We start from the raw sequence: 56,718 nt of genomic DNA, 5'->3' as shown, positions 1-56,718 counted from the left end.
AGACGAGGGTGGCCCGCCCCGCCGCCGTCACGCTGACGCCGAACGCCGAAGAGCGCATCGCCAAGCTGATGGCGTCGGCGCCCGAGGGCGCGATCGGCGTGCGCCTGTCGACCCCGCGTCGCGGCTGTTCGGGGCTCGCCTATTCGGTCGACTATGTGACCGAAGAGGTGAAGTTCGACGAGAAGATCGAGACGCCGGGCGGGGTCTTCTACATCGACGGCGCGTCGGTGCTCTACCTGATCGGCAGCGTCATGGACTGGGTCGAGGATGATTTCTCCGCGGGCTTCGTCTTCGAGAATCCGAACGCCAAGGGCGCGTGCGGCTGCGGCGAGAGCTTTACCGTCTAAAGCGCGCTTTTCCGCGAAAAACATGCTATGATGGCTCCTCCAAATGAAGGGGCAGCATCATGGTCCGTGCCTTCTATCTGGCCTATGCGGCAATCTGCTACGCGATATTCTTTGCGACATTTCTTTACCTTATCGCCTTCGTCGGCAATCTGCCCATCGTCGACCCAACGGTCGATTTCGCGCGCGAAGCGCCGCCCGGGCAGGCGGTGCTGATCGACATCGTGCTGATCGCGCTGTTCGGGATCCAGCATAGCGCTATGGCGCGGCCCGGGTTCAAGGCCGCTTGGACGCGCATCGTCCCCGCCCCGATCGAGCGCAGCACCTATGTACTGCTAGCGAGCCTGGCATTGGTCCTGCTGATGCTATTCTGGCACGAGCTGACGGCACCGGTGTGGACGGTGACCAATCCGGTCGGCGCCGCGGTCCTGTGGGCGTTCTTCGGCCTCGGCTGGCTGATTGTCCTCACCAGCACCTTCCTGATCAATCATTTCGAACTGTTCGGACTGCAGCAGGCGTGGTTTGCGTTGCGCGAAAGAGCAGCAGCGCCGCCGGTGCTGCGCCAGCCCTTCTTCTATCGCTTCGTTCGCCATCCGCTCTACGCTGGATTCTTCCTCGCATTCTGGGCGACGCCGGCGATGACCGCCGGCCACCTGCTGCTCGCCGCCGGCCTTTCTCTCTATATGCTGATAGCGATCCGGTTCGAGGAGCGCGACCTGATCGATGTCTTCGGCGAAGCTTATGTCAGCTATCGCCGGCGCGTCGGCATGCTCGTCCCGCGGATCGGCGGCGGCCCCTAGCGGCAGACCGTCCAGCCCGCCGTCCGTGCCGCCATGTCGAGATGGAAATGGTCGGCGTGCGCGCGGTTATAATCGGGTGACAGGACAGTGCTGAACAGGCCGCAGCTTTCGTCGCGGATGTCGTGCAGGAATTCGCTGCGCTTGTCGCCAGGCGACCAGTCGTTAATCAGGGCAATGCGTGTCCCGTCGGCGAGGATGAAGGCCGAAATGTCGATCGCGTTCGCTGTCGAATGCTGGCTTTGCGCCTGCTCGCCAGCGATCTTGCGGCAGTTATAGCTGCCGAGATTCTCCATCTCGATCACTTTCTGTCCGAAATATTTCCGCGCGAGCGGCTGAACCACGTCGCGATTCCATAGCGCCATCGCGGCAGTTACAGCACAGCCGGGCGCCGCATTCGCAGGCCGCATCGTTGGCACGAAACGGTCGCCGGTAAGGATCATGCGCTGACTCGCGCGGCAAATCCCGTTACCGACAGGCGGACGTCGCAGATAGCCTGCGCCTGCGCGGTCGAGGACAGCGAAACAGGCCGCGTCGTCGCTCGCGAGCGCGACGAGCTTGCTGTGCGTCGCCCATCCCCGTGGATGCGCGAGTTCGAAACGCGCGCCGGGGAAATGTTCGGGATGATCGCGCATCCACTGCATACCGAAGATCGCGCCGAGCGTCAGCAGCACCGCGACAGCGAACCAGATCAGATAGGGGCGTATGCTCTTCACGGCGCCTTAGTGACGCGCGGCGTCTTTTCACACAACCCCGCCTTGGCCTCTAAGGTCAGGCGAGTTGGGTGACGTCGCGATCGCGGCGCCCCTCCATTGCCTCTTCGCTTTCGAGCGCACCGAGCCACCCTTCGGCGCGCGCCTTGCGGCCATAGACGATTTCGAAGAGCGGCCCTGCCATTACCGTGGTGACGATCGCCATCAGCACCATGATCGCGAATAAAGTCGGGCCGATGATGCCCTTTTGCAGGCCGATGTTGATGATGATCAGTTCCATCAGCCCGCGCGCGTTCATCAGTGCGCCGATGCCCATCGCGGTGCGATTATCCTCGCCAGCAAGCCGCGCAGCAAGCCAGCAGGCGCCGAATTTTGCCGCGATCGAGACGAGCAATATGCCGAGCGCGACGCCGAGGATTGACAGGCTGTTCACCGTGGTGAGCTGCGTATTGAGGCCCGAGTAGGTGAAGAACATCGGGAGAAGGAAGACCACGGTCATCGGCTCGACCTTCTTCCTGATCTCCTCGGTCAAAAGGCCGCGGGGCATGCAGGCGCCGAGCAGGAAGCCCCCGAACACCGCGTGGATACCTACCGCGTCCATGAAGAAGGCGGCCATTGCATAGAGCATCAGCACGATGGCGAGCAACGTGTGCGTCAATTCACCCTTTGCCTCGACAACTCGGCCGAGGGGGATCAGCAGTTTGCGGCCAACAAAGAACATGAAGAGCGCGAAGCCCAGCCCGCCCGCGATTGCGAGCAGCGCGATGCCCGGCCCGCCGCCGAAGGTTGCCAACACGATGGCGAGCACGCACCACGACACTGCATCGTCGAACGCGCCGGCGGTCAAAGACAGCGTGCCGAGCGAAGTATTCGCAAGCCCGCGCTCGTTGATAATGCGCGCGAGCATAGGGAAAGCGGTGAGCGCGATGCACGCACCCATAAACAAGGTCGCGCTGCCCTGCCCCAGTCCGTCGGCGAAGAGCCCGGGAATATCGAGCAGGAAGGGGGTGATCGCCGCCGCGAGCAGGAAAGGCGCGACAATCCCAGCCGCCGAAACGCCGACCGCGCTTTTCGCCTTCGACTGGAAATGATCGAGGCGCAGGGTCGTACCGACGAGGAACATGTAGAGTCCGACGCCGAATTGTGCGCCGACATAAAGAATATTGCGCGTCTCCTTCGGAAACAGCGCCGCCTGCCATTCGGGAAAGAAAAGACCGAAGAGCGAGGGGCCGATCAGGACGCCCGCGATCATTTCGCCGACGACCTGCGGCTGGCCGAGGAACTTCTTGGCGGCCCAGCCGACGATGCGGCAGACAAGCAGAATCACCGCGATCTGGAGGAAGAAATGGATGCTGAAATCGGTCGGGGTATAGCTTGCGGTAACGCTCGCCGCCGGGCCGTGCGCGCCGAGAACATTGCTGGCCGCCCGAATCAGCTCATCGAACATATTGGATACCAATTATCCTCTCCCCCGGAAGGCGTAGCGCGACTCACAATCTAGGACGTATCGGCCAATTCCTGACAGAAGTGAGGCACGAACAGTCCGCAAATGCAATAAAAGTCTGCAATTGGTCCCATTAACTCCGGCCAATCTTGACCTGCCCGATTCATCGTCCCTCGTTCCAACCTCCGTAACGACTCAATATAGCGTGATGTGAACGCTATCATAGACGAGTTTTTCGGAGGAAAAACTTCGGCCGGGGCATCGCTTCGACGCCGGAATCCGGTATTGCTGGACTGGAGGTACGAACCGCCGGCGTAGGGGGCAATGGGCTCAGTCGAGCGGAACGAAGCTGACGGTCAGCCCGTCCTTCGGTCGCGGGATCGGCAACACCTGCCATTCGGGCGCATAGCCGTCGCCGACGGTGATGCGGTGCGTCGTGATGACATGGTGGAAGAAGATTTTCGCCTGCATATAGGCGAAGTGCAGTCCGAGGCACATATGCGCGCCGCCGCCGAAGGGCACCCACGCATATTTGTGCCGCTCGCGCGCGACCTCGGGCGAGAAGCGCATCGGATCGAATTTCTCGGGCTCGGGCCAATGCTCCTCCATCATGTGCGTATAGGCGGGACTGACGCCGACCGACGTGCCCGCAGGGATGCGATAGCCGCCATATTCGAAATCCTTGAGCGCGCGGCGCGGGAAGCTCGGCACCGGGGGCACGAGCCGCAGCGCCTCCTTGAACGCCCATTCGGTCATTTCGAGCTGGCCGAGGCTGTTGTGCCCGACCCCCTCGCCCGCGGGAGCCACGGCGAGCATCTCTTCGCGCAACTTGTCCTGCCATTCGGGATGACGCGCCAGTTCCCAGACCAGCGTGGTGATCGAACTGGTGATGGTGTCGTGCGCCGCCATCATCAGGAAATTCATATGGTCGACGATCGCCTCGACCGACATATATTCGCCGTCATCATCGCGTGTTCGGCAGATCTGGCTGAACATGTCCTCGCCGCTACCCTCGCGCCGTTCGGGGACCATCTTGCCGAAATAATCGACCAGATAGGCGCGCCCCTTCGCGCCGCGGCCCATCGCGGTGAAGGGCAAGGGCACGCGCACGACGCCGATCGACGCCTGCACCATGTCGACGAAAGCCTTGTTTACCTTATCCGCCTCGGGACCCCACGGAATGCCGAGGAAGCTCGTGGCGGCGAGGTCGAGCGTCAGTTCCTTGATCGCCGGATAGAATTTGAACGTCTTGCCGCTCCACTTGCCGATGCGGTCGCGGATCCCCCGGTTCAGCGATTCGGCATAATGGCGCATCGGTTCGGGCTTGAACGCCACCGACAATATCTTGCGGTCGGCGCGATGCTTTTCGAAATCCATCAGCATCAGCCCCCGCGGAAAGAGCAGGTTGAGCACGGGTCCCCAGCCTTGCTCGGACGAAAATATCTTCTCGCGATCGAACATGACGAGTTCGTTCGCCTCGGGTCCGTGGAGCGCGACGCTGCGCCCGCCAAAGCTGTTGTTGCGATAGACGCGGCCATATTTGGCGACCATACGGCGCGCGAAGGCGGGATAGTCGCGAAGCTGCTCAAGCGTGTTGCCGAGCACCGGCATGCCGTCCTCGCCGGGAATGTGGTCGATCGCGCTGTCGGCGTTACGCGGCAGCCAATGCTGCGTGTCGGGTCCGAAGCGCTTTGCGGACCATTGACTGGTCATCGGCTGAATATTTGTCGACGCGTTCATCGGTGGGTCCTTGTCCATCATCTTCCGGCGATAGGCGTAACCAACTACTGACATCGATGCAAGTAACGCCTTTTCGGGCGCGAGGCACCATTCACCACAAATTCAACTCGACTCGTGCAATTTGCCGATCGAGTGACGGGTCGCAACCGTTGGCCCTTAAAGGACAAAGCCCATGGCGAAGAGTTTGAAGCGTCCCTTTTCCATCGCGCTCAGTGCGCTCGCCGCTACGACGCTCGGCGGCTGCTATTACGGCGATGTTTATGGGGCGAGCTATGCGTCTGGCGGCGATTGCGCCGCACGCTATGGCGACGCCTATTACGACTATGACGGCTATGCTTATGGCGACGGCTATGGCTACGACTGTTACGACGCGTCGGACTATGGCAGCGGCTTCGTGAACATCGGCTTCGGTGGCGGCTGGTATGACGATTATTATTATCCCGGCTACGGCATGTGGATGTTCGACAATTACCGCAACCGCTACCCGCTCCGCGGCCAGTATCTCAACTATTGGGGTGGGCGCCGCGCCTGGTGGAAGCATCATGGCGGTCGCAACGACTGGAAGCCGGGCCGCCCTGGCTGGCATCGTGGCGACCGCGACGGCAGGCCGGGCGACGGCCGCCCGGGCCGTCCCGGCGGCTGGCACCGCGGTGACCGCGACGACGACGGCCCGCGCGGCACGCGCCCGGGGCGTCCGGAAAAGCCGCCGGTCGCGGGCAATCCGGGACGTCCCGATCGCGGTCCCGGCGCGGTTCGCCCACGCCCGGGCCGCGATATCGCCTCACCAACGCGCCCGCCTTCAGCCCGGCCCGACCGCGGCCCGCGTCCGGCACCGGCGGTTCGCAGCGCCCCCGCACAGCGCGCAACCGCAACGCCGCCAGCCGGCCGTGCGCGTAGCGACCGGGCGAACAAGACCCGTCCAGACTGACTTCAGGCTGGCGGTGCGGGCTGCGCCGCCGGACCATTCTTCACGCCCGCCGATACCACCGTCGCTGCGACCAGGTCGCCGATGACATTGAGCGTCGTGCGGCACATGTCGAGGAAACGGTCGACGCCGAGGATCAATCCGATTCCTTCGGGCGGCACGCCCACCGAGGCGAGGATCAGCGCGATCACCGGCAACGAACCCGCGGGCACGCCCGCCGTCCCGATCCCGCCGAGAATGCAGACGAGCATCACGACGATCTGCTGCTGAAGCGTGAGGTCGATCCCAAAAAACTGCGCGAGGAAGATCACGGTCACGCCCTCGAACATCGCAGTGCCGTTCTGGTTCGCCGTCGCCCCGATCGTCAGCACGAAGCGCGCAACCCGGTCGGGCAGGCGCAGATTGTCGTGCGCGACGCGCAGCGCGGTCGGCAGCGTCGCGTTCGACGAGGCGGTTGCGAAGGCCATGACGAAGGCCTCCTGCGTCTCGCGAAAGAAAGCGACGGGCGATTTGCCGGCCAGCGTCTTGAGCAGTAGCGGGAAGACGACGAACATCTGGAGCGCGAGCGCGAGCAGCACCACGCCGACAAAGGCCGACAGGCGGATGATCAGATCCCAGCCGAACTGCGCGGCGAGGTTGAACATGAAGCAGAAGACGGCGATCGGCGCGAGCTGGATGACGAGGCCGATCAGCTTCATCACCACCTCGAACACCCCTTCGATCGCGGTCTTCAGCGTTTCGGTGCGCGGGGTGCTCACCAACATCAGCCCGATGCCGAAAAACAGCGCGAAGAACATCACCGCGAGCACGTCATTCGCGCCCATCGCCGCGAAGATATTGTCGGGGACGATCGCGACCACGGCGTCCATCCCGGATTTCGATTCGCCCGCGCGATCGGCGATCGCCTGCGCCCCCGCGGCGCCCTCGGCCATCAGCGAGCGCGCCAGCGCGGGATCGACCCCGGCGCCGGGCCGGAGCAAGTTGACTACGAGAAGGCTGATGACGACCGAGATCGTCGACACCGCGATCGTATAGACGAGCGTGCGCAAGCCGACCGATTTCAGTGCGCGCATCTCGCCCATTTCGGCGACCCCGACGATCAGCGCCGAAACGAGCAGCGGGATGACGAGCATGAAAAGCAGGCGCAGGAAAATCTGCCCGAGCGGCCCCGTCACATAGGTGGTGACGGTTTCGACCCACGCCGCGTCCGGCGCGCCATAATGAACCGCCAGGCCGATCGCGAGGCCGGCGAGGAAGCCGATGAGCATTCGCCAGCGCAGCCTCCGGGCGCGCGCCTCGTCACGCTCGGCTTCGTCGATTGCCGCTGCTTCGGCCATGGCTCAGCTCCTTGCTCGCCCCCATGGGGCGGCCGGCAGCTCGCGCGCTAGGCGTTATCGGCCGCTGGCTTGTTATCCCCCGTCGCATTCGTATCACGAAGATCAAGCCCGCGGGTTCCATGATGCGGCGTATGCGACGGCGCGTGCGGCCGTTCGGCGTCGGCGGGTTCGGGCACTTCGAGCATGCCCTCCCATTTGGTGATGACGCTCGTCGCCACCGCATTGCCGACGACATTGGTCGCGGTGCGCCCCATGTCGAGGAAATGGTCGATCGCGAAGACGAGCGCGACGCCCTCGACCGGCAGGTCGAACATCGCGAGCGTCGCGGTGATGACGACGAGGCTCGCGCGCGGCACCGCTGCGATGCCCTTCGACGACACCATCAGCGTCAGCAGGATCAGTATCTGCGTGCCGATCGACAGCTCGATACCATAGGCCTGCGCGATGAAGATCGTCGCGAAGCTCGCATACATCATCGACCCGTCGAGGTTGAAGCTGTAGCCCAGCGGCAGCACGAAGCCCGAAATACGGCGCGGGACGCCGAAGCGGTCGAGCTGTTCGAAGAGCTTCGGCATCGCGGCCTCGGAGGAGGCGGTCGAAAAGGCGATAAGCAGCGGTTCGCGAATGTAGCGGATGAGCTGGATAATGCGTCCGCGCAGAAAGATCGCGCCGGCGGCGAGCAGCAGCACCCAGAGCAGCACGAGCGCGATGTAGAATTCGGTGAGCAACTCGGCATAGGTCGCGAGGATGCCGAGACCCTGCTCTGCGACGACCTTGGCCAGCGCACCGAACACCGCGAGCGGCGCGAGGCGCATGACATAACCGGTGATCTGCAGCATCAGTTCGGCGAGCGCCTCGGCGCCGCGCACCAGCGGCTTGCCCTTTTCGCCGAGAGCGGTCAGCCCGACGCCGGCGAAAAGCGAAAAGACGAGGATCTGGAGAACATTATTCTCCGCCATCGCGGCGATGACATTCTTGGGGAAGATATGCTCGATGAACTCGAACATATCGAGCTTCTTCACCTCACCCACCGACTGGGCGGATGCGGCCATGTCGACCCCGACGCCGGGCTGGAGCAGGTTGACCATGATCAGGCCAAGGCTGATCGAGATCAGGCTGGCGATGATGAACCAGGCGATCGCGCGCGTGCCGATGCGGCCGAGCGCCGAACTGTCGCCCATATGCGCGATGCCGGTGACGAGCGTGCCGAGGATCAGCGGCGCGACGAGCATCTTGATGAGGTTGAGGAAGATGGTGGCGAGCGTGCCGAAGCTGCGCAGCCAATATTCGAACGCCTGGCTGTCGGCGGGCACGACGACGCGAACCGCATATCCCACCGCGATCCCGAGCACCATGCCCGCGAGAATATACAATGTAAGCTTGCGGTCCATGCGGCCGTCCCCCGAATATTCATTATTGGCGCGCCGTGACCGGCCGGATTCTCCGCCCCCTTTGACCGACCGCAAGCCGCAGCGTCAAGGGGGCTGGCCGTTCGCCCGCTATGCCGTCAGGTTATGAAGAAGCTGATCGCGAAACAGGTCGAAATGCCGGTTATGATGTTGAGCGGCACCCCGATCTTCACGAAATCGACGAAGCGATAGTCGCCCGCGGCATAGACGATCGTGTTCGTCTGATAGCCGATCGGGGTCGCGAAACAGGCCGACGCGCCGATCATCAGCGCGATCACCAGCGGACGCGGATCGACCCCGAGTTCGGCGGCGATCGCGAGCGTCACCGGCGTCATCAGCGCCGCGACCGCATTGTTGCTGAGCAGTTCGGAGAGAATGAGCGCGAAGAAGTAGATGCCAAAGACGAGCACCCACATCGGCTGGCCGGCAAGCACGGGCTTGACCCAGCCGACCATCATCGCGACCGCGCCGCTCTGTTCGAGCGCCAATCCGACCGCGAGCATCGCGAAGATCAGGATCAGCACGTCGCCGTCGATCGTACCCCATGCTTCCTCGCTATCGATGCAGCGCGTCACCAGGATCACGCCGATCGCGATGATCGCAGCGACGCCGATCGACATGACGTCGAGCGCGGCCAGCGCGACGACCGAAAACATGCACAGCATCGCGATCCACGCCTTGCCGCGGCGAAAGGCGCGCACCTTGGCGAGATCGGCGCCGATCAGGTGCGGATTGTCGCGCAGCGCCTCGACCTCGCCCGGACCACCAGCGACGAGCAAGCGGTCGGCGGGGCGGATACGCACGCTTGCAAGGTCGGGGCCCGGTTCGTGCGCCGGACGGTCGAGGCCGATGATCCGCGCGCGGACCTTTTGCAGAAAAGGAATGTCGACCAGCCGCTGACCAATCGCGGGGTGGTTCGACGCGATCATCGTCTCGACGACCATGTCATTCTCGTCCGGATCGCCGCTGCCGATGCCTAGCCGGAAACGCCCCTGCTCGCGCCAAGTCATCAAGGTCGCGCCGTCGACGCGGAGGATGATCCGGTCGCCGGTCGCAAGCGTCCAATGCTCGAGTTCGGCGCCGTGGACGACCACCGAACCGCGGCGGACGCCGACGATACGACCCGAGCGCGGCAAGTCGCGGAACGCCTCGACCGTCATGCCGACGAGATAATCATCCTCTTCCAGCACCAGCTCGGTCAGATATTGATGCGCGTCGTGCGTCCCGGCAGGCCCCTTGATCGGTTTGTCGGCGGGCAGCAGCCACCACATCAGCGCGAGGCCGACCATCCCCGATGCGGCGGTAACGAGGCCGATCGGTGTGATCTCGAAAATGCCGAAACGCTCCATTCCCGCCTGACGCACGATGCCATCGACGACCAGGTTGGTGGAGGTGCCGATCAAGGTCAGCGTGCCGCCTAGCACCGCGATGATCGACAGCGGCATGAGCAGCTTCTTGGCACTGACGCCCGTCACCTCCGCAAGCTTCATCATGATGGGGATGAGCACCACGACGACAGGCGTATTGTTCAGGAAAGCCGAAGCGAAGAGCGCGCCGACCAGGACTTCGACGATCGCGAGCCGCGGGTGTTTCTCGGCACGCTTCATGATCGCATCGGCGACGCGCTGGATCACGCCGGTGCGGATGAGTGCGCCCGACAACACGAACATCGCGCCGATGACGATCGGCGCCGAGTTGGAAAAGACCGAATAGAGCCCGTCGGAATCGAGGATGCCGAGCGCGAGATAGGTGCAGGCGCCGAGGATCGCGATGACGGTCGCGGGCAGCCGCTCCATCAGGAAGCCGACGAACATCGCGGCGAGAATGAAAAGCGACAGGACCGCCTGATGCGCCTCGATGAAGGCTCGCAGCGCCTCGATCATGTCAGCCGTTCTGCGCCCGGTGGAGCAATTTATGATCGGCAAGAACGAGCGCCATCATCGCCTCGACCACTGGCGCGCCGCGAATACCCACACAAGGGTCGTGGCGGCCCTTGGTGACGATGTCGGTCGCCTCGCCCGCCTTGTTGACGGTCGGCACGGGGGTCAGGATCGAACTCGTCGGCTTGAACGCGACGCGCACCACGACCGGCTGGCCGGTCGAGATGCCACCGGCGATCCCGCCCGCGTTGTTCGAGAGGAAATCGGGCCGATTGCTGCCGTCGCTTGCGGGGCGCATCGGGTCGGCATTTTCTTCGCCACGGAGGCGCGCCGCGTGGAAACCCGCACCAATCTCGACGCCCTTAACCGCATTGATCCCCATCATCGCGGCGGCAAGGTCGCTGTCGAGCTTGGCATAGATCGGCGCCCCCCAGCCGGCGGGAACGCCGCTCGCGGCGCATTCGATCACCGCGCCCAGCGAGCTTCCCGACTTGCGCGCAGCATCCATCAAACCTTCCCAGCGCTGCGCCGCGGCGGGATCGGGGCAGAAAAAGGGATTGCGATCAATCTCTTCGAGGTCGAAGTTTGCAGGATCAATCGCATCGCCGCCGATTTCGGCGACCCAGGCGTGGATCTGCACCTCGGGGATCACCAGCCGCGCGACCCCGCCCGCCGCGACGCGCGCAGCGGTCTCGCGCGCGCTCGAGCGGCCGCCGCCGCGATGGTCGCGGATGCCATATTTGGCGTCATAGGCATAATCGGCGTGACCGGGGCGATAGGCCTGCGCGATCTCGCCATAATCCTTCGACCGCTGGTCGACATTCTCGATCATCAGGCTGATCGGCGTGCCCGTCGTCTTGCCCTCGAAGGTGCCCGACAAGATGCGCACCTGATCGGGTTCCTGCCGCTGCGTGGTATGGCGCGACTGGCCGGGGCGGCGTTTGTCGAGAAAGGGCTGAATATCGGCTTCGGACAGCGACAGCCGCGGCGGACAGCCGTCGACAACCGCGCCGAGCGCGGGGCCGTGGCTTTCCCCCCAAGTGGTGAAGCGAAGAACGCGTCCGAAGCTGTTGAAACTCATTGCCCTATCCCATCCGGCCAAACGCAGGCGCGTAATCCGCGCGTCCGCCTAGCGGCCAAGCCGCGCCCGAGTCCAGCATCATCGCCATGAAATGCGGCCCCGCGAAGGGCGATGCGAAGCGTGCGGCAAGATCGGGCGAATAACCGAAGCGCGGATAATAATCCGCATGGCCGAGAACAAAGCTGATCGCCACGCCCCGCGCTCGCAGTTCTTCCAGCGCGGCGCGGATCAGCGCACCGCCGATACCCTGCCCTTGCCGGTCGGGCGCGACCGACACGGGCGCGAGGCCGGCCGCCATCAGCGGCACTCCGTCGGCCTCGACATCCATCCGGCTGAACAGCACATGCCCGACGATCGCGCCGTCCCGTTCGACGACCAGCGACACCAGCGCGTCGCCGTCGGCCCCGATCATCCGGACGAGCTCTGCTTCGCCCTGATGCCCGAATTCGGTTGCCGCGAAGGCGGCGCGAATGACGTTGTCGATGGCTTCGGCATCCTCCGCGCGTGCGGGACGGATGACGAGGCCGTCAGGCAAGCGCGATGTCCGGGGCGTCTTCCTGCTTCATTCCGACCGTGTGGTAGCCCGCGTCGACATGGTGCGTTTCGCCCGTCACCCCGCTCGCAAGGTCGCTCAGAAGATAGAGCGCCGAGCCGCCCACGTCGTCGATGGTGACGTTGCGGCGCAGCGGGGCGTTAAATTCATTCCATTTGAGGATCAGGCGGAAGTCGCCGATTCCTGACGCCGCGAGCGTCTTGATCGGGCCCGCCGAGATCGCATTCACGCGCACGCTCCGCGGGCCATAATCATTGGCGAGATATTTGACGCTCGTCTCCAGCGCCGATTTGGCGACGCCCATGACATTGTAATGCGGGATGACCTTCTCGGCGCCATAATAGCTCAACGTCAGCAGCGAACCGCCGCCCTTGCCCGTTTCGGGGTCGAAGGGCGTCATCATCGCCGCTGCGCGCTTGGCGACCGCGGTGAAGCTGTAGACGCTGATATTCATCGTCATCAGAAAATCGTCGAGGGTCACATCGGCATAGTGGCCGCGCAGCGCTTCCTTGTTGGTATAGCCGATCGCGTGGACGACGAAGTCGATCGTCGGCCAGCGTGCGCCAAGCGTCGCAAAAGCCGCGTCGAGATTGTCCATGTCGGACACGTCGCAATCGATCAGGAAATCGCAGCCGAGTTCGTCGGCGAGCGGCTTCACACGCTTGAGCATCACGTCGCCCTGATAGGAGATCGCAAGCTCGGCACCGTGCGCATGCAATGCCTTGGCGATGCCCCAAGCGAGCGATTTGTCGTTCGCGAGGCCCATGATCAGCCCGCGCTTGCCCTTCATCAGACCCGTCATTTTTTGTCTCCGGCCTTTGCAATAATTACGTCGTCGACGCGCCCAATAGCGTCGTGGCCCAAATCCTCAACCTCGACGAGCGCGGCGTTGAGTTCGGCGCCCATCACCATACCCAATCCGACGAGGTAGAAAAAGAAAAGCGCGACCATCACACCCGCAAGGCTGCCATAGGTTGCGTCATAGCTGAGCAGGCTGGCGAGCAGCGGCGGCAGCGCGAGGGTCACCCCGATCCACCAGAAGGTCGTGAACAGCGCGCCTGGCCATTTGGGGCATTTGAGTTGGCGATATTTGGACGGGGTGAGGCTGTAAAAGAGCATGTAGATGGCGAGGAACAGGCCGGCGCCCGATACGCTGCGCGAGATCAGGACGACGCCCCACGCCTGATATTGTTCGGGAAGGAAGCGGGTAACAAATTGCTCGATGCCGAGGATCAGCACCTGCATGCTGAACGACAGCAGCATCAGCACGACCGCGCCGGTGATGATGCCGATCGACAGCAGGCGATAATGAAAAAAGCCCTTCGAAAAATGCGTGCCATAGGCGCGGCGGAGGATGTCGCGCACCGTTTCGATCAGGCTGCCCACGGTCCACAGCGCGACGAGCGCGCCGAGCCACAGGAAGATGCCGGTGCGCGCGGTCATCACCTCGCGGATCGGTCCCGACAGCGCCTTGGCGACCGTCGGCGGCATGGTGGAGAACACCGCCTCGACCGCGCGTTCGCCGCCGACGCTGCCGCCAAAGATCGACAGCGCGGCGGCGAGCAGGATGAAGAAGGGAAAAAGCGCGATCAGCGCCAGATAGGCGAGATTGCCCGCGTGAATAAAGCCATCGGTATAGGTGCCGACGATGACGCGGCGAACGACATGATATGCGCGCGTACCCGGACCGAGCTGTTCGCGTCCGCGCTCAATCAGCCCCTCGGCGCGGGCGCGCAGATGAACGCGCTTGGCACGCTCGGCGCGCGCCTCGGGCGAGTGCGGCGAATGGCCTTCGGCCAGAAATTCCTTACCGACCTCGTCGGCGACCTCGCGCTCGAGCGCGGCAACGATCTTTTTTTCGTGGGTATCAGCCACGCATCACACGCCGAGATCCGCCCGCACGTTGCGCGGATCGGTCCATTCGCTGAGCAGCTTGATCAATGCCGCATCGTCGGCGGGCAGGTCGACCATCAGCCGCACGAGCTGGTCGCCCCGCCCGCCGCTTTTCTGGCTGAAACCTTTTCCTTTCAGGCGCATGACCTTGCCCGACGACGAACCCGCGGGGATCGACAGCATCACCGGGCCGTCGACCGTCGGCACCTTGACCTTCGCGCCCTTGACCGCCTCGTTCAGCGTGACGGGCAGGTCGAGCCGGATGTTGGCGCCCTCGCGCTCGTAGAAGGGATGGTCCTTGACGGTGATCGTGACGATGCCGTCGCCGGTGCCGCCCGGCCCCGCCTGCCCCTTTCCGGCAAGACGCATCTGCGTTCCCGTCTCGACCCCGGCGGGTAGTTTCAGGTCGATCGTGCCCCCGTCGGCGAGTGTGATGCGCTGCGGCGCCTGCGTCGCGGCGTCGATGAAGGAGACCGACAGGCGATAGGCGACATTGGCGCCCTTTTGCAGCGGCGCGCTGCGTCCGCCGAAGCCTCCGAACGGACCGCCGCCGCCGCGCCCGCCGAACAGCCCTTCGAAAATGTCGCCGAAATCGGCGCCGTCGCTGCCGAAACCGCCCTGCCCGCGCGGATCGCCGCGAAAGCCCCCTCCTCCGCCGCCATAGCCGAACGGCATGGCGGGATTGCCGTCGCCGTCGATCTCGCCGCGGTCATATTGCGCGCGCTTGGTCTTGTCGGACAGCAGGTCATACGCCTTGGTGACATCGGAGAATTTCTCCGACGCCTTCGGATTGTCCTTGTTCTTGTCGGGGTGCAGTTCCTTGGCGAGCTTGCGATAGGCGGACTTGATCTCCGCTTCGCTTGCACTCTTCGCAACGCCCAAGGTGGAATAGGGATCGGCCATTTTGCTCCTGTAGCCCGATAAGTGACTGGCCGTGAAGGCCCATTGGTGCGCCATGTGGTAATGTGCCGGGGAACGGTCAAGTTCCACATAGATCCCGCTCGACCGCGAACGCAGCGCGCATTATGAACGCGCGCATGACGGACGATCCCTTTGCACTGTTCGACGGCTGGTTCGCCGAAGCGCGCACCAGCGAGCCTAATGACGCCAATGCGATGGCGCTCGCCACGACGACGCCGGACGGTCGGCCATCGCTGCGCATGGTGCTTTTGAAAGGTCATGGCCCCGACGGCTTCGTCTTCTATACCAATCTAGACAGCCGCAAGGGCGGCGAACTCGCTGCAAACGCCCATGTCGCCTTGCTCTTTCACTGGAAGTCGCTGCGCCGGCAGATTCGTATCGAGGGCATGGCGACCCCGGTCGACGATGCCACCGCCGACGCCTATTTCGCGACGCGTAGCCGCGACAGCCAGCTCGGCGCCTGGGCGAGCGACCAGTCGCGTCCGCTGGACCGCCGCGAAACCTTCGAGGCACGTTTCGCCGAGATGCAGGCGCGCTTCGACGGACAGGACGTGCCGCGTCCGCCGCGCTGGTCGGGCTGGCGCGTTAATCCTTCGGCTATCGAATTCTGGCAGGACCGGGCCCACCGTCTGCACGAACGCACGCTGTTCCGGCGCGCCGGCGACAGTTGGACGAGAGGATATCTGTATCCATGAGCGCCGCCCGCCGCCTTCCGATCATGCAGGTCGACGCCTTTGCCGACCGGCCCTTCGCGGGCAATCCCGCCGCGGTGATGCCGCTTGAGGAATGGCTCGACGACGCGACTCTTCAGGCGATCGCGGCGGAGAACAATCTCGCCGAAACCGCCTTCCTCGTGCCCGACGACAGCGACGAGGCCGATTATGAGCTGCGCTGGTTCACGCCGACGATCGAGGTCGCGCTCTGCGGCCATGCGACGCTGGCGAGCGGGCATGTGCTGCTGTCGGCGGCGCAATGGCGGAGCGAAATGCGCTTTCGCACGCGCAAGGCCGGCATCTTGCAGGTCAGGCGTGACGGCGAGGACGAAGGCTATCGCATGAAGCTGCCCGCTTATCGGGCGGAAGCGAAGCTGCTACCCGACATCGCGCGCGCGATGGGCGGCGACGTCGTCGAAACGCTGTGGCACGAGGGCGGGTATGCGCTGATCGTCTATCATGGCGCCGAAGAGATCCGGGCACTAAGCCCCGACCTCGCCGCGCTGAGCAAGGACGACATCCTCTATATCGCGACTGCGGCGGGTACGGGCGACGCGTCGGGGGCCGACGTCGTCAGCCGCGCCTTCGCCCCGGGCGCCGGCATTCCGGAGGATCCGGTGACCGGGTCGGCGCACAGCGTGCTCACCCCCTATTGGACGACGCGCCTCGGCCGCGACGCGTTCGCGGCCTATCAGGCGAGCGCGCGCGGCGGTCATGTCGGCTGCCGCCTCGACGGCGATATGGTCGAGCTTACGGGCAGCTGCGTGACGACGGTCGTGGGCGACTTCCTGCTATAAGCTTTCGGTCAGATCGGCGAGGTGGCGGCGCAACGCGGGGAACTGATCATCCCGCGTGACGCCGAGCCGAACGATCGTCACCCGCTGCGACGGCGAGACGATAATATATTGGCCCTGATGGCCGATGCAGGCGAAGAGGTCGTTCGGACCACGATCGGGCCATAATGCCGGCGTAACACCGGCGGGGCGTCTGCGGTTCAGCCAGATATGACCGCCATAGCCCGCGTCATTCCGCGACGGCGTCAGCATGAAGCGCATCCAGGTTTCGGGGAGCAGCCGCTGGCCATTGACCACGCCGCGATTGCGCAGGAATTCGCCGAACCTTGCGTAATCGCGCGCGGTCGCGTGCATGATCGACCCGCCGATCATCGTGCCCTGCGCGTCGAACTCCGGCATCAGGCTGGCCATGCCGAGCGGCTCGACCAGCCGTCCTTCGATGAAGCCCAGCATCGCGTCGCGCCGCGCGTCGGAATTCGGCGACGGCGTCAGCGTGTCGGCGAGGATGTCCGACAGGATGACGCTGGTCGCCGAGCTGTAGTTGAAGACCTCGCCCGGCTGCGCCGCCGCGGGTTTGGCTTCGGCAAAACCGGCCATATTCCCCGCGCCGTCGCCGAACAGCATCGTGACCGTATCGCCCTGCCAGATCGGATCGCCATTTTCGACATGCTCGAGTCCCGACGACATGTGCAGCAGGTTGCGCAGCGTGATCGCACCGCGCGGATCGCCGCTGCGCTGCCACGCCGCCACGGGCGCCGGCCCGTCGAGCGACAATTGCCCGTCGGCGACGAGGAAGCCCGTGAGCACCGCGGTGATGCTTTTCGCCATCGACCAGCTGATCAGCTTGCTTTCGGGACCGAAGCCCGCGGCGTAGCGTTCGTAGATCAACTCGCCATCGCGCAGGACGAGCAAAGCGCGCGTCTGCCCGACATCCTCGGCCTCGACGAACAGCGCGTCGGCGCGGGCCTTGACGGCGGTGGGCAAGGCGGGGAGTGCACGCGGGGTTCCGGCTGACGCGACATCGTCCAGCGACACGCCAAATCTGGGCGTCGGCGATGCGGGCGCCATATTGCCTTGACCCGTCGCTTGGCCGAGCGACCAGACGCCGAGCATCGCAAGGGCGCCACTTGCCAGCAGCCGTTTTTTCGTGATCATGACCTGGGTGAATAACATCAATCCGACCGACCCTTCAACGGGCGAGACGTCTTCCCCCGCCCCGCCGTCTCCTGCGCCGCCGCCGCGGAAGAAACCCGGCCGTTGGGGCGGCTGCCTGCCTTGGGCGATCGCCGCCGCGGTGCTGCTTGCCGTCTTCGCGATATGGAAGTTCCCGTCTTTCAAGGCGCAGGCCGAACTGGGGTCGGCCTATGCCGCGCGCGTCGGCTGTTCGTGCCGCTATGTTCAGGGCCGCAGCCTCGAAAGCTGTCAGAGCGATTTTGAGCCGGGGATGGAGATGGTCTCGCTGAGCGAGGATCCGGCGACAAAGACCGTCACCGGCAGCGTTCCGCTGCTTGCCTCGCGCAGCGCACGCTACGCCGGTGCGAGCGGCTGCCTGATGCGGCCTGAAAATTAACATCCGAAACGGCTCGCGGCGAATGCAAGCACCGCGGGGGCGCCGAAGACGAACAGCCAGATCGTCGCTTCCTCTGCCCAGCCATAGCCCGCGTGAAACACGCCAACGAGCAGGTTGCCGATCGATACGACGAACCAGAGGATCAGGAATAGTCGCGTCGCGCGGGCGGCGTCCCGTATCGCGATGCGGAAGAGCGTCAGTAGCCAATCCCCGCGACCAGCATGACCGCTGTGTGCGGCATCCCCTATTCCTCCCCGCCCGCTGGCAGGATAGCCGATCGGTTACGGCGGCGCCATTCGCCGGGCGACATGCCGACTTTGCTCCGGAAGGTCGCGCACAGATGCGCGTGACTCGAAAATCCGGTGGCAAAGGCGATTTCAGCGATCGACAGCGGGCGGTTCATCAGGAACCAGCAGGCGCGGCGCAGCCGCTGGCGCAGCACATATTGCGCCGGTGTACGCCCGGTCGCGCGGGCGAAATGAACGATCAGGCTGTTCACCGACATGCCCGCCTCGGCCGCCATATCCTCGACCGTCAGCGGCGTTTCGAGCTGAGCCTGAATGAAGATCATCAATTGGTTGATCCGCTGAATCATGGCCGGGGATTCGGCGCGACCGATCATATTGTCCAGCGTCTTGGCCAGGATCGCAACGAGCGGACCGGCGGCCGAAGAATCGCCCGCCGCGAGCGCGCGGACGAGCGCTGCAATCGCGAGGTCGTAATGTGCCGCGAGCGCCCGCGTATGGGGCGCGATCGAAAGCAGCGGCAGGGGAATCTCGACCTCGCTGTAGCGAACCGCGCCCCCTTTCGCCGTAGCGCGGTACAGAAACCCCGCCGGGACGAGCCACATCTCGCCCGGCAGCGGGTCGCCGAGCGACGTCCGCATCGCGCCCAGCCAGGTTTCGAGCCAGTGATAACTCCCCGCTTCGTAAAGGATCAGCGCATGGACATCACGTTCGATCGTCCAGTTCGAAGGGCCATCGATCCGGTCGGTAATCGAGGCAACCCTGAGTCCACCCACTTCCATGACCGAAGTATGGCAAGAATGGGAGAATGTGAAAGCCTGCTATATTCGCCGATAATATGGTTAAATCGCCCCACCTAAAAACCCCCGACCTCGGTCGCTGTCGGGGAAAAGCGGGTGTGGATGACAATGTTTGCGTGCCCCAAACACGCAGCGACAGACCCCTCTAATAAGGCGGGCGGCGCCATCGCCGCCCGCCGCTTTTTTTGCGGCGAGACTGCTGGCTCAACTTTGCGAGAAGAAATCATCCATCGCCCGATTGACGGCTTCGGGCGCATCCCAAGGTACAAAATGGCCGCAATCGGGAACCTCGACGATCGTCACGTCGGGCACGAATTCTTCCATCCCCTCGAGATTGCACGGTGGCAGCGCGACATCGTCGAGCGCCCAGATTACGAGCGTCGGGATGGCAAGTTTCGGAAAAGCAACGGCGGGCGGTTCGGCATAGGGTTCGTCCATTGCGGGCACGGTGATCGGCGATCCGCGATACCAGTTGATCATCGCGCGGCACGTATCGCGATCTTCCCAATCCTTGAGCAGCCGCGAAATTTCGTCGGCGGGCTGAAGGCCGCCGCTCGGCACGCGCCCTTCGAAGGCGTGGGCGAGGATGCCGGCGATGCCATGGTCTTCGATGATCGAGTCGCTCGCGGGATCGCGAAAGGTCCGGATATACTGGCTGGCCGCGCGCTGCGCTTCGTTCGTCGCGAGCAGGCGCTGAAAGATGCCGGGGTGCGGCGCGTTGGCGATCACCGCGCGCGTCACGCGCCCTGCCCACGCCGGGTGCAGCCCGCCAGGCTGGCCGCCGAGCGCAACCCCCCATGCGATCGCCCCACCCCAGTCGTGACCGACGATCATGAATTTATCGACGTCGAGCGCGTCGGCGAGCGCAAAGATGTCGGCGATCAGTTTATCGGGCGTGTAAGATTCGACGTCCTGCGGTTTCGACGAACCGCGATAGCCGCGCTGGTCGGGCGCAATACAACGGAAACGCTCGGCGAAATGCGGCAACTGATGGCGCCAGGTGCGGTGCGATTCGGGAAAGCCGTGCAGGAAGATCAGCACCGGAGCATCGCGCGGCCCCATGTCGACGACGTCGAGTTCGACCCCGGTCGAAAGCCTCACGCGCTGCTGTTCGAAATCGCCGATCATCCACCCTGCTCCTTTGGTTTCGTTTCGAAACCAATCTGGCGGGGATATGGGCGGCTGGCAAGCGGCGTTGTGATCGCTTTGGCACGGCGGTTCCGCGATCGATAGTCGCGTTTGGAAGTTGACGAAGTTGACGCCCCATCGCGCGCACGAGAGGGTAATCGCTGTCGCAGAAACGGATCGGGGCGGCACGGAGGTGGTGGGGTCATCCGGCAGGGTAGATCATGGCCGGATTTTTTAGGAAAGGGATTTCTACGGCGAAAAATGAGATAACGGCAAACGACCGGTAGCTGGCATGGCCGCGTAGGCGGCTTCGAATAAGGTTCGCGCAGAGACGCAGAGGTGAAAAGCTGCCCTAGTTGCGCTCTCTGCGCCTCTGCGCCTCTGCGCGGAATATTTGGAAGGCGGCATTCGACCGATTGCGGACATATCTCTCCCCTCCCTAAAAGGGAGGGGAACGGCTTAAGCCCACCCCAAAGCCGCCAGCGGCGCAACCGCGGACAACGCCGGTGCGAGCGACAGGCTCAGGGATAGCTGACTGTCTTCGGCACTTCGGGGATGGGTATGAATTCCTTGCTATCGCCGGGAACGAGCGGGAAATTGCCGTCCTTCCAGTCGCGCTTCGCGGCGTTGATGCGCTCGCGGCTCGAACTGACGAAATTCCACCAGACGTGGCGCGGGGTGGTGAAGGCCTCGCCGCCGAGCAGCATCACCCTGGCATCGCTCGACGCGCGCAGCGTCATCGCCTGCCCGGGTTTCAATATATAGAGGCTGTGGCGTTCGAGCGGCTCGCCATCGAGGGTCGCGTCGCCGATCGCGACGAGCACGGCGCGTTCATCGGCTTCGGCATCGATCGGCAATGTCGCACCGGCGTTCATCAGGATGTCGGCATAGATGGTAGCGCTGTGCTGCGTCGTCGGCGCCGTCGCGCCCCACAAGCTGCCCATGATGACGCGTGCCGACACGCTGCCGTCCTCGACGAGCGGCAACTTGTCGGCAGGGACATGCTCGAACGCCGGATCGATCTCTTCCTTACCGTCGGGCAGCGCCAGCCAGGTCTGCATGCCCGAGATGCCCGAGCCGGTCGCGCGTTCGGCCTGCGGCGTGCGCTCCGAATGGACGATGCCGCGCCCCGCGGTCATCAGGTTGCACGCGCCGGGGCGGATCGTCGCATAGGTGCCGAGGCTGTCGCGATGGTCGATCGCGCCCTCGAACAGATAGGTGACGGTCGACAGGTTGATATGCGGGTGCGGGCGCACGTCCATCCCCTGCCCGATGTCGAAATGCGCGGGGCCGAACTGGTCGACGAAGATGAAGGGGCCAACCATCGTCCGCGCCTTGTTGGGCAGCGTGCGGCGGACGTCGAACGCGCCGATATCGTGGGTCGAGGGGGTGATGACGGTCGTGGACATCAGCCGAGCCTTTCCAGTGTTTTCTTCGTCTTTTCGGTTTCGACATTGCCAGTGTTCAGCGTCGAGGTTGGTTCGAGCAACAGCACATGGCATTCGCCGTCCAGTGCCTCGGGGCAATGTTCGGTGCCGTGCGGCACGATGATGAATTCGCCTGGCTCGACGATCACGTAGCGGTCGCGAAACGCCATTTTCATCCGGCCGGCGACGACGAGGAAGAGTTCGTCCTCGATATCATGGTGATGCCAGTCGAACTTGCCGTCGAGCTTGACCAGCTTCACCTGAAAATCATTGACGTCGCCCGCGACGCGCGGGTTCCACGCGTCGGGGATTTTGGCGAAGGCTTCGGCGAGATTGACCTTGTCGGGCATCGTCATTCGTCCGGCGCCGTGGCGCGGATCGCGAGCGCATGGACGCGCTGTCCCGGCAGGTCGCCGAGCGCCTTGTTGACCGTGCGCTGGCGCGCGACGCGGTTCATCCCGGCGAAGCCCGCCCATTCGATGGCGAGGCTGAAATGCGACTCGCCGCTGCCGTCGTCGCCCATATGGCCGTGATGGCTCGCGCTGTCGTTGCTGAGGGTGAAGTTCGCGTCGGGAAAGGCTGCCGCGAGCAGGCTTTCCATCTCTTGCTGTACGGGGCCTTTGTTGCTCATGGGCTTGACCATAGGCCCTCCATCGCCAAATTATAAGGCCTTCCGGCTACCAACGTCCCACCCCGATTCCGAAAGCCCGCTTTGCCGTCTTCCGCCCGCCCTTCCCGATTCCATGGCCGCGTCCCGCGCGAGGAACGCTGCGCCGCGCCCGGATGCGCCGAGGCCGGCGAGTTTCGCGCCCCCGTCTCGTCGCACCGATCGCCCGACGGGCCGCCGCCTTACCGCTGGCTCTGCCTCGACCATGTGCGCGAATTCAACGCGGGTTATAATTTCTTCGAAGGGATGAGCGCCGACCAGATCATGGCGGCGCAGTCGCCCACGGCCGGCTGGGAAACCGAAAGCCGCGCCTTCCGTCCCGCGGGCAGCGCCGACCTGCCGCCACGCTGGGCCGATTTCCGTGATCCGATGGATGCGCTCGGCGCGCGCTTTCGCCAGCGGATGGACGAAGCACGGCGCGAGGCGGCCAATCCCCGCCTGTCGCGCGAGGAACATGACGCGATGCAGTTGATGGCGCTGCCCGCCGACGCCGACCGCGCGGCGCTCCGCCGCCGTTACAGCGAACTCGTCCGCAAATATCATCCCGACCGGAATGGCGGCGATCGCAGTTTCGAAGCACGGCTGGGTGCGGTAGTCGAGGCCTATCAGTTGCTCAGGAAGAGCAAGGCGTTCGCATAGGAGAGCCGCAATGACCGACCTGGACGAAGCACGGATCGAGGTGGTGCGCCGCCACATGGCGCTCGAGATCACGCACGACTGGGACGGCGTCCTCGCGACCTTCGACCATCCGCGTTACGAATTGATGGGCCCCGGGACGATCTTCGACGGCGAGGCCGCGGTGCGCTCCTATTTCGCGTCGTCGCGCGAACCCTTTCCCGACCAGGCGAACGAGGTCATCGCGATCGCCGCCGACGCCGCGACGAACACCGTGCTCGTCGAATTCTGGCTGACCGGCACGCACACCGGCCCGCTCAAGCTTGGTCTGCGCACGATCGAACCCACCGGCAAGGCCTTCCGCATCCGCATGGCGGCCAGCTTCGAATTCGCGCCGGGTGGCGACAAGATCGTTTGCGAGCGCCCCTATTACGACCAGTCGGCGGTGATGAAGGCGCTCGGCCTCTTCTGAAAAGGCGTTGCAAGGCGCAACCCGTCGCTATACCGCGACGGCGAAGCGCCGCCGCGCGGCGACTCTCCCCGTTTGCTTGCTGGACTTTGCCATGACCGATATCCCGAACAGCCTTCCCGATCACCACGGCTCGACGCTGCTTGCGGCGCCCGATACCGAGGTCGATGCGCGCGAAGTCTTCGGAGTCGATATCGACATGAAGGTGCCGGCGTTCAGCGAGGCCGACGAGCGCGTCCCCGACCTCGACCCCGCCTATGTCTTCGACGGCGACACGACGCTCGCGATCCTCGCGGGCTTCAAATACAACCGCCGCGTGATGGTGCAGGGCTATCACGGCACCGGCAAGTCGACGCATATCGAACAGGTCGCCGCCCGCCTCAAATGGCCGTGCATCCGCGTCAACCTCGACGCCCATATCAGCCGCATCGACCTCGTCGGGCGCGACGCGATCGTGCTGCGAGATGGCCAGCAGGTCACCGAATTCCGGGAGGGCCTGCTGCCCTGGGCGCTGCAGACGCCGACGGCATTGGTTTTCGACGAATATGACGCGGGCCGACCCGACGTGATGTTCGTGATCCAGCGCGTGCTCGAGACCGAGGGCAAGCTGACGCTGCTCGACCAGAACCGGGTGATCCGCCCGAACCCGCATTTCCGCCTCTTCTCGACCGCGAACACCGTCGGGCTGGGCGACACGAGCGGACTTTATCACGGGACGCAACAGATCAACCAGGGCCAGATGGACCGCTGGAACATCGTCGTCACGCTGAACTATCTGCCCGCCGCGACCGAAAGCGCGATCATTCTCGCCAAGGTGCCCGATACCGACGAGACCACCGTCGCCAATATGGTGAAGGTCGCGGATTTGACGCGGCAGGGCTTCATCAACGGCGACATCTCGACCGTGATGTCGCCGCGGACGGTGATCAGCTGGGCGCAGAACACCGCGATCTTCAATAATATCGGCTTCGCCTTCCGCCTCTCGTTCCTCAACAAGTGCGACGAGGCCGAGCGGATGATCGTTGCCGAATATTATCAGCGCGTATTTGGCGAAGACCTGCCCGAAGGCGTCATCGGCAAGTGATATACAAGCGCCACCTTCTGGTGGCGTCCGCCGCTCTGTCGCTCGGCGGCTGCAGCATCGCGGCGGTGGATTACGGCAAGATCCGCCATGCCGAATATGTCGCCGATCCGCGCTGCACCGCTCAGCCGGGCGCGGTCGTCGATGGCGAGGCGCTGCCCTATTTCTTCGCGACGAGCCGTCTGCCCGATTGCCGCACGAGCGAGATCGAACTGCTCCACCACCGCGGCGACCGCATCCGCTATGGCCGCTTCAACGCGCCGCGCGATGTCGAAGTCGGCAAGAAGGAACGCTTCCTTACGCCGCTCGCCTTCCAGACGCCGGCCGACTGGTGGCGCGCACTGCAGGCCGAGACCGACCGCAGGCAGGGCCGCGTTCTTCTCTATGTCCACGGCTATCGCGAGAATTTCAACACGACGTCGAAGGACGCGGCGCAGATCGCGCGCATGACCGGCTTCGACGGCCCGATCGTCGAATATAGCTGGCCGTCGCAGGGCAAGTTTCTGAGCTATGTCGTCGACGAGACGAACATGTATCACGACGTCCGCAATTTCCGCGATTTCCTGAAATCGCTCGCCGAACAGAGCTGGGTCAAGGAGATCGTCGTCGTCTCGCACTCGCTCGGCGCGCGGCTGGTGATCCCCGCCGTCGCCTATGTCGACCGCACGTCGAGCCGCGCCGACAGCAGCAATATCTCGAACGTCATCCTCGCCTCGCCCGACATCGACCGCGAGACGTTCGAGCGCGATATCGAGGACGAAGTGCTGTCGGCGCGGCGCGTCGCGGTGGGCCGCCGGATCACCGCCTATGTCTCGCGCGCCGACAAGGCTCTCGCCGCCTCGCGCGCGATCCACGGCTACCCGCGGCTCGGCTCGCCCTATTGCTTCAATCCGTTTGAGGCCGACGAGTTGAAGGCGAAGGGACTCCCCGAGCGCTGCTACCCCGCCGCGCGCCCGGGATTCACCGTGATCGACACGACCGACGTATCGCGCGGTTCGACCGGGCACAGCAATTTCCTGCGCAGCGCCGTTGTGTGCCGCGATTTCATCGACGTCGTCGCGAACAAGCAGACCCGGCCCGAGCGGGTCCCGACGCACCTCGCGCATGTGTTTCGCCTGGCTCCCGATCCGGCCATACCGAAGGACGGCGACGACGCGATCTGCCACCGCACCCCCGAAACCGAGGCACCCGAATAGCGGCTAGAAACCGCACATGATTGCGAAGTTGGTGAGCCAGACGACCGGTCCCTCGCCGGTCCAGAGCCACAGCCCGCCGAGCGCGACAGCGACGAACAGCGCGAGCGCGATCCAGTCCTGCCGCGCGAGCTTCATGCCGATTGCAGCCGTTTGACCGGCGCGTCGGCGATCGGCAGGTGGACGAGCCCCGCGAGCAGCCCGAGCGCGATCGAGAAGCCCCACGCGATATTGTAGCTGCCGGTCGCGTCGAAGATCAGCCCCGCCATCCACGCGCCGAAGAAGCTGCCGAGCTGGTGGCTCAAAAAGACGATGCCGTAGAGCATCGAGAGATAGCGTATGCCGAAAATGCGCCCCACGATCCCGCTGGTGAGCGGCACGGTGCCAAGCCAGAGGAAGCCCATCGCGCCTGCGAACACCAGCGCGCTGGCATGGCTCAATGGCAGGAATAGGAAGAGCGCAATCACCGCCGAGCGCGCGGTATAGAGCGCCGAGAGCACATATTTCTGTCGCAAGAGATCGCCCGCACGGCCGAAGACATAGGAGCCGAGGATGTTGAACAGGCCGACGAGCGCAAGCACCTGCGCCCCGATCTCGATCCCCAGCCCCTTGTCGTCGAGATAGGCGGGGAGATGCGTCGCGATGAAGGCGATGTGGAAGCCGCAGACGAAGAAGCCCGCGTTGAGCAGCCAATAGCCGCGGTGGGTCGCGGCTTCGCGGAGCGCGTCACGCGCGCTTTGCTCCTCCGCCTGCAGCGTTCCCGGCGTGTCGGTGCGCCCCGCAACGCCGATCGCGAGCAGTCCGCACAGCGCGACGAGCCCGGCCATGATCCAGAGCGTCTGATGATAGCCGACATCGCCGAGCAGCATCGACGCGAGCGGCACGACGAGGAACTGGCCGAGCGACCCGCCCGCGGTGACGATGCCGAAGGCGCCGCTGCGCTTTTCCGGGCTGACGACGCGGCCGACCGCCCCCAAAACGACGACGAAGGTGGTTGCCGACTGCGCCATGCCGATGAAGATACCGAAGCTGATATGCAGCCCGATCGCGTCGGTCGCGAAGGCGGCGCCGATCAGCCCGAGCGCATAAAGCAGCGCGCCGAAAAAGACGACGCGCCCCGCGCCATGCTTGTCGGCGAGCGCGCCGACAAACGGCTGCACGAGGCCGAAGAGCAGGTTCTGGAGCGCCATCGCGAGCCCGAAGTCGGAGCGGCTGATGCCGATATCGACGCTCATCTGCGGCAGAAACAGGCCGAACGACTGACGCACGCCCATCGCGAGCGTGACGATGAAGGCGGCGCAGGCGATAACGATCCACGGGCGCTTCATGGGGGAGAGTTGGGGGGAGCTCATGTCGCGGCGATGCGCCTGCCTTCCGTTTGCGTCAAGCGAGCTTGGCTATCGCGGCCCCTACCTCCCCTTTCGTCATCCCGGGCTTGACCCGGGATCCGCCTGTCTTGAAGCGGAAGAAGGCAGACCCCGGATCAAGTCCGGGGTGACGATTGGAGTAGCCCTTTCTTCATTCCGAAAAGCTGGTTAGAGCCGACTCGATGTCCGCTTCCTCTCCCCTCGACGATTTCAAGGCCGCGCTGTCGAGCGTCGCGCGCGCGGTGACGCGCGATGCCGAGGTCGAGGTCGGTTTCACCGCAGACGCGCCGGCACAGGTCGGCAAGGCGATCAAGGTGCCGACCCCGTCGCGCACGCTGCCCGCCGATCAGGTCGCCGAAGCACGCGGCTTTGCCGACTCTTACGCTTTGCGGATGAAGCACCACAGCGACAAGATCCACAATGCCGCGCGCCCCGCCGAGCCAATTGCGGCCGCAGCATTCGACGCGATGGAACGCGCGCGGATCGAGGCATTGGGGGCGCGCCACATGGACGGGATGCGCGGCAATCTGGCCGCCAGCCTGATGATGCGGATGCGCAGCGACCCGATCAGCCGCGCGCAGAACCGAGAGGACGTGCCGATCTCGAGCGCGCTCGAACTGATGCTGCGCGAAGCGCTGACCGGCGAGCAGGCGCCGCAGGGCACCGAAACCGGCCTGTCGCTGGTGCGCGAGTGGATCACCCAGGAAGCGGGCGGCGACCTCACCGCGCTGTCGATGCAGCTCGACGATCAGGCGGCCTTTGCAGAAACGGCGAAGCTTGCACTCCGCCACCTCGACCTGATCCACAGCGACGAGCCGCTGGAAGAAGGCAGCGAGGACGGCGGCGAGCAGGACGAGAGCGAAGCCGAAGAGAGTCAGGAAGAACAGGAAAGCGAAGACGGCGGTGCCGGCGAATCGCAGGTCGATGCGCGCGCCGAAATGGCGGGCGATCAGGCCGACGACGGCGACAGCGACCCCGATGCACAGGAAATGGAAGCCGACGGCGAACCCGAAATGGGCGGCGAAGGCGACGAGGGCATGCTGCCCGTGCGTCCCAACCGCCTGCCGAGCGACATCCCCGATTTCAACTATCTGCGCTTCACCGAAAAGCATGACGAGATTATCGCGGCGACCGAGCTGTGCGATGCCGACGAACTCACCCGCCTGCGCGCCTATCTCGATCAGCAGATGACGCATCTGCAGGGCGCGGTGACCAAGCTCGCGAACCGGCTCCAGCGACGGTTGATGGCGCAGCAGAACCGCGCGTGGGATTTCGATCAGGAGGAAGGGCAGCTCGACGCCGCACGGCTTGCGCGCGTGATCGTCTCGCCCGGCCAGTCGCTCTCCTACAAGATCGAGCGGGACACCGACTTTCGCGATACCGTCGTGACCTTGCTTATCGATAACAGCGGCTCGATGCGCGGCCGCCCGATCAGCATCGCCGCGATCAGCGCCGACATCCTTGCGCGCACGCTCGAACGCTGCGGCGTGAAGACCGAAATCCTCGGCTTCACGACGCGGACGTGGAAGGGCGGGCAGAGCCGCGAAGACTGGCTCGCCGCGGGTCGTCCCGCCCACCCCGGCCGCCTCAACGACCTCCGTCACATCATCTACAAACCCGCCGACGAACCCTATCGCCGCGCGCGCAAGTCCTTGGGGCTGATGATGCGCGAGGGGTTGCTCAAGGAAAATATCGACGGCGAGGCATTGATGTGGGCGCATCAGCGGATCATCAATCGTCCCGAGGAACGCCGGATATTGATGGTGATCAGCGACGGCGCGCCGGTCGACGACAGCACGCTGTCGGTCAACCACGGCGCCTATCTCGATCAGCATCTGCGCCAGGTGATCGAGTGGATCGAGAACCGCTCGCCGGTCGAGCTGTGCGCGATCGGCATCGGTCACGATGTCACGCGCTATTACAGCCGCGCGGTGACGATCATGGACGCCGAGCAATTGGGGGGCACGATGGTCGAGCAGCTCGCGGGTCTGTTCGACATCGACTAGCGTCGGCTCGGCACGACAGGGGCGGGTGACAACCCCTTTTCCCCTCGTTACAAATCCTTCCCGATACAGCAGGGACTCGCGACCTATGACGAGAGCCGCTGTATCGACATATATGCTGAAGGTCGCCGGCATGATTTGAGGCCGCATCGGTTCGATGCGCGGCTGAGGGGGCGACTGGCATATGAAAAAAGCATCCGACCTGTTCATCGAATGTCTTGAGGAAGAAGGCGTCGAGTATATTTTCGGCGTTCCGGGCGAGGAGAATCTGGATTTCCTCGACAGCCTGTCGCGCTCGAAGACAATCAAGCTGATCCTGACGCGGCACGAGCAGGGCGCGGGTTTCATGGCCGCGACCTATGGCCGCCATACGGGCAAGACCGGCGTATGCCTCGCGACATTGGGGCCGGGCGCGACCAATTTCGTCACCGCGGCCGCTTACGCTCAGCTCGGCGGCATGCCGATGATGATGATCACCGGCCAGAAGCCGATCAAGAAGTCGAAGCAGGGCCGCTTCCAGATCCTCGACGTCGTCGCGATGATGGGGCCGATCACCAAATATACGCACCAGATGGCCTCGTCGGACAATATCCCGAGCCGCGTCCGCGAGGCCTTCCGCCTCGCCGAAGAGGAAAAGCCCGGCGCCGTTCATATCGAGCTGCCCGAGGATATCGCCGACGAACATACCGATTCGACGCCGCTGAAGCGCAGCCATTCGCGCCGTCCGAACGCCGATAGCAAATCGATCCGCGAGGCGGTGAAGGCGCTCGAGAATGCGAAGTCGCCGGTGCTCGTGATCGGCGCGGGCGCGAACCGGACGATGACGAGCCGCATGCTGCTGCAATTCATCGAGAAGACCGGCATTCCATTCCTGACAACCCAGCTCGGCAAGGGCGTGATCGACGAGCGGCATCCGAAATTCCTCGGCTGCGCGGCGCTGTCTTCGGGCGATTTCGTCCACCGCGCGGTCGAGGCGTCGGACTGCATCGTCAACCTCGGCCACGACGTGATCGAAAAGCCGCCCTTCTTCATGCAGCGCGGCGGCCCGACCGTCATCCATGTGTCGACCAAGACCGCCGAGGTCGACCCCGTCTATTTCCCCGATATCGAGGTGATCGGCGACATCGCCAACGCGGTGTGGCAGATGAAGGAGGATATCGTCCCCAACGGCGGCTGGAAATTCGACCATCTGCTCGCCTATCGCAAGGCCGAGGTCGAGCATACCGCGCCGCTCGCCAAGGATGAGCGCTTCCCGATCTTCCCGCCGCATCTGGTGCAGTCGGTCCGCGACGCGATGCCCGACGACGGGATCATCTGCCTCGACAATGGCGTGTACAAGATCTGGTTCGCGCGCGGCTATACCGCGTGCAAACCGAACACGGTGCTGCTCGACAATGCGCTCGCGACGATGGGCGCAGGGCTACCGAGCGCGATGATGTCGGCGATGCTCTATCCGGAGCGCAAGGTCATGGCGATCTGCGGCGACGGCGGCTTCATGATGAACAGTCAGGAGATGGAGACCGCGGTGCGCCTCGGCCTCAACATCACCGTGCTGATTTTGAACGACAACAGCTATGGCATGATCCGCTGGAAACAGGCGAATATGGGCTTCAAGGATTGGGGCCTGACCTATGGCAACCCCGATTTCGTCAAATATGCCGAAAGCTATGGGGCCAAAGGGCACCGCGTCGAAAGCGCGGCGCACCTCAAGGAACTGCTCGCGCATTGCCGCGATACGCCGGGCGTCCACCTGATCGACTGCCCGGTCGATTATTCGGAGAATGATCAGATTTTGAATAATGACATCAAGAGGCTGTCGAAGGAGCTGTAATTCCTCACCCCCTCCCGCTTGCGGGAGGGGCAGCGAGACTTGCGAGCTTGCTCGCTAGTCGCAGCGGGGTGAGATACTTCACCGCCGCTGACCCACCCCCAACCCCTCCCACAGGCGGGAGGGGGGAGAAGCTGAATGAAACTCAAGGACGTCTACCCGCTCTATCTCAACAACAAGGCGGCGCAGCCGAACACCGACCTCGAGGTGATCGACAAGTTCACCGGCGAGGTTGCTTTCCGCACCGCGCTCGCGACCCCTGACATTATCGACGCGGCGATCGCGGGCGCTGTGCGTGCTGCCGAACCGATGGCGCGGCTCGCGAGTTTCGAAAAGCGCGATGTCCTTACCCATTGCGTCGCGCGCTTTCAGGAGCGGTTCGACGAGCTCGCCTACGCGCTGTGCGTCGAGGCAGGCAAGCCGATCGCCGATTCGGAAGGCGAAGTAACCCGCCTGATCGACACCTTCCGCATCGCCGCCGAGGAAGCGACGCGCAACTATGGCGAGGTCCAGCCGCTCGACATTTCGGCGCGCGCCAAGGGCTATATGGGGATGTGGAAGCGCGTGCCGATCGGGCCGTGCAGCTTCATCTCGCCGTTCAACTTCCCGCTCAATCTCGCGGCGCACAAGATCGCGCCGGCGATCGCGATGGGTTGTCCGTTCGTGATGAAGCCGGCATCGCTGACGCCGCTCGGTGCGATCATCATGGGCGAGGTGCTCGCCGAATGCGACATCCTGCCCGAAGGCGCGTTCAGCATCCTGCCCGCGACGCGCGACGGCGCCGACCTGTTCACCACCGACGAGCGGCTGAAACTGCTCTCCTTCACCGGCTCGCCGGGCGTGGGCTGGGATCTGAAGGCCAAGGCGGGCAAGAAGAAGGTCGTGCTCGAACTCGGCGGCAACGCCGCGGTCATCGTCGACAAGGATGCCGATTTTGATCATGCGCTCGCGCGGATCATCTTCGGCGCCTTCTATCAATCGGGCCAGTCGTGCATCGGGGTGCAGCGGATCATCATCCACGCCGACATCTACGACAAGTTCCGCGACATGCTCGTCGCAAAGACCAAAACGCTGGTCGCGGGAGATCCCAAGGATCGCAAGACCTTCATCGGTCCGATGATCTCCGAAAAGGAAGCCGCGCGATTGGACGGGTGGATCGAGGAAGCGGTCGCGAATGGCGCAAAGCTGCTCGTCGGCGGCAAGCGCGAAGGCGCGATGCTCGAGGCCACCTTGCTCGAAGACGTCGACCGCAGCGCCAAGGCGTATCGCGAAGAAGCGTTCGGCCCCGTCGCGATCCTGTCGAAATTCACCGACTGGGATGAAGCGCTTGCCGAGATCAACGACAGCAAGTTCGGACTGCAGGCGGGCATCTTCACGCGCGACATCCACAAGATACTCGAGGCGTGGGATCGTCTCGACGTCGGCGGCATTGTCGTGAACGACGTCTCCTCCTACCGCGTCGACAATATGCCCTATGGCGGGGTCAAGGACAGCGGTCTGGGCCGCGAAGGGATCCGCTTTGCCATGGAAGATATGAGCGAAATCAGAAATTTGGTGATTCGGCCAACCTGATTGGATCATGGTTAATCGCATATGTGTCAAATAGGCAACGTCACCAAAGCGCCTTCAAACTTTCTTCAAACTGTCGCGAGTTTGAATCGCGCGCTGTAACAAAACTCCTGTCTAGGCCGTGGGCAGCCAAAAGCTGTTTACGGAGCACGACATGGCCTCGATTTCGACCCTGCCGATCCCCGCCCGGTTTCCCGACCCGTTCACGACCGATCCGCATATTCCCGAGCGCGTGATCGGCGAACGCCGCAGCTATCGCACCATATGGGTCAGCGACATCCACCTCGGCACGCGCGGCTGCAACGCGCCGCTGCTGATCGATTTCTTCGACCATGTCGATTGCGAGACGCTCTATCTCGTCGGCGACATCATCGACGGCTGGCGGCTCAAGAAGCGCCACTTCTGGCCCCCCGAGCATAATGACGTCGTGTGGCGCGTGCTCAAGCGCGCGAAGCGCGGCACGCGCGTCGTCTATGTCCCCGGCAACCATGACGAGATGGTCCGCCCATTCGACGGCTTCGATTTCGGCGGGGTCGAGATCCGCCGCGAGGCGATCCACGAAACCGCCGACGGCCGCAAATTGCTCATCGTCCATGGCGATGAATTCGATGCCGTGATGCTCGCGCACCGCTGGCTCGCCTTCGTCGGCGACGCCGCCTACACCGCGCTGATGAAATGCAATGTCGTGGTCAACTGGGTCCGTGGCAAGCTCGGCCTGCCCTATTGGTCGCTGTCGATGGTCGCCAAGCACAAGGTCAAGAATGCGGTCCAGTTCATCGGCCGCTATGAGGAAGTCGTCGCCCACGCCGCGCGCTCGCGCGGGGTCGATGGCGTGGTGTGCGGTCACATCCACAGCGCCGAGATGCGCGAGATCGAGGGCACCGAATATTATAACGACGGCGACTGGGTCGAGGGCTGCACCGCGCTGGTCGAGCATCATGACGGAACGATGGAAATCCTGCACTGGGCCGAGGAGGTCGCGGCGCGGAGCGTCCCGACGAAGCTCGCGTTGCCCGCCGCCGCATGAGGATCCTGATCGTCACCGACGCGTGGGAGCCGCAGGTCAACGGCGTCGTCCGCACGCTGCAGGCAACGATCGGTGAATTGCGCTCGGTGGGGCATGAGGTTGGGGTGATCTCGCCCGATCTCTTCCGTTCGGCTCCCTGCCCTTCCTACCCCGAGATCCGCCTCGCATTCGCCGGGCGGCGCGCGGTAGGACGCCGCATCCGTGCCTTTTCCCCGCAGGCGATCCACATCTCGACCGAGGGGCCGCTCGGCCTCGCCGCACGGCGCTGGTGCCTGCAGAACGACTTTCCCTTCACCACCGCCTATCACACGCGCTTCCCCGAATATGTCGCGGCGCGCCTGCCCGTCTCACCGGCGCTCGTCTGGCGCTTCATCCGCTGGTTCCACCGCCCGGCGCGGCACATCATGGTCGCGACGCGCAGCCTTGCGCGCGAACTCGCCGGGCAGGGTCTCGGCCAGACGATGATGTGGGAGCGCGGTGTCGATCACAAGCTGTTCCGCCCCGACCGCGCGCCGCATCCGGCCTATGCCGGACTCGCGCGGCCGATCCAGCTTTATGTTGGCCGCGTCGCGGTGGAAAAGAATATCGGCGCTTTCCTCGACAGCGATCGGCCGGGCTCCAAGGTGGTCGTCGGCGAAGGGCCTGCGCTCGCCGAACTCAAGGCGCGGCATCCCGACGCGCTGTTCCTCGGCAAACTGGGCGGTGACATGCTGGCGGCGGCCTATGCCGGCGCCGATGTCTTCGTCTTTCCCAGCCGCACCGACACCTTCGGGTTGGTGGTCATCGAGGCGCTGAGCTGCGGCACCCCCGTCGCCGCCTATCCGGTACCCGGTCCAGGCGACATCGTGCGCGACGGAGCCGGCGCGCTCGACGAGGACCTGGGCCGCGCGATCGACACCGCGCTGCTATGCGACCGGAAGGACGCAGCGGCGCTCGGCGCGCGCTACAGTTGGCCCAATTGCACCGCGCAGTTCGTGAAGGCGCTGACGTTCCTACCGTCGGTGCCGGCGGTGGACACGGTCGCCACGCCGCACCTCGCCTAAAGCGCGACAGCAGGAAGCGACCGGTTGCGGGATCATCTCGGGACTCTGAAATCCAGCTTCTCGCCGGCCGCATAGGCATCCCATGCCTGGCGCGTGCGAAAGCCGCCCTGTCCCTTGTCCCACGCAGAACCCGAAAAATAGACGAACGGCTTGCCGGGCGCGACGCGTAGCAGGACGAGCTGATTGTCAGCATCGGCGCGTATTTCGGCGATCATCGCGGGATCGACCCGGATCGCGATCGCCATCCGGCCATGATCGCCGTCCGCGGGTCCCCACCACGAAAGAAGTCCCTTCGCACGGTCCACCGTCAGTTCGCCGGCGCCCGACCCCGTGGTCCGCTTGCCGATGCCGATCCCGACGAGGAGCGGTTCGTCGCTGTCGGACGAGATGGTCGAGACCATGCGGGTAAAATGCGTGCCGAGCGGAAGCGTGAAGCGGCGCGTCTCCCAGACCTTGCGATCCACATCGACCGGCCAGGGCGCATAATCGACGATAAAATCGGCCGCCTGCCCGCTTGCGGACAGGATGCGGTGGCTGACGTAGTTGCGCGACGTCCACAGCTTGTTGTCGTGCCAGATGCCGAGCCCGCCGGCGCCGCGCGTCGAACCGACATTGTAGAAGTCCAAGCCTTCGCCGCGATAACTGTGTTGGTCGCCGCTGCGCAGCTGGCGATCGGTGAAGGGCCAGCGCACATTCTTGCCCCACGAATCGATTCCCGAGCCCGAGGGCGGTTCCGCCGCTTCGAGCGCATGGCCGTAAATCCGGTGCGCGGTGCGATCATTCTCCCACAATAGATCGTCGTAGCGATAGTCGGCGCGGACCACCGCGGCCCCGGGCTCGCGGTCAGGCGGCGGCGGGAGCGACCCCGCGACCGCCGGCATGTCCGGCGCCTCTTGTGTCGCCGCGGCTATCGCCGGGGCCACCGCAAGCAAGAACGCCATTGTCGCGGGGGCACGCCCCTTTTTCCAGATGGTCGAAATCCGCGTCATATCTCTCTCCCTGGCAGCGATCCGATCGGGCGACGAACCCGCCTTATGTCACGCTGTGCGACGATGTGGCACCCTTGCGGCCATGGCTCGTGGGCCCGATGGATCAAATTTTTAAAATGAAATGAAATTATTTAAGTTGTCATATGACTTATAATCGCTACACTCAAGCGGATATGGTGCATTATGTGCCAGCAACGGGAGAATGGGCGCGTGAGGCAGGGCGGCAGCAACGCTGTGCATGACGACAGGCTGGCGCTTCGCAAGCGGCGGCCGTCCCTCGTCGACGCCGCGTGCGAGCATATCCGCACCAGCATCATGTCGGGCGTGCATCCGCCCGGCGCCCAGCTCCCTACCGAGGCCGAATTCGTCGATGTGCTCGGCGTGAGCCGGACGGTGATTCGCGAAGCGATCGCCCGCCTTGCGGCGGCGGGACTGGTCGAGGCCCGCCAGGGAAAAGGGCTCTTCGTCAGCGAAACCGCGCGCTACCAGGCTTTCCAGGTCACGCGCGACGAGGTCGAGAATCTCAGCGATGTGATCCAGCTTCTCGAACTCAGGCTCTGCGTCGAAACCGAGATGGCTGCGCTGGCGGCCGAGCGGCGCACCGAGGTCGACGTGATGAATATGCGCCAGCAGATCAGGATTCTTGGCGAGGCCGCAGTCGGCCTTGAGGATTCGGTCAAGGCCGATGTCGAATTCCACAACGTCATCGCCCGCGCGAGCAAAAACACCTATTACGCCAAGCTGATCGATTTCCTCGGCGTCCGCCTCGTTCCACCGCGCTCGCTCTATCTGCGGCAGGGCCAGGCCTATATCGGCGACAGCTACAAGGCGGTGATCAGCGCCGAGCATGAGGCGATCCTCGACGCCATCATCCACCGCGATCCGGACGCCGCGCGGGTGGCGGCGCGAACCCATATGAGCGGCAGCCTCAAACGGCACCGCGAACTCCACGACTTCATGTCGTCCAACAGCCCGACGGGCTGAACCAGACCAAAACACAGACCTGCAGAAGAACTCAGGCACCGAATTACGTCCGGCAGAATAATAAGATCAATCTGCCATACTTGTATGATGTCTTATAGGGAGAGGTCCATTGAAGGTCAGTCTTCGCGCCTCCGTGGCGCTGATGGCACTCGTATCGGGTGCACCCATGGCAATTGCGCAAACCGCGCCAGCCGCCGATCCGGCTGCGGGTGAAGGGCAGGACACGTCGGGCGACATCGTCGTCACCGGCATCCGCCAGAGCCTTTCGCGCGCTGCCGAGATCAAGCGCGAGTCGACCGCCGTGGTCGATTCGATCGTCGCCGAGGATATCGGCAAGCTTCCCGACCTGACCACGGCCTCGGCGCTCCAGCGCGTGCCCGGCGTTCAGGTCGTCGTCGGCGGTAATAACGAGATCGTCGGCGCCCGCATCCGCGGCCTCGACGACATCGTCACCACGCTCAACGGGCGCGAGATTTTCACCGGCGTCGGCCGCGGCTTCTCGTTTCAGGATCTCCCGGCCGAAGCCCTTGCGGGGGTCGATGTCTACAAGTCCAATTCGGCCGAACGGATCGAAGGCGGCGTCGCTGGCGGCGTCAACATGCGCCTGCGCCGCGCGCTCGACTTCAAGGAGCTGACGATCGCGGGCAGCGCGCGCGCGACCTATCTGCAGGAAGCCGGTTCGAAGAATACGATCAATCCGGCGCTGAGTCTGCTGGTGGCCAACCGCTGGGACGCCGGTGAGGGCGAGATCGCGGCGATGGTCGGCATATCCTATCAGCGCAACAAATATGCCCGGCCGATCGCGTGGAACGACTGGACACGCGCCACGAGCGCGGGCCCCGCGGGCTCGCCGCAGAATTTGCACGCGCCCACCGGCTTCGCCGCCGCCATCGAATTCGGCAAATATGAGCGTCCGCAAGCCAATTTCTCGCTCGAATGGGCGCCCGACAGCGACACGACAATCTACGCCGAGGGGCTGTTCGCGGGGTATCGCGGCGACGTCTTCCAGGCGCGCCCGACCTTCCGCGCCTTCACCGGCAACTCGCTCGAGGCGACCGCCGGCGACACCTGCGAGGATTTCGCCGTCGGCCCCGACGGCTATTATTCTGGCAATGTGCAGAGCCCGGACAACCCGACGGGCACCGGCACGATCCGCGAACTGTGCAACGCCACAGGCTATACGGCTCGCAATATCGAATATTACACCGCGACCGTCGCGAACAAGTCGAGCACCGACATCTATGTGATCGCCACGGGCTTCAACAAGGAAATCGGCGCGCTTACCTGGAATACCGACATCTCCTATGAATCCTCGACCAACCGGAACGACAGCTTCCGCGTCGATATCGGCAAGCGCATCGACGAACTGGTCCTGGTCCGCGACGTCGACCATGAGGTTGAGGCGACGATGCCGGGCAATCCGATGAACGATCCCGAAGGCCTCGCCTTCGCCAACGGCATGAGCGAAAATATCAACCGCAGCCGAGGTACTTTGTGGGCCGTAATGAGCGACGCCAAATATGATTTCGACGGGGTCCTCGACTATGTCCAGGCGGGTGTCCGCGTTGCGAAACGCAAGGCCGCCTTCGAGCAATATCTTGGCGGCCCACCAGCCCCAGGCGGCTCGTTTGTGACGCCGCTCGATGGCGCGGGTCTCCCCAGCGATATTCTTTCACAGGCCCCCGGCGTTCCGCAAATGAACGGCGGCGCCTCCTTCCTGCAGCTCGACCCCGACTATCTGGTTCAGGAATCGATCAAGCGACAGCTCAGGACGCTGTACGGCATCTCGCCCGACACGCCGGCCTTCGACCCGACGCGCGACTATGATGCGCAGGAAAAAAGCTATGCCGGCTTCCTGCAGGCGGGTTACGACATCGCGCTGACCGATACGATTTCGATCGACGGCATGGTCGGCGCGCGCCTGACCCGCACTGACCGCGAGATCGCGGGTTCGGGTCGCGTGACCGATCCGGTGACGGGCACGTCGCGGATCGAACTCGTCCGGCGCTCGACCAGCGACACCGACCTGCTGCCCAACGCCAGCGCCCGCATCCGGTTCGGCGGCGGGCTCCAGTCGCGCTTCAATTACTCGAAAACGCTGTCGCGGCCCAGCTTCGGCCAGCTCAATCCGGGCCTCAGCTATGTCGTATCCTACGTCAACACGATCCAGAATTCGGGATCGGGCGGCAACCCCGACCTCCGCCCGCAAAAGGCCGACAGCTTCGATGCGTCGCTCGAATATTATTTCGGCCGCAGCAACTATGTCTCGGCGGTCGCCTTTTATCGCGACATCACGGACCGGATCATCAACGGGACCGAGGTGCGGACGATCGACGGCCTGCAATATGTGATCTCGACCCCCCGCAATCTGGGTTCGGCCAAGATCAAGGGCGTCGAAGTCGGCGGCCAGCTGTTCCTCGATTTCCTTCCGGAAGGACTCGACGGTGCGGGCATAATGGGAAATTTCACCGTCATCGACAGCGAGGTGACAACCCCCGGCGACCGGCTTCAGGGCCTGCCGCTGCTCGGGGTCTCCAAATATAATTACAACATCGGCCTGATCTACGAGAAATACGGCATTTCGGCGCGGATGATTTACACCTATCGCTCGCGATATTTCGACGGCGACATCACCAACGGCCTCTCGCTGCGGCCGGTTTCGATCCCGGTAGGGCTCAACGGCATCCGCGCTGCGGGGCGGCTCGACTTCGGCCTGAACTACGACGTGGCGCCGGGCATCACGGTCAGCCTCGCCGGCACCAACATCACGGGCCAGAAGACGCGCAACTTCGAATCGCGTGAGGATTTCGTTCGCGAAGTGCGGAACGACGACACGACCTATTCGCTCGGGGTCCGCTTCAACTTCTGAGCCTGAACGTGAATGCCGGAACAAAAAGGAGGATGACTTGAACAGAAAACGGATGTTCGCGGCGCTCGGGTTGGCGACGGCTTTGACCGCCGGCAGCTTCGCCCTCGCGGGCGCGGCGCACGCGCAGACGGCGGCCACGGTTCTCAACCAGCCCGGCAAGGCATTGCCCGGCGGCGTCCGCGCCACGCGAACGCGGGATAAGGTGACGATCGACTGGCCATCGGCGCAGGATGAGCGCTCGCAGCTCATCCTGTCACTCGACCCGGGCAAGCCGCTGATCGAGGCGGTCTCGATCGCCGGCAAACCGGTCCTCGGCGGCGTCGATCCCGCCGGCGTGGTCACCGTCGGCACGCGCGACCTCAAGCAGGGCTGGACGATCTTTTTCGACAACCCCCGCAAGCGCCCGTTCGAAAGCTTCCCGCTCACGCTGGCGCGCAGCGACATCAGCGTGCGGGCGGAGGGCGGCAATACCAGGGTGATAGTCGGCGGCGCCGCTGCCGGGCCCTTCTCAGGCACCTATGAATTCACCATCTACCCCGGCTCACGGCTTGTCCGCGCCGCGATGGTGATGTCGACCGCGCGCGAGGCCACCGCCTACACCTTCGATGCCGGTCTCGGCGTCGCATCCTCGGCCGCCTTGCCGTGGCGCTCGATCGCCTTCACCGACACCAGCGATACGATCGTGCGCAAGGAAGGCGATGCTTCGCGGGGACCCGCAGTCTCGCCCAAGGTGCGCGCACGGATGATCGTCGCGGAAGGGCCCACCGGCGGATCGCTCGGCATCGTCCCGCCGCCGCACCAATTCTACTACCCGCTCGATTATGCCAACAACGACAATTCGGCCTGGTACGGCAACGACTATCGCAACCTCGACGGCCGCACGAGCTTCGGCGTGCGCCAGACGCTCGAGGGCGACCGGCGCTATGTGCCGTGGGTCAACGCACCGCCGGGCACGATGCAGGACATGGGCGTGTTCCTGCTGCCTGACAGCGGCGATGCGGCCAGCGTCACCAAGGCTGCGCTCGCCTATACCCGCGGCGATCGCTTCAAGGCGCTCGAGGGGCACCGCACCTTCACCAGCCACTATCATGTCGAGCACACCGAAGCCTATCTGAACACGCAGCGCTTCCAGCAATCGACGGCAGTGCCCGACGGGCTCGAGGCGCCCGAGTTCGTCAAACGCTTCAAGAACATGAACGTCGAGATCGTCCACCTCGCCGAGCTTCACCTCGGCCGCGAGGCGCTCGATCGCGCCGGCGACCGGCTGACTTTGCTCAAGACGATGCACGCGGAGACCGCGCGGCTGTCGGACGACAAGCTGTTGCTGCTCCCGGGCGAGGAGCCCAACGTTCATCTCGGCGGGCACTGGATCAGCTTCTTCCCGAAGCCGGTCTATTGGACGCTCGACCGCAAGGAAGGGCAGCCCTTCGTCGAAAATGATCCCAAGCTCGGAAAAATCTATCATGTCGGCTCGCAGGAGGATGTCCTGAAGCTGATGCAGGACGAGAAGGGTCTGATGTGGACCGCGCACCCGCGGATCAAGGGCTCGCTCGGCTTCCCCGACAAACACAAGGACACGCCCTTCTTCAAGAGCGACCGCTTCCTCGGCGGGGCGTGGAAGAATATGCCGGTGGACTATTCGCAGCCGCGCCTCGGCTGGCGCGTGCTCGACACGCTCGACGACATGAACAATTGGGCGGCGAAGCCGTCCGAACGCAAGTTCACCCCCGGCGAGGTCGATGTGTTCCAGCTCTCCGACGAGAGCGAGCTCTATGCGCATATGAACATCAACTATCTCCGCCTCGACGGGCCGCTGCCGCGCTATTCCGATGGCTGGCAGAGCGTGCTCGACGCGCTGCGCGGGGGGCGCTTCTTCACCACCACCGGCGAGGTACTGATCCCCGAATTCACGATCGACGGCGCGAAGAGCGGCGGGGAAGCCGCCTTTGGGCGGAATACGACGGTGCGTGCGAAGATCGAATGGACCTTCCCGCCCGCCTTCGCCGAGATCGTCAGCGGCGACGGCAGCAAGGTCTATCGCGAGCGCATCGACCTCACCGGCGCCGCCCCTTTCGGAAGCCGCACGATCGAGAAGCGCCTCGATCTCAGCGGCCGCAAATGGGCGCGCATCGAAGTGTGGGACGTCGCGACGAACGGCGCGTTCACGCCCCCCGTCTTCCGGAAAACGAAATAGCCCTCCCCCCTGCCCGTGCAGTCGTCAGCGCATCCCCTCTGACGACTGCACGCGGCCCTTTTGAATCGGAGCGGGCTCGCGCCGGTCCGGTCCTTCTTGGAGCAACCATGTTCGATCGAACCTATTATGCCACCCATCCCGACATGATGGTGGGCGCGTCCAATGACGAGCTGCGCGATCGCTATCTCATCCAGAATCTGTTCCGTCCCAACCAGTGCGTGCTCAACTATACGCATGCCGACCGGCTCGTAATCGGCGGCGTGCTGGTCGATAGCGGAAGCGTCAAACTACCCGACCAATCGGAGCCGGCGTCGGCAGCCGGCCACCCGTTCCTTGAGCGGCGCGAACTCGGCATCGTCAATGTCGGTCGGATCGAAGGAACCGTGACCGTCGATGGTGAGCTGTTCGTGCTCGGCGCGAAGGACAGCCTGTATGTCACAATGGGCGCGAAAGACGTCCGCTTCTCCGGTAACGGCGCGCGCTTCTATCTCGCCTCGTCCCCCGCGCATCGCGCCTTCGATACACGCAAGCTGCCGCTCGCCGACGCCAAGATGCTCGCGCGCGGCAGCCTGGAGACGGCCAACGACCGGACGATTCACCAGCTCGTCATCCCCGGCGTGTGCGACAGCGCGCAGCTGGCGATGGGCCTGACGATCCTCAAGCCGGGAAGCGTGTGGAACACGATGCCGCCGCATGTGCACGAACGCCGGAGCGAGATCTATTTCTACTTCGATCTCGACGATCCCGAGCAGGACCGGGTGATGCACTTCATGGGCCAGGCCGACGCCCCCCGCCATATCGTCATGACGGACGGCGAGGCGGTGATCTCTCCGCCCTGGTCGATCCACATGGGCGTGGGGACCAGCGCCTACGCGTTCATCTGGGTCATGGCCGGCGAAAACCAGGACTATGACGACATGAACATCCTCGACATCTGCCAGCTTCAGTAAGAGCGGCATTCGCCGATCGTCCCGGCGACCCTAGTCCACGCGGCGGAACCGGATGGCCGTGCCGCCGCCGGGCGCGAGGCGCAATGTCAGCGTGTCGCCGCTGGTGACCATGCGTTTCTCGATCGTCAGCGCGCCCGGGTTGCTGCGATAGTCGGCGGCGGGGCCGTCGGCGTAGATTTGCGCCTCGTACCGCGCGCCCGGCGCGAGGAAAGCCAGCGGCTGCCGCAATTCGCGCGTCTCTTCGTCGCCGATAGCGCCCTGCAGCGTCCTCGACTGCTCCCAGTCGGCAGGGACGTCGCGGCTGAACCGGAAGGCGTCGGGGCGCGCCTCGTAATTTTCGGGGAGGTCGGCGGCCATCTGGATCGGCGAATAGATGACGACATATTCGGCGAGCTGGGTCGCGAGCGTCGATTGGCCGATCAGCTTGACCCCCTTCGCCTTGCCGTAGCGCATGATCTCCGCCAAATCGAAATCGGGATAGGCGCGAGTGAAACTGAACTTGTCGCCATTGGCGATCCAGTCACCGTCCCAGCCCTCGTTCCATCCCTCGACGAGCACGCCCTCGAAGCCGTATTTGGCAGCGAAGTCTATGTGTCGCTTCACGTTGGCGGTGTTCGCGCCATGTTTGGGGCCGCTGCCCCAGGTCGATTTCTCTAGGTGCATTTCCCACCAGATGCCGACATATTTGCCGGGCTTGAACCATTGGCCGATGCCCGGAACCTTGCTCGGCTCATTGAGGTTGAGCGTGATCCGGCTGTCGGCGAGCGCGCCGGGCGTTTCGCCGACGAGCACGGTGCGCCACGGTGTCGTGAACGGCCCCGTTTTTTCGCAAGTATGCCGTCGGGCCATGGCATCAGCCACGCATTATAGGTGCCCGCGCCGTCGCCCCGAAGCAGCATCGAGGGGAAGTCTACGAGCGCGGCTTCGTGGAAGCTGAGATAGAGTCCGTTGTCGCCCTTCAGCGTCAGCGGGGTTTCGGCGAGCGTGACGCGCCGCGCGTCGGTCTGTTTATAGAGATATTCGTCGCGTTCCTGCCCCAACCCTTCATACCACCAGGCCTGATACGCCCCGACGGTGCGGAACTGGCTGTGGTCGGCGACCACCGACACCGACTGCCCGGCGGGGATCGCGCGATAATCATAACGGAAACCGAAGCCATCGTCGAAGAGGCGGAAGGTCACGCCGACCGCCCGGTTGAGCGGCGTATCGCCCGCGAGCGTTACCGACAGCTGGTTGTGATTGTCGCGGATCAGGCGCTGTTCGCCCCACGGCTGTTCCCACGTCGTATCGACCGCGCTTCGCTCCGCATCGGCGATTGCCGCGAAGCGGGGATCGGCCTCGCCCGCGAAGCGCAGCCCGAGGCGCGACGGCGCGATGACCGTCACGTCGCCGCGCGTCACTTGATAGCGCGCCTCGCCATTTTCGACCGAAACGCACAGCTCGAGTATCTTGCCGGGGGATTGCGCACATTCGCGCGCCGCGGCGGGCGAAGCCATTGCGAGCATCGAGAGGCCGAACAGGGGAAGCGTCTTCAGGATCATAGTGTCTCTCATGCTGGGGGAAGGTCGTTATGTCCGGAAAGCCGCCGTCAACTGCCGCCGCAACGCCGCGCGCGGCGGCGAGCGCATCGCGCCGAGCGCGCCGCGAAGCGCCTCCGGGATATGCACCGCGGACAGTTCGGGATCGCCGAACACATGGGTGTCGAACATTGCGCGCCAGTAAGCGCGTTCCCCGGGCGGCAGATCCCGGAGCGCGAGCAGCGCCGCGAGGAAGACATTGTTCGGCTTTTCGACGCCCGTTGCCGCATCGCCCCACCCAATAATTGACCATCGCATTATAGGGATCGAGCGAGGCGACATGGTGCCACCAGTAGCGGGGAATGAAGATCGCATCGCCGGGATCGAGCGTCGCGACGCGCGCGGCGGCGAGCGCATCGCGAAACCGCGGGAAACTGTCGAAATCGGGGTTCTCCGGATCGACGAGCGACAGCGGCGGCGGATTATCGAGCGGCCCGATATAGAGGTTCGCGACCTGATCGGGCGGGAACGGGAGGAAGCGCCGCCGTCCCGCGATCACGCAGGCGAGATTATGGTCGCGGTCGTTGTGCGTCTGGGTCTTTACCGCGCCGCCGAGCCACAGCTTGGGCCCGACATCGGCGGGCAACAGCGGCATCGGGTTCTGGCGGACGAAATCGGGCAGCGCGCCGGCGAGCGGCAGCATCTGGATCGCGAGCGTCGGGACATCTTCGCGTCCGATCAATCCTTCGATCCGCGCCAGCGTATCCCGCAGCGGCGCCTGCCGCTTGGTAAAGGTGAATTCGCGCAGGTCGGTGCGATAGGCGAAGCGGCCGCGCGCCCGCGCGGGCGCCTCCATCACCGGCACGGGCACCCCGCGGTCCATGCCCGCCAGATAGGCGTTGAGGCGGCCGGGCGAATGGCGCCCGGCCGCCAGCGCGACCCAGTCGTCGAACAACCCCTTGACGACGACAGGCGTTTCAGACGCGACGAGCGCGGCGAAGTCGGCGGGCGCGGGCGCCCCGCACGCCGCGATGCGCGGCAAGCCGTCGAGCGGGGAATGCGGCGCCGGGCTGCGATCGAGGCGCGCGGGTTCAGCCATGCGCGGGCTGCAGGAGGCGCGCGAGACAGGCATCGTGCGTCGGCTGGCGCAGCACCGCTTCGCGCACGTGTCGGTCGTCGGCTATGACGACATGCTGCTCGCGCGGCTCAGCACCCCCGCGCTGACGACGATCCAGCAGGATACGCTGGAGGCGGGCCGCCGGCTGGTATCGCAGGTCATGGATCCGCAGGCCGAACAATATCTTGATTATTTGCCGACGCATCTGATTGTGCGCGAATCCTGCGGCGCCTGACGCGCGCCGTCAGATCGCCAAGGAGATGGTCCGTTGAGTGTCGCCAGCATTGCCCTGCCCCGCATCCTCCGCATCGGCGGCGGCGCGTCGAAACAGCTGCCCGAAGTGCTCGCGAGTCTGGGCCTCTCGCGGCCGCTGATCGTGACCGACGCCTATCTCGTCAGCAGCGGGCGCGTCGCCGAATTGACCGACGGGCTGGCGGCGGCGGGGATCGCCGCGCGCGCGTTCGCCGAGACTGTGCCCGACCCGACGGTGGCGTCGATCGATGCCGGGGTCGCGTTCCTGATGAAGGGCGAGCATGACTGCGTCGTCGGCTTCGGCGGCGGCAGCCCGCTCGACAGCGCGAAGGCGATCGCGCTGCTCGGCCTCCACGGCGGGGCGATGGCCGACTATAAAGCGCCGCATGTTCAGGACACGCCGGGGCTGCCGGTGATCGCGATCCCGACGACCGCGGGCACGGGGTCGGAGGCGACGCGCTTCACGATCATCACCGACGAGGCGACCGACGAGAAGATGCTGTGCCCGGGGCTCGCTTATCTGCCCGTCGCGGCGCTGGTCGATTATGAGCTGACCTTTACGAAGCCCAAGCGGCTGACCGCCGATACGGGGATCGATTCGCTGACGCATGCGATCGAGGCCTATGTGTCGAAGCGCGCGAACCCGTTCAGCGACGGCATGGCGCTGCTCGCGATGCGCGCGATCGCACCCAATTTGCGCCGCGTATGTGCCGACCCGATGGATGCGGCGGCGCGCGAGGCGATGATGCTGGGCGCGACGCAGGCGGGGATCGCTTTCTCGAACAGCTCGGTCGCGCTGGTCCACGGGATGAGCCGGCCGATCGGTGCGCATTTCCATGTCCCGCACGGGCTGTCGAACGCGATGCTGCTGCCGGCGGTGACGGCGTGGTCGGCGCCCGCGGCGCTCACCCGCTATGCCGACTGCGCGCGGGCGATGGGGGTCGCCGATGAGGCCGAGGGCCACCAATCGGCGGTGGCGCGGCTGCTCGATGAACTCGCGGCATTGAACCGCGAGCTCGAGGTGCCGGGGCCGGCGACGTGGGGGATCGACGCGGCGCGCTGGGAGGGACTGGTCCCGACGATGTGCGCGCAGGCGGCAGCGTCGGGATCGCCCGCGAACAACCCGCGCGTGCCCGATGCCGAAGAGATGGCGATGCTCTATGGGCAGGTCTGGGCAAGCTAGCGATGGAAATCCGGCGCTATGCGGCATCCGACTTCGACGAGGTGAAAACGCTTTGGGAAGAGGCGTTTCCGAACGATCCGCCGTGGAACCGCGCCGACGTCGCGATCCCCGCCAAGCTCGCTTTCCAGCCTGACCTGTTTTTCGTCGCGCTCGACGGAGGCGCGGTGATCGGATCGGTGATGGCGGGTTACGACGGGCATCGCGGCTGGCTCTATTCGGTGGCGGTGCGGCGAGCGTGCAAGCGCGGCGGCGTGGGAACGGCACTCGTCCGCGAAGCCGAACGGGCGCTGCACGCGCTGGGATGCGAAAAGATCAACCTGCAGGTCCGCGCGGCGAACGAGGCGGTCGTCCAATTCTATCGCGCGCTGGGATATGCGGTCGAGGACCGCATCAGCCTCGGCCGGCGGCTTTAGGGTCGGGATTGCGCAGATGCTCGATCAGCGGCAGATCGAGCCACGCGTGGCGCTGCTCGGCCCATACGGCCTGTTCGGGCATCGGAAAGTCAGGATCGGCAAACGCCCCCGCCGCGACGCCGATCAGGTGCGGAAGCCGGTCGGGCTCCCACCACAGCGACGATCCGCAGTCGGGGCAAAAATGGAAGGATACGTCGCGGCCGCTGGCCGACGGGCGCTTGAAAGCCTTGGCGCCCGCGACGGGCAATGTCACACGCTCGCGGGGAAAAAAGGCCGCGACGCTGAAGAGCGATCCGGTTCGCCGCTGGCAATCGAAGCAATGGCAGAGCGATACCTTCGCCGGATCGCCGGTGCAGATGAGGACGAGCTTGCCGCAGTGACAGGAGGCGGTGCGTTCCATGATCCGAAGGCATATCACCGCGCGGCAAGCAAACAAGACGCGCCGATCGCCCCGCCATCGCCGCTTCGTTCATTGACCTGTAAGCTGCACCCTGCTTAAGCGCGCTCGCCCCGCCTCCCGCTCTCCTACGTCTCGATGTGGAGGCGGGGCATCTCTTTCAAAAATCTCATCATTGCGGGTCCGGCAAACCGTCAGGCGTAGCCCTTATGGGAGTCGCTCTCCCATCGCGATTTGCAGCACCGCATACCATTCGGCGCGCGTCCAGCGCGGGATGAACGCCTGCGGAATTTCCCTGATCCGTTCGACCTTCTGCGTGCCGACGATCGGGATCGGACGCGCGGGGTGCGCCATCACCCAGCTATAGGTCGCCGCAGCGCGCGAGACGCCATGTTCAGCGGCTTTCGCGTCGAGCAGCGCGGCGACCGCCTGCCCGCGTTCGTCCGCCGGATCGCCAAGGCGGCCGCCGCCAAGCGGCGACCAGGCGAGGAAGGCCATGCCCTGCTCCATCGACTGGTCGAAAAGGCCATCGAAGAGCGGGGCGAGGTGAAGCGGCGAAAATTCGCTCTGGTGGCTGACCAGCGGGACGGGAAGGAAGCGAGCGAGCGCCGATGTCTGCGCGGGCGTGAAGTTGGAGACGCCGATTGCCCCGATCTTTCCAGCGCGGTGCGCCTCTTCGAGTGCGCGGGCGACCTCCTGCGGGTGGGCGAGCAGGTCGGGGCGGTGGATCTGCCACAGCTCGACCCGGTCGGTACGCAGGCGGCGGAGCGAAGCATCGATCGCCGACGCCATATAGGGCGCGCTGCTGTCATAGGGCACGCCCGGGATGATCCCGCCCTTCGTCGCGAGAACCATCGCGTCGCGCAATCCGGGAGCGTCGGCGAAGACCTCGCCGAGTAGGGTTTCGGCCGATCCGAAGCCGCCGGGCGCGTCGAAGCCATAGATGTCGGCGGTGTCGAACAGCGTCACACCCGCCTCGAACGCCGCGTCGATACGCGCGCGGGCGATGGCGAGGTCGACGCCGGCGAAGCGCCACATGCCCCAGGCGATGGGCGCGACCCCGTGCCCGGCGATATCCACAGGAGCGGGCGCGGGAAGATGGACCGCCATCGGTCAGAGCCCGAGCAGCTTGCGCGCGTTGCCCGAACGGATTTGCGCGCGCTCCTCGTCGGTCAGGTCGAGCTTCGCGAAGGCCTCGAGCGTCTTGGGCAGCGAAATTTGCGGGAAATCCGAAGCAAGCAGCACATGGTCGACCCCGACGTTGCGGATCGTCCAGACATATTCCTCCTCGATCGGCGAGTCCGCCGCGAGGATCACGCTCGCCGAAATGTCGAAATAGATATTGTCGGCGAAGAGATTTTCGGCGGTGCGCGCGAGCGCGAGGATATTCCAGAAACGGAAGCCGAGCCCCCCCATATGGCCGAAAATGAACTTCGTCTTCGGCGCCGCAAGCGCGAGGTTGAAGAGTTTCTCATTGTCGCTGGGGACGATGCTGGCATTGTCCATGACGACGATCAGCCCCTTATCCCCCGCATGCTTGACGAGCGTCAGCACGCGCGGGTCGGCGGCGTCGAATTTCTGGGTGTGCGGGTGGATCTTGAGCAGGCGGACGCCGCGCGCGGCGACGCGGTCGACTTCGGCGAGCGCGGCGTCGCCGTCATAGGGGTGGACGGTCGTAATGGGGATCATGTCGGGGTTCTTCGCGGCGAGCGCGATCAGCGCGTCGTTGCGCTGGGCTATGTCGGCGGGATTGCCCGCAAGCGCCTGATTGGGACCGCCGAACCACATCGCGCCGAAGGCGTCGACCGACTGGCCGGCGGCTTTCAGCTGCGCCCGATATTCGGCGAGCGACGCCGCGCCCTTGTGCAGGTGAACATGGGTGTCGACGACGGCGCTCTGCGCGAGGACGGAAACCGACGGTGTAAGCAAGGCGATCGAAAGCAGCAGGGCTCGCATGATGTCTCCAGTGCGCGAGGGGAGGAATGTCCCCGACCTGCCACAAAGGATGCGCGCCGCCAATTACCTCGGCGCGGCGGACCTCAATTGGTCCAGTAAATATAGTCCTGTCCGTCCTTCCACGGCGCGTCGAGCGGCACGTCGATCCGCACCGGCCCTTCGACCAGCCCCGGCCAGATCGGCTTGGCCATGCCCTTGTTCTGCGCCTCGATCATCGCGCTGAGTTCGGCGACGCGCCGCGGATCGCGCGCGGCGAGATCGTGGCGTTCGGTCGGGTCGGTCGCGAGATTGTAGAGGCGCGCCTTGTCGGGTCGCTTCGTCACCTGCAATTTCCAGTCGCCCGCGCGCACGGCGCGATAGTCGCCCGAACGCCAGAACATCGCGGGGCGCTTCGCGGGGCCGGCGAGGATATTTTCGCTGTCGATCGTCCGATCCTGCGGCAGGTTTGCGCTGGCGGCCGCGGCGATCGTCGCGAAAATGTCGAGATGGCCCGTGACATCGGTCCGCTGCGTGCCCGCCGTGATCGCCGCTGGCCAGCGCATGAACAGCGGCGTCCGGATTCCGCCTTCGAAGAAGGTCGCCTTCCAGCCGCGGAACGGCGCGTTCAGGTCGGGCATGCCATTATACCAGGCGCCACCATTGTCGCTGGTGAAGATGACGAGCGTATTGTCGTCGATCCTCGTCTCTTTGAGCTTTGCCATCACGTCGCCAATGCGGCGGTCGAGCTGCGCGATCATCGCGCCGTAAACGCGCGTCTTGTGATCCTTGATCTGCGGCAGCCGGCCGTAATCGGCCTTGGTCGCCTGGAGCGGCGTATGCGGCGCGTTGAAGGCGAGATATAGGAAGAAGGGCCGGTTCTTATTCGCCTCAATCGCCTCGATCGCCTCATCGGCGAAATAGTCGGTCATGTGCCCCTTCGGATGAAAGCGCTTGCTGCCGTTGAAGGTGACCGCGTGGCGGAGGTTCGCCCAGATGAAGCGGTCGATCGGGTCCCACGACAGCTTGGCGTTGACGCTGTCCGGATCATCCTCGGGCAGGAACATCGCGGCGCCCGCGAGGATCGCGAGGCTTTCGTCGAAGCCTTGGCGCTGCGGCTGCAGCTGCGGCGCTTCGCCGAGATGCCATTTGCCGATGTGGAGCGTGTGATAGCCCGCCGCCTTCACCGCCTCGGCGATGGTCACTTCGTTCGCCGGGACGCCCATGTCGGGATAGGCGGGAATGTCGGGGGTGATCAGTTCGTCGTGGAAGATCGCGCGGTGCGGCCCGACGCCTTCGCCGTGCGCGAGGTTCTCGGCGAACTCGACCGGCACCGCCGTATATTCGAAGCCGAAGCGCGTTGGATAGCGCCCCGTCATCATCGCGGCGCGCGACGGCGAGCAGGTCGCGTTCGCGGCATAGGCGGTGGTGAAATCGACGCCTTCGCGTGCGAGCGCGTCGATGTTGGGTGTCTTGACGACCCCCGCCACCCCGCCGCCGTTGAGGCTGATGTCGTTATAGCCGAGGTCGTCGGCGACGATCAGTATGATGTTCGGCGGGCGCTGGCCCTCCGGCGCCTGGGCCGGTCCTTGCTGCCAGGCGACCGCGCGGTTCGGCTGCACCGGATCGTTCCAGTCCTGGAGGATGCCGGGGATGCGATATTTATTCGCCTCATACGCCCAATATCCGCCGGCGCCGGCGAGCAATAATGCGGAGAGGGCCGCCCATCTCTTCTTCATCATCTTCACCCATATCGCGTGTCAAATTGCCGCAAAAACAATTGACACTATATGTGTCACTATATTGGCCGGGACGCAAGATCGTTTGACCCCGGCGCCAAGTCGGGCCAGCAGGGGTGCCATGGCGACAGGGCTGGGAAAATCGAGCGCGCAACAGGTCGCATCGCCGCGGGTCGACGGGCGCCGCGAACGCGGGCGGTCGAGCCATCGGCGCATCGTCGAGGCGATGATGGAGCTGATCGTCGGGGGCGACCTGTCGCCGAGCGCGGCGCGCGTCGCCGAGGAAGCGGGCATTGGGCTGCGCACCGTGTTTCGCCATTTCGACGATATGGACGCGCTTTATGCCGAGATTACCGCGACGATCACCGAAGAGGTGATGCCGGTGGTGATGGCGCCCTATCCCGACCAGCCGTGGCGCGACAATATCCGCGAGCTTGTCGGCCGCCGCGTGCGGGTGTTCGAAACGACGCTGCCCTTCCGCCTCGCCGCCAATATCAAACGCTATCAGTCGCCCTTCCTGATGGGACAATATAGCCGCGTCGTGATGATCGAGCGCGAGTTGATCCTGCGCCTGTTGCCGGCCGCCGTGCGCGCCGACCGGATCGGCGTCGAAGCGCTGTGCGCCGCGCTGTCCTTTCACAGCTGGCGCACGCTGCGCCACGACCAGAGCCTGTCGGCCGAGGAAGCGGGCACGGTGATGGGGCGGATGGTCGAGGCGCAGATGGCGGCGATCGCCGCCGACTGAATGCCTATCTGCGTGCGCGGAGCCGGCGGCGCAGACCCCAGATCAGACCCGATAGCAGGAGGGCGAACGCGCCCACCCACAGGCCGAAGCGGATCAGGCGCGGCTTGCCCTGCTGTTCGAAGGCATAACGGTTGATCTGTTCGTCGGCGGTATAGCCCGCGGGCATGTCGAGCACGCCGTTCGCCTTCGCATAAGCGCGATAATCGGCCATCATCGTCTTGAAGCGATCGGGCTGGGCGGCGGCGAGGTCGCGCGTCTCGCCGGGATCGGTCTTGAGGTTGAAAAGCCGCCACTCGCCGTCGCCGGTGGGCGGCAGATTGCGCACCAGCTTGTAATCGCCGCGGAACAGCGCCGCATTGCCCGACAGTTCATAGCCGAGCGGCGCGTCGCCGTGGACGCTTCCCGTGCCGCCCTTCAGCACCGGAACGAGGCTGCGACCCGTCACAGGCTCGACCGCCCTGCCCCGCCAGTTCCCGCCATGGCCGGACACGCCGGCAAGCTCGGTCAGCGTCGGCAAGATGTCGGTGACATGCGCCAGCCCGTCGCTGATCCCGCCCGCACGAATATCGGCATGGCCGGGCCAGGCGATGATCAGCGGGACGCGCAGCCCGCCTTCGGTCGCGCTGAACTTGTAGCCCGACAGCGGCGACGCCGCGGCGCTCGCCCAGCCGGGACCGATCGCCGAGAAACTGCCGCGCCGCCCGATGTTCGCGGTCGACAGGTCATATTGCATGCCTAGGAACAGCCGGTTACGCAGGCTATTGAACGGATTGGTCGGCTCGGCGCCATTGTCCGAGAGGAATACGAAGATCGTATTGTGATAGTCGCCGGCCGCCTTGAGGTGCGCGACGAGGCGACCAACCTCACGGTCCATCGCGGTCGCCATGCCGGCATAGGCCTGCATCACGCGCACCGCTGCGGCGCGCTCTTCGTCGCCCAACTTCTTCCAGTCGGGCGTCGTCGGCATGGTGACCATCGGCACACCCGAAGGCACGATGCCGAGCGCCGCCGCGCGTTTCGCGCGCGCTTCGCGGAGTGCGGTCCAGCCGTCGCGATACATCGCCGAATAGCGCGCGATGTCGCTGTCGGGCGCCTGCACCGGAATATGGTTGGCGAGGAAGTTGATCGAGGCAAGGAAGGGTTTGCCGCTCGCGCGCCCCTCCTCGATATAATCGATCATCCGCTGGACGACGAAGCGCGACGAATAATAATCGCTCGGTAGAGTCGCTGGTTTGCCGTTCTCGGTCCAGTTCGCCTTGTCGTACATGCCCTCGATCGGACGCTGTTCGAAATTGTCGGCGCCCGCGTCGGCCAAGCTGAAGGCGCGGTCGTAGCCCCGCGCGTGCGGCAGCCGCGTGCCGTCGCTGCCGAGATGCCATTTGCCGGTAAGGTAGGTGCGATAGCCCGCCGCCTTCAAAAGCTCACCGATCGTCACGACGCGGTGATTCATCACCGTGTCGTAACCGGGCTTGCCGCGATGTTCGTCGGGGATCGTCTCGGGCATGTTGCCGAGGCCGTTTCGGTGGTTCATCACCCCCGTCTGCAGCATGGCGCGCGACGGCGAGCAGGACCCCGCGACATGGAAATTCGAGAAGCGCATCCCGGCATAAGCGAGCGCGTCGATATTGGGGGTCGCGAATTCGGCGCCGAAGGAGCCGACGTCCGAAAAGCCCCAGTCGTCGGCGAGCAGGATAACGATGTTCGGACGGCCCGGCGTAGGCTTTTCGGGCTGCGCCTCCACGGGAAAAGCGCCGATCAGGGCGGCGATGGCGATGATGGCAGCACGCCGGGACCCGCCTATGCGACCCAGCCTAGTGGTCCTCCAGCGTACTGCCATCACTCCCACCCCCTCGGGATATGGCACTTACTATGTCAATATATTGCCGAGTCAATGGCCGATGCAGGATACGGACCCTAACGCTCGCTATAGTCGGGAGCGCGCTTTTCAAGGAAAGCGGCGAGCGCCTCGCGATGATCCTCGGTCGCCGAAAGGATGACCTGCTGCCGGTCCTCGATCGCCATCGCGGCCTCGAGGCCGGGCGCGTCGATGTTGAGATTGAGCGCCTGTTTCGAGAGACGGAGACCATAAGGCGAGGTCGCGAGCATCTCGTCGGCGAGCGCGAGGCCGCGGTCGAGCAACGCTTCCTTATCGACGATCTCGCTGACAAGGCCCGCGCGCAGCGCACGTTCGGCGTCGATGAAGCGGCCGGTGAGAATCATCTCGGACGCGAGGCTCGCCCCGACGAGCCGCGGCAGGAAATAGCTCGACGCCATGTCGCAGCCGCCGAGGCCAATGCGGATATAGGCGGCGTTGCAGCGGAACGACGGCGCCGCATAGCGCACGTCGGACGCGAGCAGCAGCGACAGCCCGCCGCCGCACGCCGCGCCGTGGCCAAGCGAGACGATCGGCTGCGGACAGGCGCGCATCTTGCGATAGATGTTGCCGATGCTCGTCTGGGTGCGCAGCGTGCGCAGCACCGGCGTCTCGTCGGACGAACGGTCCTCCTGAATGTCGAGCCCGGCGCAGAAGCCGCGTCCGGCGCCGCGCAATATGACGACGCGGACGTCGGGGCGCTCGGCGAGCCCGCCGAAATAGGCATTGAGTTCGTCGACCAGCCCCTCGTTCAGCGCGTTGAGGCGCTCGGGCCGGTTGAGCGTCGCGATCTCGACCGCGCCGCGACGTTCGATCAAAAGCTCGCTCATAAGGTCTGTCCGTCGTCGATGGTGATCACGCTGCCCGTGATGCCGAGCGCGGCGTCGGAACAGAGCAGGAGCAGCGGCGCGTGGAGGTCGCTCGGCGGGCGCATCCGCTGGCGCGGGAAGCTCTTCACCATCGCCGCGCCAGTGTCGCTGTCGAACAGTTCGGCGGTCATTTCGGATTCGAAATAGCCCGGCTGGATCACATTGACGCTGATCCCGCGCCGCGCCCATTCGCGCGCGAGCGCCTTACCCAGATGGCGCACCGCCGCCTTGGTCGCACCATAGACCGAGGTCGCGGGAAAGACCTTTTCGGCGGTGATCGAGCCGATCAGGACGATGCGGCCGTGCTGCTTTTCGCGGCTGCCCGCCTTGTCGAGCCGCTTCGCGCCTTCGGTCGCGGTCAGGAATACGCCGCGGACGTTGGCGGCGAGCAGGAAGTCGACGTCTTCGACCGAGAGCCCCATCGCCATCTTTTCGGTCGCGACGCCGGCGTTGGCGACAATCGTATCGACCGTGCCGAACGCGGCCTCGGCGGCATCATAGGCGGCCTTGGTCGATGCCTCGTCGGTGACGTCCATGCTGACGGCGATCGCCTGCCCGCCCGCCGCTTCGATCGCGGCGACCTGTTCGGCGAGCTTGTCGGCGCGGCGCGCGGCGAGCACGACCTTCGCCCCCGCAGCGGCGAGCGCCTTCGCAAAGCCCGCGCCGAGCCCCGACGACGCCCCGGTCACCAGCGCGACACGCCCCGTCAGATCGAACTTCGGTTGCTCGGCCATCATCTTCCCTTCCTTCGTTTGCTACGCATTGGTCGCGATTGACGTTTACGTCAACGGGCAGGGCCACGGGGAAAAGGGAGATACGGGGTTGACGAAGCCTCTTTGTTCTCTTAATGTTCTTCTTGTGCACAACGAACCTCATCCCCCGTCGCGGCTGCCGAGCGTAGCGGGCGGGGGATAAAGGTCCGGTCAGCGCCCTTCGCCGGACTTGACGATATACTCGCGATCCTCGGCCGGCACATAGTCCCGGATCAACAGCACCCTCGCAACTTGACGCACCGGCGAGATCCCGGCCTTCGCCGGGATGACGATTCAGCAAAGGGCGCGGGGTCTGCCGATGACGTCAGGGCGTACGGCGGGCGGTCGATAGCGAATAGGGACGCGCCGCTACTGCCTTGCCCCATTCGGCATCGGGCTTCGCCTGCATTATGAAACGGAGCGTGCCGCCGCTGCGGATTTCGGCGTCCGAAATCCAGCTTCGCGTCAGCGGCTTGCCGTTGAGTTCGACCTTCCCGACATAGGGATTGGCGTCGGACAGCCCGACCGTCTCGACGGTGAAACGCTTGCCGTCGGGCAGGCCCAGCACCGCGCGATCGACGAAGGGGCGCCCGATCACATATTGGTTCGACCCCGGCGCGACGGGGTAGAAGCCGAGGCTCGTGAACACGAGCCACGCCGACATCTGGCCGAGGTCGTCGTTGCCCGACAGGCCGTCGGGGGTGGGCTTATACTGGCTGTCGACGATCTGTTTCAGCCGCTCTTGCGTCCGCCAAGGCGCGCCGGCAAAAGCGTAGAGATAGGCGACATGGTGGCTCGGCTCGTTGCCGTGGATATATTGGCCGATCAGCCCGGCGATATCCTCGGCATGGCTATAGTCGAGCTTCGAAATGTCATAGTCGAACATCGCGTCGAGCTTGGCGATCGTCTTGGCATCGCCGCCGAGAATGCGGAAGAGCGCGGCCTGATCCTGCGGGACGAACCAGCTGTACTGCCAGGCGTTGCCCTCGGTATAGTCCGAGCCATAGTTGATCGCGGTGGGATCGAACGGAGTGCGGAAGCTTCCGTCGGCCTTGCGCGCGCGCAGCCAGCCGGTCTTGGCATCGAAGCTGTTCCGCCAATAGCCGGCGCGCTTGTAGAAGCGGTTGGCGATGTCCTTGCGGCCCATCTTCTCCGCCATGCGTGCGATCGTCCAGTCGTCATAGGCATATTCGACGGTTTTCGATGCCGCTTCGGGCTCGCGGTCGATCGCGACATATCCGAGCTTCATATAGTCGCCGAGCCCGCCATAGGGGGCATAGTCGGCACTCGCGACCATTGCGTCCAATGCCTCGTCGGCGTCGAAATCGCCCACGCCCTTCAGATAGGCGTCGGCGATCACCGGAACC

Annotated in this window: 53 protein-coding genes and 3 pseudogenes (2 of these 56 running past the window's edge); 23 read left to right on the top strand and 33 right to left on the bottom strand. The window is 64.8% G+C overall.

Annotated elements, in window-relative coordinates; genetic code table 11:
* Positions 1–347 carry the 3' portion of a HesB/IscA family protein gene (locus FG95_RS13380; protein WP_037556646.1) on the top strand. The gene continues 25 nt to the left of window position 1, outside the view, so only the last 347 of its 372 coding nucleotides appear in the window; its start codon lies beyond the left edge, outside the window; it ends in the stop codon at positions 345–347.
* Positions 348–406: 59 nt separating this feature from the next.
* Positions 407–1,144 (top strand): methanethiol S-methyltransferase, encoded by a 738-nt coding sequence (gene mddA, locus FG95_RS13375; protein ID WP_037556496.1) that lies wholly within the window; start codon positions 407–409, stop codon positions 1,142–1,144.
* Here the strand turns inward: mddA and FG95_RS13370 are convergent.
* The 3 genes from FG95_RS13370 to FG95_RS13360 all read right to left on the bottom strand — a co-directional run bounded on the left by FG95_RS13370 (position 1,141) and on the right by FG95_RS13360 (position 5,011).
* A complete protein-coding gene (locus FG95_RS13370) occupies positions 1,141–1,857 on the bottom strand; it encodes an extensin-like domain-containing protein (RefSeq protein WP_052182369.1) in 717 nt (238 codons plus the stop codon). The genes mddA and FG95_RS13370 overlap by 4 nt on opposite strands.
* 55 nt (positions 1,858–1,912) lie before the next feature.
* A complete protein-coding gene (locus FG95_RS13365) occupies positions 1,913–3,301 on the bottom strand; it encodes a cation:proton antiporter (RefSeq protein ID WP_052182368.1) in 1,389 nt (462 codons plus the stop codon).
* 327 nt (positions 3,302–3,628) lie between these two features.
* A complete protein-coding gene (locus FG95_RS13360; protein WP_052182379.1) occupies positions 3,629–5,011 on the bottom strand; it encodes a cytochrome P450 in 1,383 nt (460 codons plus the stop codon).
* A 199-nt stretch (positions 5,012–5,210) separates the two neighbouring features.
* Here FG95_RS13360 and FG95_RS19960 point away from each other — a divergent pair, with 199 nt between their 5' ends.
* A complete protein-coding gene (locus FG95_RS19960; RefSeq protein WP_052182367.1) occupies positions 5,211–5,966 on the top strand; it encodes a hypothetical protein in 756 nt (251 codons plus the stop codon).
* 2 nt (positions 5,967–5,968) lie between these two features.
* Here FG95_RS19960 and FG95_RS13350 read toward each other — a convergent pair whose 3' ends face one another.
* From FG95_RS13350 to FG95_RS13315, 8 genes are all read right to left on the bottom strand, one after another.
* On the bottom strand, positions 5,969–7,300 hold the full coding sequence (locus FG95_RS13350) for a dicarboxylate/amino acid:cation symporter (protein WP_037556494.1): 1,332 nt from the start codon (positions 7,298–7,300) through the stop codon (positions 5,969–5,971).
* A 47-nt stretch (positions 7,301–7,347) separates the two neighbouring features.
* A complete protein-coding gene (locus FG95_RS13345) occupies positions 7,348–8,691 on the bottom strand; it encodes a dicarboxylate/amino acid:cation symporter (RefSeq protein WP_052182366.1) in 1,344 nt (447 codons plus the stop codon).
* A 116-nt stretch (positions 8,692–8,807) separates the two neighbouring features.
* The gene (locus FG95_RS13340) at positions 8,808–10,589 is read right to left on the bottom strand and encodes an SLC13 family permease (protein ID WP_409581478.1); all 1,782 of its coding nucleotides are present in this window, start codon (positions 10,587–10,589) and stop codon (positions 8,808–8,810) included.
* A gap of 4 nt (positions 10,590–10,593) precedes the next feature.
* The gene (gene aroC / locus FG95_RS13335) at positions 10,594–11,670 is read right to left on the bottom strand and encodes a chorismate synthase (RefSeq protein WP_037556492.1); all 1,077 of its coding nucleotides are present in this window, start codon (positions 11,668–11,670) and stop codon (positions 10,594–10,596) included.
* A 4-nt stretch (positions 11,671–11,674) separates the two neighbouring features.
* The gene (locus FG95_RS13330) at positions 11,675–12,205 is read right to left on the bottom strand and encodes a GNAT family N-acetyltransferase (RefSeq protein WP_037556491.1); all 531 of its coding nucleotides are present in this window, start codon (positions 12,203–12,205) and stop codon (positions 11,675–11,677) included.
* Positions 12,198–13,025, bottom strand: a complete 828-nt coding sequence (gene fabI, locus FG95_RS13325; RefSeq protein ID WP_037556490.1) for an enoyl-ACP reductase FabI — start codon at positions 13,023–13,025, stop codon at positions 12,198–12,200. Before fabI ends, FG95_RS13330 begins: the two co-directional genes overlap by 8 nt.
* Complete coding sequence (locus tag FG95_RS13320; RefSeq protein WP_037556489.1) at positions 13,022–14,098, bottom strand: YihY/virulence factor BrkB family protein; 1,077 nt, start codon at positions 14,096–14,098, stop codon at positions 13,022–13,024. The genes fabI and FG95_RS13320 overlap by 4 nt, the downstream gene beginning before the upstream one ends.
* 3 nt (positions 14,099–14,101) lie before the next feature.
* Positions 14,102–15,019 carry a DnaJ C-terminal domain-containing protein gene (locus FG95_RS13315; RefSeq protein WP_037556488.1) on the bottom strand — a complete coding sequence of 306 codons (918 nt, stop codon included), beginning with the start codon at positions 15,017–15,019 and terminating at the stop codon, positions 14,102–14,104.
* 134 nt (positions 15,020–15,153) lie between these two features.
* Here FG95_RS13315 and pdxH point away from each other — a divergent pair, with 134 nt between their 5' ends.
* Positions 15,154–15,732, top strand: a complete 579-nt coding sequence (gene pdxH / locus FG95_RS13310) for a pyridoxamine 5'-phosphate oxidase (protein ID WP_037556636.1) — start codon at positions 15,154–15,156, stop codon at positions 15,730–15,732.
* Positions 15,729–16,547, top strand: a complete 819-nt coding sequence (locus FG95_RS13305) for a PhzF family phenazine biosynthesis protein (protein WP_037556487.1) — start codon at positions 15,729–15,731, stop codon at positions 16,545–16,547. Before pdxH ends, FG95_RS13305 begins: the two co-directional genes overlap by 4 nt.
* On the opposite strand, the gene FG95_RS13300 is transcribed toward FG95_RS13305, so the two are convergent.
* Positions 16,542–17,699 carry a serine hydrolase domain-containing protein gene (locus FG95_RS13300; RefSeq protein WP_037556486.1) on the bottom strand — a complete coding sequence of 386 codons (1,158 nt, stop codon included), beginning with the start codon at positions 17,697–17,699 and terminating at the stop codon, positions 16,542–16,544. The genes FG95_RS13305 and FG95_RS13300 overlap by 6 nt on opposite strands.
* Between FG95_RS13300 and FG95_RS13295 the strand changes: the two genes are divergently transcribed.
* On the top strand, positions 17,698–18,114 hold the full coding sequence (locus FG95_RS13295; protein WP_152567649.1) for a hypothetical protein: 417 nt from the start codon (positions 17,698–17,700) through the stop codon (positions 18,112–18,114). The two genes, FG95_RS13300 and FG95_RS13295, sit on opposite strands and share 2 nt — an antisense overlap.
* A 244-nt stretch (positions 18,115–18,358) precedes the next feature.
* Here the strand turns inward: FG95_RS13295 and FG95_RS19955 are convergent, their stop codons facing one another.
* The 5 genes from FG95_RS19955 to FG95_RS13270 form a co-directional block, all read right to left on the bottom strand.
* Positions 18,359–19,141 (bottom strand): AraC family transcriptional regulator, encoded by a 783-nt coding sequence (locus FG95_RS19955; protein WP_052182365.1) that lies wholly within the window; start codon positions 19,139–19,141, stop codon positions 18,359–18,361.
* 222 nt (positions 19,142–19,363) lie between these two features.
* A complete protein-coding gene (locus FG95_RS13285; protein WP_037556485.1) occupies positions 19,364–20,287 on the bottom strand; it encodes an alpha/beta fold hydrolase in 924 nt (307 codons plus the stop codon).
* A gap of 521 nt (positions 20,288–20,808) precedes the next feature.
* Positions 20,809–21,696 (bottom strand): pirin family protein, encoded by an 888-nt coding sequence (locus FG95_RS13280; RefSeq protein ID WP_037556484.1) that lies wholly within the window; start codon positions 21,694–21,696, stop codon positions 20,809–20,811.
* Positions 21,696–22,070: a cupin domain-containing protein gene (locus FG95_RS13275; protein ID WP_037556483.1), complete on the bottom strand. Its 375-nt coding sequence runs from the start codon at positions 22,068–22,070 to the stop codon at positions 21,696–21,698. The genes FG95_RS13280 and FG95_RS13275 overlap by 1 nt, the downstream gene beginning before the upstream one ends.
* Entirely contained in the window at positions 22,067–22,345 is a 279-nt protein-coding gene (locus tag FG95_RS13270) for a BolA family protein (RefSeq protein ID WP_037556631.1), read from the bottom strand. Before FG95_RS13270 ends, FG95_RS13275 begins: the two co-directional genes overlap by 4 nt.
* 81 nt (positions 22,346–22,426) lie before the next feature.
* On the opposite strand from FG95_RS13270, the gene FG95_RS13265 reads away from it, so the two are divergent.
* The 4 genes from FG95_RS13265 (at position 22,427) to FG95_RS13250 (ending at position 25,742) form a co-directional block, all read left to right on the top strand.
* Positions 22,427–23,020, top strand: coding sequence for a J domain-containing protein (locus tag FG95_RS13265; RefSeq protein ID WP_037556482.1), 594 nt, complete (start codon positions 22,427–22,429; stop codon positions 23,018–23,020).
* A 10-nt stretch (positions 23,021–23,030) separates the two neighbouring features.
* On the top strand, positions 23,031–23,468 hold the full coding sequence (locus FG95_RS13260) for an ester cyclase (protein ID WP_037556481.1): 438 nt from the start codon (positions 23,031–23,033) through the stop codon (positions 23,466–23,468).
* A gap of 91 nt (positions 23,469–23,559) precedes the next feature.
* Positions 23,560–24,549, top strand: coding sequence for a cobaltochelatase subunit CobS (cobS, locus tag FG95_RS13255; protein WP_037556629.1), 990 nt, complete (start codon positions 23,560–23,562; stop codon positions 24,547–24,549).
* A 20-nt stretch (positions 24,550–24,569) separates the two neighbouring features.
* Positions 24,570–25,742 carry an alpha/beta hydrolase gene (locus tag FG95_RS13250; RefSeq protein ID WP_235211560.1) on the top strand — a complete coding sequence of 391 codons (1,173 nt, stop codon included), beginning with the start codon at positions 24,570–24,572 and terminating at the stop codon, positions 25,740–25,742.
* A 3-nt stretch (positions 25,743–25,745) separates the two neighbouring features.
* On the opposite strand, the gene FG95_RS21260 is transcribed toward FG95_RS13250, so the two are convergent.
* Both FG95_RS21260 and FG95_RS13245 read right to left on the bottom strand, forming a co-directional pair.
* Positions 25,746–25,877, bottom strand: coding sequence for a hypothetical protein (locus tag FG95_RS21260; RefSeq protein ID WP_268746863.1), 132 nt, complete (start codon positions 25,875–25,877; stop codon positions 25,746–25,748).
* Positions 25,874–27,067 (bottom strand): MFS transporter, encoded by a 1,194-nt coding sequence (locus FG95_RS13245; protein ID WP_200880200.1) that lies wholly within the window; start codon positions 27,065–27,067, stop codon positions 25,874–25,876. Before FG95_RS13245 ends, FG95_RS21260 begins: the two co-directional genes overlap by 4 nt.
* A gap of 221 nt (positions 27,068–27,288) precedes the next feature.
* Between FG95_RS13245 and cobT the strand changes: the two genes are divergently transcribed.
* From cobT to FG95_RS13220, 5 genes are all read left to right on the top strand, one after another.
* Positions 27,289–29,112 (top strand): cobaltochelatase subunit CobT, encoded by a 1,824-nt coding sequence (gene cobT, locus FG95_RS13240; protein ID WP_037556478.1) that lies wholly within the window; start codon positions 27,289–27,291, stop codon positions 29,110–29,112.
* A 181-nt stretch (positions 29,113–29,293) separates the two neighbouring features.
* Positions 29,294–30,940, top strand: a complete 1,647-nt coding sequence (locus FG95_RS13235; RefSeq protein ID WP_037556477.1) for an acetolactate synthase large subunit — start codon at positions 29,294–29,296, stop codon at positions 30,938–30,940.
* Between the two features lie 135 nt (positions 30,941–31,075).
* The gene (locus FG95_RS13230) at positions 31,076–32,509 is read left to right on the top strand and encodes an aldehyde dehydrogenase family protein (protein ID WP_037556475.1); all 1,434 of its coding nucleotides are present in this window, start codon (positions 31,076–31,078) and stop codon (positions 32,507–32,509) included.
* A 151-nt stretch (positions 32,510–32,660) separates the two neighbouring features.
* Entirely contained in the window at positions 32,661–33,533 is an 873-nt protein-coding gene (locus FG95_RS13225; protein WP_037556473.1) for a UDP-2,3-diacylglucosamine diphosphatase, read from the top strand.
* Positions 33,530–34,576, top strand: a complete 1,047-nt coding sequence (locus FG95_RS13220) for a glycosyltransferase family 4 protein (RefSeq protein ID WP_037556471.1) — start codon at positions 33,530–33,532, stop codon at positions 34,574–34,576. Before FG95_RS13225 ends, FG95_RS13220 begins: the two co-directional genes overlap by 4 nt.
* Positions 34,577–34,608: 32 nt before the next feature.
* On the opposite strand, the gene FG95_RS13215 is transcribed toward FG95_RS13220, so the two are convergent.
* Positions 34,609–35,565 (bottom strand): DUF4861 family protein, encoded by a 957-nt coding sequence (locus FG95_RS13215; protein WP_052182363.1) that lies wholly within the window; start codon positions 35,563–35,565, stop codon positions 34,609–34,611.
* A gap of 210 nt (positions 35,566–35,775) precedes the next feature.
* Between FG95_RS13215 and FG95_RS13210 the strand changes: the two genes are divergently transcribed.
* The 4 genes from FG95_RS13210 to kduI all read left to right on the top strand — a co-directional run bounded on the left by FG95_RS13210 (position 35,776) and on the right by kduI (position 42,562).
* Entirely contained in the window at positions 35,776–36,549 is a 774-nt protein-coding gene (locus tag FG95_RS13210; RefSeq protein WP_235211559.1) for a FadR/GntR family transcriptional regulator, read from the top strand.
* A 166-nt stretch (positions 36,550–36,715) separates the two neighbouring features.
* Positions 36,716–39,418, top strand: a complete 2,703-nt coding sequence (locus FG95_RS13205) for a TonB-dependent receptor (RefSeq protein ID WP_161786558.1) — start codon at positions 36,716–36,718, stop codon at positions 39,416–39,418.
* A 37-nt stretch (positions 39,419–39,455) separates the two neighbouring features.
* Positions 39,456–41,612 (top strand): hypothetical protein, encoded by a 2,157-nt coding sequence (locus FG95_RS13200; protein WP_152567648.1) that lies wholly within the window; start codon positions 39,456–39,458, stop codon positions 41,610–41,612.
* Positions 41,613–41,719: 107 nt separating this feature from the next.
* Positions 41,720–42,562, top strand: coding sequence for a 5-dehydro-4-deoxy-D-glucuronate isomerase (gene kduI / locus FG95_RS13195; protein ID WP_037556463.1), 843 nt, complete (start codon positions 41,720–41,722; stop codon positions 42,560–42,562).
* A gap of 30 nt (positions 42,563–42,592) precedes the next feature.
* On the opposite strand, the gene FG95_RS20945 is transcribed toward kduI, so the two are convergent.
* From FG95_RS20945 to FG95_RS21365, 5 genes and pseudogenes are all read right to left on the bottom strand, one after another.
* A complete protein-coding gene (locus tag FG95_RS20945; protein ID WP_200880204.1) occupies positions 42,593–43,225 on the bottom strand; it encodes a glycoside hydrolase family 97 catalytic domain-containing protein in 633 nt (210 codons plus the stop codon).
* Positions 43,226–43,333: 108 nt separating this feature from the next.
* A pseudogene (locus FG95_RS21255) lies at positions 43,334–43,411 on the bottom strand (hypothetical protein); the annotation flags it as partial.
* Positions 43,412–43,494: 83 nt separating this feature from the next.
* Positions 43,495–44,058 (bottom strand): annotated as a pseudogene (locus tag FG95_RS20940) (glycoside hydrolase family 97 N-terminal domain-containing protein); the annotation flags it as partial.
* A 72-nt stretch (positions 44,059–44,130) separates the two neighbouring features.
* Complete coding sequence (locus FG95_RS20935; RefSeq protein WP_052182360.1) at positions 44,131–44,397, bottom strand: hypothetical protein; 267 nt, start codon at positions 44,395–44,397, stop codon at positions 44,131–44,133.
* A 40-nt stretch (positions 44,398–44,437) separates the two neighbouring features.
* Positions 44,438–45,034, bottom strand: a pseudogene (locus tag FG95_RS21365) (cupin-like domain-containing protein); the annotation flags it as partial.
* 4 nt (positions 45,035–45,038) lie between these two features.
* Here FG95_RS21365 and FG95_RS19940 point away from each other — a divergent pair.
* From FG95_RS19940 to FG95_RS13170, 3 genes are read left to right on the top strand one after another with little or no spacing between them, the layout of a single operon-like run.
* Positions 45,039–45,431, top strand: a complete 393-nt coding sequence (locus FG95_RS19940; protein WP_235211558.1) for a substrate-binding domain-containing protein — start codon at positions 45,039–45,041, stop codon at positions 45,429–45,431.
* A gap of 33 nt (positions 45,432–45,464) precedes the next feature.
* On the top strand, positions 45,465–46,631 hold the full coding sequence (locus FG95_RS13175) for an iron-containing alcohol dehydrogenase (RefSeq protein WP_037556458.1): 1,167 nt from the start codon (positions 45,465–45,467) through the stop codon (positions 46,629–46,631).
* A gap of 2 nt (positions 46,632–46,633) precedes the next feature.
* Positions 46,634–47,044 carry a GNAT family acetyltransferase gene (locus FG95_RS13170; protein WP_037556456.1) on the top strand — a complete coding sequence of 137 codons (411 nt, stop codon included), beginning with the start codon at positions 46,634–46,636 and terminating at the stop codon, positions 47,042–47,044.
* On the opposite strand, the gene FG95_RS13165 is transcribed toward FG95_RS13170, so the two are convergent.
* The 4 genes from FG95_RS13165 to FG95_RS13150 form a co-directional block, all read right to left on the bottom strand.
* Entirely contained in the window at positions 47,022–47,444 is a 423-nt protein-coding gene (locus tag FG95_RS13165; RefSeq protein ID WP_037556454.1) for a GFA family protein, read from the bottom strand. The genes FG95_RS13170 and FG95_RS13165 overlap by 23 nt on opposite strands.
* Positions 47,445–47,648: 204 nt before the next feature.
* Entirely contained in the window at positions 47,649–48,551 is a 903-nt protein-coding gene (locus tag FG95_RS13160) for an aldo/keto reductase (RefSeq protein WP_037556452.1), read from the bottom strand.
* 3 nt (positions 48,552–48,554) lie between these two features.
* On the bottom strand, positions 48,555–49,397 hold the full coding sequence (locus FG95_RS13155) for an amidohydrolase family protein (RefSeq protein ID WP_037556450.1): 843 nt from the start codon (positions 49,395–49,397) through the stop codon (positions 48,555–48,557).
* Between the two features lie 83 nt (positions 49,398–49,480).
* Positions 49,481–51,115 (bottom strand): sulfatase-like hydrolase/transferase, encoded by a 1,635-nt coding sequence (locus FG95_RS13150; RefSeq protein ID WP_235211557.1) that lies wholly within the window; start codon positions 51,113–51,115, stop codon positions 49,481–49,483.
* Between the two features lie 118 nt (positions 51,116–51,233).
* Between FG95_RS13150 and FG95_RS13145 the strand changes: the two genes are divergently transcribed.
* Positions 51,234–51,857 (top strand): TetR/AcrR family transcriptional regulator, encoded by a 624-nt coding sequence (locus tag FG95_RS13145; RefSeq protein WP_052182357.1) that lies wholly within the window; start codon positions 51,234–51,236, stop codon positions 51,855–51,857.
* A 4-nt stretch (positions 51,858–51,861) separates the two neighbouring features.
* On the opposite strand, the gene FG95_RS13140 is transcribed toward FG95_RS13145, so the two are convergent.
* The 4 genes from FG95_RS13140 to FG95_RS13125 form a co-directional block, all read right to left on the bottom strand.
* On the bottom strand, positions 51,862–53,598 hold the full coding sequence (locus FG95_RS13140) for an arylsulfatase (protein ID WP_235211556.1): 1,737 nt from the start codon (positions 53,596–53,598) through the stop codon (positions 51,862–51,864).
* Positions 53,599–53,771: 173 nt separating this feature from the next.
* Positions 53,772–54,560 carry an enoyl-CoA hydratase/isomerase family protein gene (locus tag FG95_RS13135; RefSeq protein WP_037556446.1) on the bottom strand — a complete coding sequence of 263 codons (789 nt, stop codon included), beginning with the start codon at positions 54,558–54,560 and terminating at the stop codon, positions 53,772–53,774.
* A complete protein-coding gene (locus FG95_RS13130; RefSeq protein WP_037556624.1) occupies positions 54,557–55,333 on the bottom strand; it encodes an SDR family NAD(P)-dependent oxidoreductase in 777 nt (258 codons plus the stop codon). The genes FG95_RS13135 and FG95_RS13130 overlap by 4 nt, the downstream gene beginning before the upstream one ends.
* A gap of 343 nt (positions 55,334–55,676) precedes the next feature.
* A protein-coding gene (locus FG95_RS13125) for a GH92 family glycosyl hydrolase (protein ID WP_037556623.1) crosses the window boundary here: on the bottom strand, positions 55,677–56,718 show its final stretch. Its footprint extends 1,304 nt past the window's final position; the window shows 1,042 of its 2,346 coding nt (coding positions 1,305–2,346); the start codon falls outside the window, past its right edge; the stop codon is at positions 55,677–55,679.

This window comes from Sphingopyxis sp. LC363 (assembly GCF_000756385.1).
In the GTDB taxonomy this organism is placed as follows: domain Bacteria; phylum Pseudomonadota; class Alphaproteobacteria; order Sphingomonadales; family Sphingomonadaceae; genus Sphingopyxis.
The sequence above is the reverse complement of the archived record's forward strand: the minus strand, read 5'-3'. Positions and strand labels throughout refer to the sequence as shown.

Bases quoted from the DNA above. Each gene is read 5' to 3' on its own strand.
- cobT (WP_037556478.1), top strand. From the start codon at position 27,289: ATGTCCGCTTCCTCTCCCCTCGACGATTTCAAGGCCGCGCTGTCGAGC.
- FG95_RS13365 (WP_052182368.1), bottom strand. From the start codon at position 3,301: ATGTTCGATGAGCTGATTCGGGCGGCCAGCAATGTTCTCGGCGCGCAC.
- FG95_RS13235 (WP_037556477.1), top strand. From the start codon at position 29,294: ATGAAAAAAGCATCCGACCTGTTCATCGAATGTCTTGAGGAAGAAGGC.
- FG95_RS19955 (WP_052182365.1), bottom strand. From the start codon at position 19,141: ATGGAAGTGGGTGGACTCAGGGTTGCCTCGATTACCGACCGGATCGAT.
- FG95_RS13270 (WP_037556631.1), bottom strand. From the start codon at position 22,345: ATGAGCAACAAAGGCCCCGTACAGCAAGAGATGGAAAGCCTGCTCGCG.
- FG95_RS13170 (WP_037556456.1), top strand. From the start codon at position 46,634: ATGGAAATCCGGCGCTATGCGGCATCCGACTTCGACGAGGTGAAAACG.
- mddA (WP_037556496.1), top strand. From the start codon at position 407: ATGGTCCGTGCCTTCTATCTGGCCTATGCGGCAATCTGCTACGCGATA.
- FG95_RS13315 (WP_037556488.1), bottom strand. From the start codon at position 15,019: ATGGCCGATCCCTATTCCACCTTGGGCGTTGCGAAGAGTGCAAGCGAA.
- FG95_RS13295 (WP_152567649.1), top strand. From the start codon at position 17,698: ATGACCTGGGTGAATAACATCAATCCGACCGACCCTTCAACGGGCGAG.
- FG95_RS13285 (WP_037556485.1), bottom strand. From the start codon at position 20,287: ATGATCGGCGATTTCGAACAGCAGCGCGTGAGGCTTTCGACCGGGGTC.
- FG95_RS19960 (WP_052182367.1), top strand. From the start codon at position 5,211: ATGGCGAAGAGTTTGAAGCGTCCCTTTTCCATCGCGCTCAGTGCGCTC.
- aroC (WP_037556492.1), bottom strand. From the start codon at position 11,670: ATGAGTTTCAACAGCTTCGGACGCGTTCTTCGCTTCACCACTTGGGGG.
- FG95_RS13305 (WP_037556487.1), top strand. From the start codon at position 15,729: ATGAGCGCCGCCCGCCGCCTTCCGATCATGCAGGTCGACGCCTTTGCC.
- FG95_RS13225 (WP_037556473.1), top strand. From the start codon at position 32,661: ATGGCCTCGATTTCGACCCTGCCGATCCCCGCCCGGTTTCCCGACCCG.
- FG95_RS13245 (WP_200880200.1), bottom strand. From the start codon at position 27,067: ATGAAGCGCCCGTGGATCGTTATCGCCTGCGCCGCCTTCATCGTCACG.
- kduI (WP_037556463.1), top strand. From the start codon at position 41,720: ATGTTCGATCGAACCTATTATGCCACCCATCCCGACATGATGGTGGGC.
- FG95_RS13130 (WP_037556624.1), bottom strand. From the start codon at position 55,333: ATGGCCGAGCAACCGAAGTTCGATCTGACGGGGCGTGTCGCGCTGGTG.
- FG95_RS13145 (WP_052182357.1), top strand. From the start codon at position 51,234: ATGGCGACAGGGCTGGGAAAATCGAGCGCGCAACAGGTCGCATCGCCG.
- FG95_RS13275 (WP_037556483.1), bottom strand. From the start codon at position 22,070: ATGACGATGCCCGACAAGGTCAATCTCGCCGAAGCCTTCGCCAAAATC.
- FG95_RS13360 (WP_052182379.1), bottom strand. From the start codon at position 5,011: ATGACCAGTCAATGGTCCGCAAAGCGCTTCGGACCCGACACGCAGCAT.
- FG95_RS13280 (WP_037556484.1), bottom strand. From the start codon at position 21,696: ATGTCCACGACCGTCATCACCCCCTCGACCCACGATATCGGCGCGTTC.
- FG95_RS13230 (WP_037556475.1), top strand. From the start codon at position 31,076: ATGAAACTCAAGGACGTCTACCCGCTCTATCTCAACAACAAGGCGGCG.
- FG95_RS13260 (WP_037556481.1), top strand. From the start codon at position 23,031: ATGACCGACCTGGACGAAGCACGGATCGAGGTGGTGCGCCGCCACATG.
- FG95_RS13350 (WP_037556494.1), bottom strand. From the start codon at position 7,300: ATGGCCGAAGCAGCGGCAATCGACGAAGCCGAGCGTGACGAGGCGCGC.
- FG95_RS13165 (WP_037556454.1), bottom strand. From the start codon at position 47,444: ATGGAACGCACCGCCTCCTGTCACTGCGGCAAGCTCGTCCTCATCTGC.
- FG95_RS13345 (WP_052182366.1), bottom strand. From the start codon at position 8,691: ATGGACCGCAAGCTTACATTGTATATTCTCGCGGGCATGGTGCTCGGG.
- FG95_RS13205 (WP_161786558.1), top strand. From the start codon at position 36,716: ATGGCAATTGCGCAAACCGCGCCAGCCGCCGATCCGGCTGCGGGTGAA.
- FG95_RS13135 (WP_037556446.1), bottom strand. From the start codon at position 54,560: ATGAGCGAGCTTTTGATCGAACGTCGCGGCGCGGTCGAGATCGCGACG.
- fabI (WP_037556490.1), bottom strand. From the start codon at position 13,025: ATGACGGGTCTGATGAAGGGCAAGCGCGGGCTGATCATGGGCCTCGCG.
- FG95_RS13155 (WP_037556450.1), bottom strand. From the start codon at position 49,397: ATGCGAGCCCTGCTGCTTTCGATCGCCTTGCTTACACCGTCGGTTTCC.
- cobS (WP_037556629.1), top strand. From the start codon at position 23,560: ATGACCGATATCCCGAACAGCCTTCCCGATCACCACGGCTCGACGCTG.
- FG95_RS13150 (WP_235211557.1), bottom strand. From the start codon at position 51,115: ATGATGAAGAAGAGATGGGCGGCCCTCTCCGCATTATTGCTCGCCGGC.
- FG95_RS20945 (WP_200880204.1), bottom strand. From the start codon at position 43,225: ATGCACCTAGAGAAATCGACCTGGGGCAGCGGCCCCAAACATGGCGCG.
- FG95_RS13300 (WP_037556486.1), bottom strand. From the start codon at position 17,699: ATGATCACGAAAAAACGGCTGCTGGCAAGTGGCGCCCTTGCGATGCTC.
- FG95_RS13215 (WP_052182363.1), bottom strand. From the start codon at position 35,565: ATGACGCGGATTTCGACCATCTGGAAAAAGGGGCGTGCCCCCGCGACA.
- FG95_RS13160 (WP_037556452.1), bottom strand. From the start codon at position 48,551: ATGGCGGTCCATCTTCCCGCGCCCGCTCCTGTGGATATCGCCGGGCAC.
- FG95_RS21260 (WP_268746863.1), bottom strand. From the start codon at position 25,877: ATGAAGCTCGCGCGGCAGGACTGGATCGCGCTCGCGCTGTTCGTCGCT.
- FG95_RS13220 (WP_037556471.1), top strand. From the start codon at position 33,530: ATGAGGATCCTGATCGTCACCGACGCGTGGGAGCCGCAGGTCAACGGC.
- pdxH (WP_037556636.1), top strand. From the start codon at position 15,154: ATGACGGACGATCCCTTTGCACTGTTCGACGGCTGGTTCGCCGAAGCG.
- FG95_RS20935 (WP_052182360.1), bottom strand. From the start codon at position 44,397: ATGCGATGGTCAATTATTGGGTGGGGCGATGCGGCAACGGGCGTCGAA.